The sequence below is a fragment of the bacterium genome (genome assembly GCA_026416715.1).
Taxonomy (GTDB): domain Bacteria; phylum UBP4; class UBA4092; order JAOAEQ01; family JAOAEQ01; genus JAOAEQ01.
Genome location: JAOAEQ010000021.1, coordinates 1 through 57,671, shown reverse-complemented (window position 1 = coordinate 57,671; position 57,671 = coordinate 1). Strand labels below are relative to the sequence as shown.

General features: G+C 40.2%; 49 protein-coding genes and 1 tRNA gene (1 of these 50 running past the window's edge). 42 read left to right on the top strand and 8 right to left on the bottom strand.

Translation table 11 applies throughout. The annotated features are described in order from the left end of the window. From bshC to N3A72_09470, 20 genes are all read left to right on the top strand, one after another. Positions 1-530, top strand: the 3' portion of a protein-coding gene (bshC, locus tag N3A72_09565) for a bacillithiol biosynthesis cysteine-adding enzyme BshC (protein MCX7919832.1). 1,105 nt of this gene lie to the left of the window's left edge; the window shows 530 of its 1,635 coding nt (coding positions 1,106-1,635); its start codon lies off the left edge, out of view; the stop codon is at positions 528-530. A gap of 97 nt (positions 531-627) precedes the next feature. After that, the gene (gene bshA, locus N3A72_09560; GenBank protein MCX7919831.1) at positions 628-1,758 is read left to right on the top strand and encodes an N-acetyl-alpha-D-glucosaminyl L-malate synthase BshA; all 1,131 of its coding nucleotides are present in this window, start codon (positions 628-630) and stop codon (positions 1,756-1,758) included. Positions 1,759-1,776: 18 nt separating this feature from the next. Further along, positions 1,777-2,766 carry a hypothetical protein gene (locus N3A72_09555; GenBank protein ID MCX7919830.1) on the top strand — a complete coding sequence of 330 codons (990 nt, stop codon included), beginning with the start codon at positions 1,777-1,779 and terminating at the stop codon, positions 2,764-2,766. 229 nt (positions 2,767-2,995) lie between these two features. Beyond that, positions 2,996-4,138, top strand: a complete 1,143-nt coding sequence (metK, locus tag N3A72_09550) for a methionine adenosyltransferase (GenBank protein ID MCX7919829.1) — start codon at positions 2,996-2,998, stop codon at positions 4,136-4,138. Between the two features lie 426 nt (positions 4,139-4,564). Next, positions 4,565-5,821 (top strand): adenosylhomocysteinase, encoded by a 1,257-nt coding sequence (ahcY, locus tag N3A72_09545; GenBank protein MCX7919828.1) that lies wholly within the window; start codon positions 4,565-4,567, stop codon positions 5,819-5,821. Between the two features lie 133 nt (positions 5,822-5,954). Next, positions 5,955-7,034, top strand: a complete 1,080-nt coding sequence (locus tag N3A72_09540; GenBank protein MCX7919827.1) for a Xaa-Pro peptidase family protein — start codon at positions 5,955-5,957, stop codon at positions 7,032-7,034. 38 nt (positions 7,035-7,072) lie between these two features. Beyond that, the gene (locus N3A72_09535) at positions 7,073-8,206 is read left to right on the top strand and encodes a hypothetical protein (protein ID MCX7919826.1); all 1,134 of its coding nucleotides are present in this window, start codon (positions 7,073-7,075) and stop codon (positions 8,204-8,206) included. A gap of 2 nt (positions 8,207-8,208) precedes the next feature. Next, positions 8,209-9,540, top strand: coding sequence for a glycosyltransferase family 39 protein (locus N3A72_09530; GenBank protein MCX7919825.1), 1,332 nt, complete (start codon positions 8,209-8,211; stop codon positions 9,538-9,540). Between the two features lie 2 nt (positions 9,541-9,542). After that, positions 9,543-10,484, top strand: coding sequence for a tRNA (adenosine(37)-N6)-dimethylallyltransferase MiaA (miaA, locus tag N3A72_09525; GenBank protein MCX7919824.1), 942 nt, complete (start codon positions 9,543-9,545; stop codon positions 10,482-10,484). 99 nt (positions 10,485-10,583) lie between these two features. Next, on the top strand, positions 10,584-10,895 hold the full coding sequence (hfq, locus tag N3A72_09520; protein ID MCX7919823.1) for an RNA chaperone Hfq: 312 nt from the start codon (positions 10,584-10,586) through the stop codon (positions 10,893-10,895). A 122-nt stretch (positions 10,896-11,017) separates the two neighbouring features. Next, positions 11,018-12,277 carry a GTPase HflX gene (gene hflX / locus N3A72_09515; protein ID MCX7919822.1) on the top strand — a complete coding sequence of 420 codons (1,260 nt, stop codon included), beginning with the start codon at positions 11,018-11,020 and terminating at the stop codon, positions 12,275-12,277. 107 nt (positions 12,278-12,384) lie between these two features. Then, positions 12,385-12,825, top strand: coding sequence for an NUDIX hydrolase (locus tag N3A72_09510; GenBank protein ID MCX7919821.1), 441 nt, complete (start codon positions 12,385-12,387; stop codon positions 12,823-12,825). Beyond that, on the top strand, positions 12,816-13,430 hold the full coding sequence (pgsA, locus tag N3A72_09505) for a CDP-diacylglycerol--glycerol-3-phosphate 3-phosphatidyltransferase (GenBank protein MCX7919820.1): 615 nt from the start codon (positions 12,816-12,818) through the stop codon (positions 13,428-13,430). Before N3A72_09510 ends, pgsA begins: the two co-directional genes overlap by 10 nt. A 23-nt stretch (positions 13,431-13,453) precedes the next feature. Then, positions 13,454-13,816: a metallopeptidase family protein gene (locus N3A72_09500; protein ID MCX7919819.1), complete on the top strand. Its 363-nt coding sequence runs from the start codon at positions 13,454-13,456 to the stop codon at positions 13,814-13,816. Between the two features lie 38 nt (positions 13,817-13,854). Further along, positions 13,855-14,040 (top strand): hypothetical protein, encoded by a 186-nt coding sequence (locus N3A72_09495; protein ID MCX7919818.1) that lies wholly within the window; start codon positions 13,855-13,857, stop codon positions 14,038-14,040. A 253-nt stretch (positions 14,041-14,293) separates the two neighbouring features. Then, positions 14,294-15,247 carry a hypothetical protein gene (locus N3A72_09490; GenBank protein MCX7919817.1) on the top strand — a complete coding sequence of 318 codons (954 nt, stop codon included), beginning with the start codon at positions 14,294-14,296 and terminating at the stop codon, positions 15,245-15,247. Positions 15,248-15,332: 85 nt separating this feature from the next. Further along, a complete protein-coding gene (gene rfaE1 / locus N3A72_09485) occupies positions 15,333-16,331 on the top strand; it encodes a D-glycero-beta-D-manno-heptose-7-phosphate kinase (protein ID MCX7919816.1) in 999 nt (332 codons plus the stop codon). Between the two features lie 89 nt (positions 16,332-16,420). Then, positions 16,421-17,179 carry a 3-deoxy-manno-octulosonate cytidylyltransferase gene (kdsB, locus tag N3A72_09480; protein ID MCX7919815.1) on the top strand — a complete coding sequence of 253 codons (759 nt, stop codon included), beginning with the start codon at positions 16,421-16,423 and terminating at the stop codon, positions 17,177-17,179. Positions 17,180-17,235: 56 nt separating this feature from the next. Beyond that, positions 17,236-18,846, top strand: coding sequence for a CTP synthase (locus tag N3A72_09475; GenBank protein ID MCX7919814.1), 1,611 nt, complete (start codon positions 17,236-17,238; stop codon positions 18,844-18,846). Between the two features lie 113 nt (positions 18,847-18,959). Continuing rightward, positions 18,960-19,035, top strand: a tRNA-Ala gene (locus tag N3A72_09470). A 214-nt stretch (positions 19,036-19,249) separates the two neighbouring features. On the opposite strand, the gene N3A72_09465 is transcribed toward N3A72_09470, so the two are convergent. Both N3A72_09465 and N3A72_09460 read right to left on the bottom strand, forming a co-directional pair. Continuing rightward, positions 19,250-20,038, bottom strand: coding sequence for a hypothetical protein (locus tag N3A72_09465; protein ID MCX7919813.1), 789 nt, complete (start codon positions 20,036-20,038; stop codon positions 19,250-19,252). A 115-nt stretch (positions 20,039-20,153) separates the two neighbouring features. After that, positions 20,154-20,639, bottom strand: coding sequence for a hypothetical protein (locus tag N3A72_09460; GenBank protein ID MCX7919812.1), 486 nt, complete (start codon positions 20,637-20,639; stop codon positions 20,154-20,156). 194 nt (positions 20,640-20,833) lie between these two features. Here N3A72_09460 and N3A72_09455 point away from each other — a divergent pair, with 194 nt between their 5' ends. From N3A72_09455 to N3A72_09350, 22 genes are all read left to right on the top strand, one after another. Then, the gene (locus tag N3A72_09455) at positions 20,834-21,883 is read left to right on the top strand and encodes a CehA/McbA family metallohydrolase (GenBank protein MCX7919811.1); all 1,050 of its coding nucleotides are present in this window, start codon (positions 20,834-20,836) and stop codon (positions 21,881-21,883) included. 261 nt (positions 21,884-22,144) lie between these two features. Beyond that, the gene (gene pilM, locus N3A72_09450) at positions 22,145-23,815 is read left to right on the top strand and encodes a type IV pilus assembly protein PilM (protein MCX7919810.1); all 1,671 of its coding nucleotides are present in this window, start codon (positions 22,145-22,147) and stop codon (positions 23,813-23,815) included. Positions 23,816-23,827: 12 nt separating this feature from the next. After that, complete coding sequence (locus tag N3A72_09445) at positions 23,828-24,328, top strand: hypothetical protein (GenBank protein MCX7919809.1); 501 nt, start codon at positions 23,828-23,830, stop codon at positions 24,326-24,328. Between the two features lie 47 nt (positions 24,329-24,375). Beyond that, positions 24,376-28,062 (top strand): hypothetical protein, encoded by a 3,687-nt coding sequence (locus N3A72_09440; GenBank protein MCX7919808.1) that lies wholly within the window; start codon positions 24,376-24,378, stop codon positions 28,060-28,062. A 442-nt stretch (positions 28,063-28,504) separates the two neighbouring features. Further along, positions 28,505-31,114 (top strand): DNA polymerase I, encoded by a 2,610-nt coding sequence (gene polA / locus N3A72_09435; GenBank protein MCX7919807.1) that lies wholly within the window; start codon positions 28,505-28,507, stop codon positions 31,112-31,114. A 52-nt stretch (positions 31,115-31,166) separates the two neighbouring features. Next, positions 31,167-31,760, top strand: a complete 594-nt coding sequence (coaE, locus tag N3A72_09430) for a dephospho-CoA kinase (protein ID MCX7919806.1) — start codon at positions 31,167-31,169, stop codon at positions 31,758-31,760. Positions 31,761-31,994: 234 nt separating this feature from the next. Then, the gene (gene rho / locus N3A72_09425; protein MCX7919805.1) at positions 31,995-33,242 is read left to right on the top strand and encodes a transcription termination factor Rho; all 1,248 of its coding nucleotides are present in this window, start codon (positions 31,995-31,997) and stop codon (positions 33,240-33,242) included. 320 nt (positions 33,243-33,562) lie between these two features. Next, positions 33,563-35,248 carry a dihydroxy-acid dehydratase gene (ilvD, locus tag N3A72_09420; GenBank protein ID MCX7919804.1) on the top strand — a complete coding sequence of 562 codons (1,686 nt, stop codon included), beginning with the start codon at positions 33,563-33,565 and terminating at the stop codon, positions 35,246-35,248. Between the two features lie 87 nt (positions 35,249-35,335). Next, a complete protein-coding gene (gene ilvB / locus N3A72_09415; protein ID MCX7919803.1) occupies positions 35,336-37,069 on the top strand; it encodes a biosynthetic-type acetolactate synthase large subunit in 1,734 nt (577 codons plus the stop codon). Between the two features lie 91 nt (positions 37,070-37,160). Beyond that, entirely contained in the window at positions 37,161-37,640 is a 480-nt protein-coding gene (ilvN, locus tag N3A72_09410) for an acetolactate synthase small subunit (protein MCX7919802.1), read from the top strand. Between the two features lie 99 nt (positions 37,641-37,739). Continuing rightward, entirely contained in the window at positions 37,740-38,747 is a 1,008-nt protein-coding gene (ilvC, locus tag N3A72_09405; protein MCX7919801.1) for a ketol-acid reductoisomerase, read from the top strand. A 548-nt stretch (positions 38,748-39,295) separates the two neighbouring features. Continuing rightward, positions 39,296-40,879, top strand: coding sequence for a ribonuclease Y (rny, locus tag N3A72_09400; GenBank protein MCX7919800.1), 1,584 nt, complete (start codon positions 39,296-39,298; stop codon positions 40,877-40,879). 46 nt (positions 40,880-40,925) lie between these two features. Continuing rightward, a complete protein-coding gene (locus N3A72_09395) occupies positions 40,926-41,723 on the top strand; it encodes a TIGR00282 family metallophosphoesterase (protein ID MCX7919799.1) in 798 nt (265 codons plus the stop codon). A 28-nt stretch (positions 41,724-41,751) separates the two neighbouring features. Next, on the top strand, positions 41,752-43,083 hold the full coding sequence (xseA, locus tag N3A72_09390; GenBank protein ID MCX7919798.1) for an exodeoxyribonuclease VII large subunit: 1,332 nt from the start codon (positions 41,752-41,754) through the stop codon (positions 43,081-43,083). A gap of 12 nt (positions 43,084-43,095) precedes the next feature. Further along, positions 43,096-43,395: an exodeoxyribonuclease VII small subunit gene (gene xseB, locus N3A72_09385; protein ID MCX7919797.1), complete on the top strand. Its 300-nt coding sequence runs from the start codon at positions 43,096-43,098 to the stop codon at positions 43,393-43,395. 88 nt (positions 43,396-43,483) lie between these two features. Beyond that, positions 43,484-44,374, top strand: a complete 891-nt coding sequence (locus tag N3A72_09380; GenBank protein ID MCX7919796.1) for a polyprenyl synthetase family protein — start codon at positions 43,484-43,486, stop codon at positions 44,372-44,374. Between the two features lie 44 nt (positions 44,375-44,418). Further along, positions 44,419-46,314, top strand: coding sequence for a 1-deoxy-D-xylulose-5-phosphate synthase (gene dxs / locus N3A72_09375; protein MCX7919795.1), 1,896 nt, complete (start codon positions 44,419-44,421; stop codon positions 46,312-46,314). 387 nt (positions 46,315-46,701) lie between these two features. Further along, positions 46,702-47,421 carry an ATP-binding cassette domain-containing protein gene (locus N3A72_09370; protein MCX7919794.1) on the top strand — a complete coding sequence of 240 codons (720 nt, stop codon included), beginning with the start codon at positions 46,702-46,704 and terminating at the stop codon, positions 47,419-47,421. Between the two features lie 34 nt (positions 47,422-47,455). Beyond that, positions 47,456-47,605: a hypothetical protein gene (locus N3A72_09365; protein MCX7919793.1), complete on the top strand. Its 150-nt coding sequence runs from the start codon at positions 47,456-47,458 to the stop codon at positions 47,603-47,605. After that, complete coding sequence (gene ftsX / locus N3A72_09360; GenBank protein MCX7919792.1) at positions 47,595-48,458, top strand: permease-like cell division protein FtsX; 864 nt, start codon at positions 47,595-47,597, stop codon at positions 48,456-48,458. Before N3A72_09365 ends, ftsX begins: the two co-directional genes overlap by 11 nt. A gap of 171 nt (positions 48,459-48,629) precedes the next feature. After that, positions 48,630-49,754 (top strand): peptidoglycan DD-metalloendopeptidase family protein, encoded by a 1,125-nt coding sequence (locus N3A72_09355; protein MCX7919791.1) that lies wholly within the window; start codon positions 48,630-48,632, stop codon positions 49,752-49,754. Between the two features lie 132 nt (positions 49,755-49,886). Then, entirely contained in the window at positions 49,887-50,723 is an 837-nt protein-coding gene (locus N3A72_09350) for a thioredoxin family protein (GenBank protein ID MCX7919790.1), read from the top strand. 81 nt (positions 50,724-50,804) lie between these two features. Here the strand turns inward: N3A72_09350 and N3A72_09345 are convergent, their stop codons facing one another. From N3A72_09345 to aroA, 6 genes are all read right to left on the bottom strand, one after another. Next, positions 50,805-51,716 (bottom strand): carbohydrate ABC transporter permease, encoded by a 912-nt coding sequence (locus N3A72_09345; protein ID MCX7919789.1) that lies wholly within the window; start codon positions 51,714-51,716, stop codon positions 50,805-50,807. A 137-nt stretch (positions 51,717-51,853) separates the two neighbouring features. Beyond that, complete coding sequence (locus N3A72_09340; GenBank protein MCX7919788.1) at positions 51,854-52,741, bottom strand: sugar ABC transporter permease; 888 nt, start codon at positions 52,739-52,741, stop codon at positions 51,854-51,856. Between the two features lie 9 nt (positions 52,742-52,750). Then, on the bottom strand, positions 52,751-54,031 hold the full coding sequence (locus tag N3A72_09335) for a sugar ABC transporter substrate-binding protein (protein MCX7919787.1): 1,281 nt from the start codon (positions 54,029-54,031) through the stop codon (positions 52,751-52,753). A 218-nt stretch (positions 54,032-54,249) separates the two neighbouring features. Continuing rightward, a complete protein-coding gene (locus N3A72_09330; protein MCX7919786.1) occupies positions 54,250-55,479 on the bottom strand; it encodes a LamG domain-containing protein in 1,230 nt (409 codons plus the stop codon). 83 nt (positions 55,480-55,562) lie between these two features. Continuing rightward, positions 55,563-56,195 (bottom strand): 1-acyl-sn-glycerol-3-phosphate acyltransferase, encoded by a 633-nt coding sequence (locus N3A72_09325; GenBank protein MCX7919785.1) that lies wholly within the window; start codon positions 56,193-56,195, stop codon positions 55,563-55,565. A 2-nt stretch (positions 56,196-56,197) separates the two neighbouring features. Next, positions 56,198-57,502 carry a 3-phosphoshikimate 1-carboxyvinyltransferase gene (gene aroA / locus N3A72_09320; GenBank protein MCX7919784.1) on the bottom strand — a complete coding sequence of 435 codons (1,305 nt, stop codon included), beginning with the start codon at positions 57,500-57,502 and terminating at the stop codon, positions 56,198-56,200. Positions 57,503-57,671 lie beyond the last annotated feature (169 nt).

Genomic DNA, 57,671 nt, shown 5'->3' with positions numbered 1-57,671 from the left:
ATGAAGTATTCGGAATCCAGATGCCGATAGTCGTTCCGCGAGTAAGCATAACGATGGTAGAAAAAAAGATTGCTGACGTTCTCGATAAATATCATATCGAACTTGGGTTGATATTCGAGAACGCTGAGAAAACCATCAGTGATACGCTCAACCAATCGTTACCGCAAGCGATTGATTTTGAATTGAACCGGTTAAAAGAACAAATTGAACGACAGTTCCAACAATTGAATGAAACGGTTACTCAATGGGAACCGAGTATGAAAGAGGCAATTATGAATTCACGAAATTCCGTCTTACATCAGGTGAGGAATTTGGAACAAAAAATCGGATTAGCCCATAGGAAAAAAAGTGAAACCGTTCGGGAACAGTTGAAGAAACTGGTTAATCATATCCTACCAAACCGAGATTTGCAGGAGAGAACGTTCAATATTATTCCTTATCTTATTAAATACAATGTTGAATTCATTGACCGCCTTTATTCAACGATTGATAAGACGAATAACGAACATCAAATTCTCGATTTGCGTTGATGTTCTTGACGTAACCAAGTTTGGTTTCTCGAAGCGCGTGCACTAAAAGAATATCTAACTCAATTTAACCATAACCTTTATTTAACTTCGTTCTATGATGAATATCGGGATTGCATGTTATCCAACGTATGGAGGGAGCGGTGTTATTGCAACGGAATTAGGGATTGCGTTAGCGAAAACAGGACATTCGATTCATTTTATCAGTTATGCGCAACCGTTCCGATTACAACAATATCAGGAAAACGTCTTCTTTCATCCGGTTGAAATGGTTCATTATCCGCTGTTTAAATATCCGCCGTATGATTTAGCGTTATCCGTTAAAATGGCTGATGTCGCTGAACAAGCGCGCTTGGATATTTTGCATGTGCATTACGCAATCCCACACGCTGCCTGCGCTTGTTTAGCAAGAGCAATGAAGAGCAGTAAATTCCCGAAAGTTATCACCACGTTGCACGGAACGGATATAACGCTTGTCGGGGTTGACCCGTCATACTATCAAATCACGAAATATAGTATTGAACAAAGTGACGGGGTTACTGCCGTATCCAATTATTTAAAACAAAAAACGATCGATGAATTTAACATCAAAAACCACATTGAAGTTATTCCGAATTTCGTTGATATCAGCCGATTCAAACCAATTGAAAACCAAAAGCTTCGATTCCAATTTGCGCCAAATAACGAAAAAATATTAATCCATATTTCCAATTTTCGGCCAGTCAAGCGAGTAGAAGATGTCGTGCGGATTTTTTCTATCGTCAAACAAGAGATTCCGGTAAAACTTATTCTCGTTGGTGAAGATTGTGAGAGTGTTCCGATGCGCAGAATTCGGGAATTAGGTCAGGAACTCGGAGTAGACGAACATATCATCTGTTTAGGACAGCAGGGAAATATCGAACATTTATTGCCGATAGCAGATTTGTTTATTTTACCGAGTGAACAGGAAAGTTTCGGTCTAGCTGCGTTAGAAGCAATGAGTTGTGGTCTTCCGGTTATTGCGACTAATATAGGCGGGATTCCGGAAGTAGTTCAATCCGGGGAAACCGGTTACTTAAGCCAAGTTGGAGATATACAGGCTATGGCAAACCATGCACTTACCTTATTGCAAGATGAAACATTGTTAACCCAGTTTAAGAAAAACGCTCGTACCCGAGCTATTTCTTACTTTAATGCAAGTGATATCATTCCACAGTATGAGAATTACTATCGGGAAATTCTCATGAAATAATGAACGTTGGATGATGATATGAAACGAATTTATTCTGCTCCCGGACGAGCTGGGATAATTGGTAATCCCAGTGATATGTATGGTGGAGCGGTAATCTCGTGTTCTACGCGAGAACGCGCGTTTGCTTCAGTTGCATCTGCTGATGGATTAATCCTAACGACTAATGGAAAAACCATATATATCAGAACCGATGCGGATTTAGAGTTCGCTAACGATGAATTTGATATTGCAAAAGCCATTCTGGTTGCGCAGAATTGGACGACCCTAAAATGTCGGATTGAATATTGGACTGAGATTCCAATGCGAGCAGGACTAGCGGGTTCGACGGCGTTAATGGCAAGTATCTATTCCGCAGTATTAGCTTTTCTCGGACTCCAAGAAGACCGATTCCTGATTGCAGAAAAAATTCGACAGATAGAGTATGCAGTACTCAATATTATGTGCGGATATCAGGATGCATATATGACCGTATTTGGTGGTTTAAATTATATAGAATTTCGTGGGAAAGAATATTATCGTGGCATCGGGAACGAACCGTTTGCAAATATCCAACCGTTAAATGTCCCATTCAACTTACCTTTTATTTTAGCGCATACTGGCGTTCAACGAATTTCTGGTACAGTTCACAAACCGATTCGCGAACGATGGTTAGAAGGAGATAAAGAAGTGGTTGATGGATATAACCGAATTGCAGAATTAGCGCGATTAGCGAAAGAACCACTATTAAATCAGGATTGGATTACCGTAGGTAAACTCATGAATGAAAATCATCAAATTCAACGAACCCTCGGTGGTTCTGGAGAACAAAATGAACGGGTAATAACATTAGCGTTAGAGAACGGAGCCTATGGTGCTAAGTTAGCTGGTGCTGGCAAAGGTGGAACGATTATTGCTTTACATCCGCAACCAGAAAATTTGATTCCAGTTTTTCAGTCTATCGGGATAAAAACTATATTGAGGCCTTCAATTGAACCAGGGGTTCGTTTGGAATCTGCTCGTAAGGAATAGACCGTGGAATTTTCGTGGAGTTGCTACGAACGAGATATCATCTCGTTCGTAGTCACTCCAGGGTTACTTCAGGGTTGAAATCATATTAACATTGAATCGAACTTGGATAAGAATAGTTTAATTCGTTTGACAGAATTATGATACTTTGGTACAATGTATGGTTTATAAGAGGAACAAAAGGGCAACATTTTCAAATGTTTTGAAATAAAGGAGAAGAGGTTATATGAGTATGAGTAAAAGTTATCTATTTACGTCAGAATCAGTTACTGAAGGCCATCCGGATAAAATCTGTGATCAGGTTTCGGATGCAATTTTAGATGAAATTTATAAGAAAGACCCGAATGGTCGAGTTGCCTGTGAAACGATGGTAACCACCGGATTGGTTATCGTTGCTGGTGAAATAACCACGAGTTGTTATGTAGATATTCCGAAACTCGTGCGTGGAACTGTTCGCGCAATCGGATATACCGATGCAACCTATGGATTTGATTATGAGACCTGCGGAGTGATAACGGCGATTCAAGAACAATCACCGGATATCGCTCGAGGTGTCGTATATGAAGTCAAAGGAGCAGGAGATCAAGGGATGATGTTCGGGTATGCCTGCAGAGAAACTCCGGAATTAATGCCGATGCCGATAATGCTTGCGCATAAACTGTGTAAACGGTTAGCGGAAGTCCGGAAAGATGGAACCTTACCCTATCTTCGCCCGGATGGGAAATCGCAGGTAACCGTTGAATATGTTGATAAGAAACCGATTCGCGTACATACCGTAGTCATTGCAGCGCAACATGGAGAAGTTCGACAGGAAGAATTACGAGAAGAGATAATTGAAGAGGTAATAAAGAAAGTTATTCCTGAAGAATTGTTGGATAAAAAGACCATCTATCATATTAATGCAACTGGCAAGTTCGAAGTTGGCGGACCCCATGCGGATACCGGGGTTACCGGCCGGAAAATTATCGTTGATACCTATGGCGGTGTTGCTCCACATGGCGGCGGCTGTTTCTCCGGTAAAGACCCGACGAAAGTTGACCGGAGTGGTGCATACATTGCGCGATATGCAGCGAAAAATATTGTTGCGGCTGGATTAGCTGATGAATGTATTATCCAACTCGCATATTGTATTGGAGTGCCGGAACCCGTTTCCATTAGTGTTGATACAAAAGGGACTGGCAAGGTTTCAAATGAGAAACTTGTAAAACTGCTTCGGGATAATTTTGATTTCACTCCTGCCGGAATTATTGAACATCTCAAACTGCGTCGTCCGATATATAAGAAAACCGCTGTGTATGGTCATTTCGGACGAACAGAACCGGAGTTCACTTGGGAAGCAACGGATAAAGTTAAAGAATTAAAGAAAGCATTGTAACCAGATACCGCAGGGCGCGTTATTTTTGCAGAAATAAAATAATTATCGGAAAAATGTGGTAGTCCCGAATGACTCGCCCCGACCTTCAGGTTGGGGAGAGATGGTAGACCGGTTTATCGGGCTTCAGCCCAGAACCCGTCATTGGTTTCATTCTGGGTTAAAACCCAGCGGCGCTGCAGACCATTCAGACGTCCCTGACAGGACTAGCGGATATTATGGTGCATAGCGAACCAGCTATACCTATACATAGCTGGGCTAGAATCAATCATCCCTAACGGGATTAACAAGAAGCAATTTCGATGCCGCAGAGAGCGCGGAGACCGCCGAGATTCTTTTTAGGTATACTCTAAACCAATTTTTTTCTCTGCGAACTCAGCGTTCTCTGCGGTAATTATTTAACATTATCATTTTCGGAGAATACAAGATATGAATTATGACATTGCGAATATAAACCTAGCGGAAAAAGGAAAACTGCGAATCGAATGGGCTGACCGAAATATGCCAGTGTTGCGTCTGATTCGAAAACGGTTTGCTAAAGAAAAACCGCTTAAAGGGATACGGCTAGCCGCTTGTTTACATATTACTACTGAAACGGCAAATCTAGCCCGAACCTTGCAAGCGGGTGGCGCTGAAGTAGCCTTATGCGCTTCGAATCCGTTAAGCACGCAGGATGATGTTGCGGCTTCTTTAGTTAAACATTATGGAATACCGACATTTGCGATTAAAGGTGAAAATCGGACTACGTATTATGCGCATATCACTGCAGCGTTGGATACCAAACCAATGATAACCATGGACGACGGAGCCGACCTCGTTTCCACCATCCTGTTAGAACGGAAGGAACTGATTAAAAATATTATCGGTGGAACCGAAGAAACCACGACAGGCGTCATTCGACTACGCAGTATGGAGAAAAAAGGTGCGTTGAAATTCCCGATAATTGCGGTAAATGATGCGGATACCAAACACCTATTTGATAACCGATACGGCACGGGTCAGAGCACCATAGATGGGATTTTGCGTGCAACCAATATTCTGTTTGCAGGGAGTACCGTTGTCGTTTGTGGATACGGTTGGTGTGGTCGCGGAACTGCAACTCGCGCGAAAGGAATGGGTGCGAATGTCATTATTGTTGAAGTTGACCCGTTACGTGCGTTAGAAGCGGTTATGGACGGTTATCAGGTAATGCCAATAGCTGACGCTGCTAAAATAGGCGATGTATTTATTACGGTCACCGGCAATATCAATGTGCTTCGAAAAGAACATTTTGCCGTAATGAAAGATGGAGCGATAGTCTGCAATTCCGGTCATTTTAATGTTGAAATAGATATTCCGGGTTTAGAAAAAATGAGTAAAAAGAAACGGCAGATTCGCGATTTTGTCGTTGAATATACGTTAGCGAATGGACGGAAAATCAATCTGCTTGGTGAAGGGCGGTTAATTAATCTTGCGGCAGCGGAAGGACATCCGGCAGTAGTTATGGATATGAGTTTTGCAAATCAGTCATTGTGTGCAGAGTATATGGTTAAAGAAGGGAAAAAACTGCAGAAGAAAGTGTATCGCGTTCCGCTTGAAATAGATAAGATGATAGCACGACTGAAATTAACTGCGCTCGGGATTACCATTGATACGTTAACGAATGAACAAAAGAAATATCTAGCATCCTGGGAGATGGGAACATAGTCCAATCAATTCGGAGTATCTTGAGGAGTGCAATTTAACTTCCTAAAACCTAATGTTACTATCCAAGCCTACTTATGTAGATAAGTAGGCTTTTTTATTTAGGGCTATTATACTAAAATAGTATAACCATGATATGAACCTTCGATTAAGTAAAGTAAGAGAAATTCTGCAAAAAAAGAAAATCACGGCTATAATTATCTCAAATCCGATTAATCGAAATTATATATCCGGATTTACTGGAACAGAAGCGACGCTCCTTATTGGATTGAGAAGAGCATATTTTATCACCGATTTCAGATATATCGAACAAGCGAAACAAGAGATAAGCGGATTTCAAATTGTTGAAATAAAATCGGGCGAGACTGCGTTAGAAACCTGTGCTCAGTTGATCCAACAAAACCGATGGTTGCGGGTAGGGTTCGAAGCGGAACATTTCACTGTTGCTACCCACCAGAAGCTGATGAAAAATATCAGAACAGTTCGCTTGATTCCTACTCAGCGAATCGTCGAATCACTTCGTGAAATTAAAGACGAACACGAATTAAGGTTAATTGAGACCAGTGCGAATATTGCAGAACAGGCGTTTCGCAACGTTATACCGTTGATTCGAATTGGCACAACCGAAAAAGAAATTGCAATGCGGTTTGAATGGGAAGCGAGAAAACTCGGCGCAGATAAGGTAGCGTTTGAACTTATCGTTGCTTCTGGGAAACGGTCAGCATTACCGCATGGTGTTGCTTCCGATAAGAAACTTCGCAACGGTGAATTCGTAACCATAGATTTCGGTGTCGTCTATCAAGGGTATTGTTCCGATTGTACCCGAACCTTCTGTATCGGTAAGCCGACAATCAAACAAAAAGAAATCTATGAGGTAGTGCTTAAAGCTCAGGAAACCGCATTGAATGCGGTTTGCCCGCAATTGCAATGTAATCGGCTGGATTCGATCGCGAGAACCGTTATTGAACAAGCTGGATATGGGAAATATTTCGGTCACGGGCTCGGACACGGTGTCGGGCGTGAGATTCATGAATCGCCTCGATTGAACAAACTGAATCAAACGAAACTAGCGCCAGGAATGGTTATAACGATAGAACCGGGAATATACATACCAAATTGGGGCGGGGTGCGGATAGAAGATTTAGTCGTTGTAACCGATAAAGGATATACATTGCTAACCCATTACCCAAAAGAATTAATCAGCTTACCTAACTAATGCAAAACGAATTATTCAACAAAGTTACATCATCGTTTGTGATTCACCTTCTCATAGTCTTCTTGGTTTATTTCATTTTAATTCTTGTCTATATACAACCATATCAGTTCAATCTATCCAGTTTGATAAAAATTGACGAACAGGATACCAATTATCGCTCGGACTTCGTACCTCCGGGAACTGTGATTTTTCATGGGGACGGCTACGACGGTCAATATAACTATTATATTATTCAAGATTTATTTTTTAACGGAAAATTTAACGATGCGTTTCGATATCAGCGAATTCTATATCCCGTGTTGGTTAAACTTGTTGCATTCGGAAACGCTCGATTCATCCCGATTTCGTTTATTTTGGTTAATCTAATGAGTATAGTTGTCGGGATGTATTTTCTCCGCAGGTTTATTGATAATCCGAAATTGCAATATCTGGTTATTCTGTATGGCCTTAATGTAGGGTTTATTATCGGGACACTCTACGATTTAGGCACGCCGGTAGCAATAACGTTAATCGTAGTTGGGCTCTATTATTTAAAACGGGATAACGTTCGGTTAACCAGTATATTCTTTGCGCTCTCTCTCTTAACGATGGAAAATGCCCTGCTTTTTATCGGCGCATCACTCGGCTACTTCATGTATAAAAAAGAATGGAATAAAACGGGATATATATTAGTTAGCATTATTCCTTGGGTTGTATGGCAATTAGTTCTCTGGAGACAATTTGGGGTAATCCCGATTCTCAGCTCAACCGGTGCGTTCGGATTGCCATTTATCGGGATAATTCAGCAGATCATTTTTTTGTTACATCAAGAATATTCTGGTATTCATGACTGGTTTAGAAAAACGAATGTTATCTGGATGATAGCGTTTGTTGTTCTGGGTTTAATCGTTAGTGGATATCAATTTAGCAAAAAAAAAGATATCATTTCGTGGTTCCTCTTAGTGCATGTTATTTTTGGGCTATGTCTAAGTCACTCGATAATCTGGCGACATACCCTCACATCACCAGCACGGGTTTTAGCCGGTGTATTTCCCTTAATAATCCTTGGGTATAGTCAGGATAATAAAAATCTATCTTGGCGAATATTACTTTATTTCGCGTGGTTCTTAACGTTACTCGGAATATTGCGGGTATTTCTATTGCCACAACATCCGTATTTAATTAGTCGTTAAGTATGTCGAATAAAAGTAGTCATATAAAAAGTCCGTTCGTGATATTTCTTGTTGTTTATCTTGTTCTCTTTCTATTCATTTTTCATCCGCGAATTTCTGGGAACGATGAAATTGGATATTATGTATATCTCCGGTCAGCAATGATTGACCGAGATTTCGATTTTACAAACGAGTTCGCGCATTATAAAGATTCTTATCTTATTGTCGGATATAGTTCGGTTACTGGTAAACCGGTGAATGGCTTACCCATTGGGTCAGCTATTTTATGGCTCCCATTTTTTCTGCTGGCTCATTTCGGGATTTGGGTTGCGCATCTATTTGGTTCATTAATGCCGATGGATGGATATTCGATGCCGTATATATTTGCGATATGTTTCGGTTCGTCACTCTATGCATTCTTCGGACTTCTCTTGATATATCAGCTAGCTAAGAATATCTTTGCCAATGAAAAAGTTATCAAAGTAGCCATTCTATTATTCTGGTTAGCTTCTCCGTTAGTTTACTATATGTATCTTCAGCCGGCAATGGCGCATGCTAATTCAGTATTTGCGGTATCCCTGTTTCTCTACCTCTGGTATACTATGCGGGGAAGAGAATCCTTTCAAAAATGGTGTCTTCTTGGAGTGATAGGAAGTATAATGACTTTGGTTCGATTTCAGGATGCACTATTTGTGGTGATTCCTTGGGTGGATTATGTATTGCAGCGAAGGAAAGAAATTAAACTGAGAAGTATCCTGCAGAATGCACTCAGTTTTGGGCTGCCATTCTTCATTATTTTCCTGCCTCAGTTATTGGTATGGAAGTCTATTTTCGGTTCCTATTTTAGCGGACCGGAATCGCATCAGATTATTTCCGGAACCAATCTATTGCAACCGCATCTGCTAGCGGTTCTCTTTTCTGGTAGGCACGGGCTCATCACTTGGCATCCGATAATTTTATTCAGTCTTGTTGGAACCGTTTGGTTATATCAAAAAGATAAATGGTTCACCGGATTACTCGTGGGACTATTTATCGTCCAACTTTATCTAATCAGTTCTTGGCACGAATATTGGGGAGCACATTCATTCGGGCATCGGATGTTTTTAAGTAGCGCTGCTTTTTTCGTTTTAGGGTTAATCGCTTTTCTCGAAAAGATAAATAACAAAATTCCATTTACATTGATATATTTGGGCAGTGCAGTGTTGATTATCTGGAATCTATTGCTCATTGCCCAATATACGTTAGGATTAATTGACCGCGACGGGACAACGCCATTTTTAACTGTTATCTATAACCAAATATTTGTTGTCCCGACGAAATTCAACGAGATTATTCGGCTCATATTCTCTTCATAATCATGCATAATAAAATTCCAATATTAGTTTTAGTCGGACCGACCGCTGTGGGTAAAACTGATATCGGTATCGAAATTGCACAAGCTCTGGAAACCGAAATCATCTCTGCCGATTCGATGCAGGTATATCGTTATCTAAATATCGGGACGGCGAAACCAACTTTGGAACAACAGCGGTTAGTTAAGCATTATATGATAGATTTAGTTAATCCTGATGAACCATATAACGCTGCGATATATAGCCAACAAGCAACACAGATTGCTGAAAATTTATATAATTGCCAGAAAATTCCGCTGGTCGTTGGCGGGACTGGGTTATATATTCGAGCGTTAATCGACGGCATTTTCGCGCAACCGAAAATATCAGAATCGTGGAGAAAACAATTTAGAGTAGATAAAGAAAAGAAAAGCAATACTGAATTACATGCAGAACTCCGTGCGGTTGATGAACTTGCCGCTGATCGTATCCATCCGAACGACCGCAGACGAATCCTTCGTGCGTTAGAAGTCTATCATTATTTTCGAATTCCGATAAGTCAATTCCAACAGGAACAGCGACAGCAGGGAACACGATTTATTCCACTTTATTTCGGGTTAACCATGGAGATGCGAAGATTATATGAACGGATTCATCAGCGAATTGATAAAATGATAAATCAAGGGTGGGTGGAAGAAGTTCAATGGCTTCGAGCGCAAGGATATTCACCGCAACTTCTTTCAATGCAAGGATTAGGATATCGCCAAATCAACGCTTTTCTCGATAAGAAAATACATTATGAGCAAATGATTACATTAATCCAGCGCGATACCCGACATTATGCGAAACGCCAGATGACTTGGTTTCGAGCAAATCCGAGAATCAACTGGTTTGTAATTGACGTCGAAGAAAAGAAGAATATTATCAATAAAATCATAACTATAACAAAAAATCAATTTATCGCTTGAAAAAATAGAGTGAATCGGTTTATGATGGTATACTATTTTAGTAATATAGGGTAAAATTTTTAACCGAATCGAATGTAGTAGGAGGAAAGTCTATAGGTTATGTCAAAAGTTAGTATGAATTTGCAGGATAGTTTTTTAAATGCAGCACGTCGACAGAATGCTTCGGTAACCATTATATTAACTGATGGTTCACAACTGAAAGGCAAGGTTAACGGATTCGATAATTTCACGGTTATCCTTGATGTTGGTAAAATTCAGCATTTAATTTATAAACATGCGATTGCAACAGTTTTCCCGGATAAGCCGTTAGATAGGAGACCGCTCAACGCACAAGGTCAATCCGCAAAACCCGATGAAATTACTCCTGAAAAAATTCAGGAATTTAAAAAGGCCATGGAAGGACAAAAATAATCAGAATTTAGATTCCAGATTTTAGATATGTTGCATTTCTAAAGTCTGCGATCTAAATTTATTCAGTAACTATTCGTAAGCATAAATCGTTACTTACCACACAACCTACAGTAGAAAAAGCCATTTTAGTTGGTGTAGTTCATCCACCGAATGCGTTATGGCAAGTAGAAGAGTCGGTAGATGAACTCCAGCTTCTTGCGTTAAGTGCTGGTGCAGAGTGTTTAGAAACCGTTATCCACAAGCAAACGCGGATTAACCCGAGTTTGTTCATTGGAAAAGGAACTGCGGAAAGGATAGCGGAATTAGTTATTGCACGCAATGCGAATCTGGTCATTTTCGATGATGACTTAACCCCAGCTCAGCAGCGGAATTTAGAGGAAATCTGTCAGGTTAAAATTGTTGACCGAACCGAGTTGATTCTTGATATTTTTGCCCAACGGGCAAAAACGAAAGAAGGGAAACTCCAAGTCGAATTAGCGCAATTACATTATCGGTTACCACGCTTAACCGGTCGCGGAGTGTTAATGTCACGGTTAGGCGGTGGAATTGGGACCCGTGGTCCGGGAGAAACCAAGCTTGAAACCGACCGTAGACGGATTCGTGACCGGATTCGGTATCTCGAACAAGCAATAGATAAAATTGCGATATATCGGAAACAGCAGCGGATGCGACGTGTATCCAGTCATATCCCGCTGGTAGCGTTAGTTGGATATACCAATGCTGGCAAATCTACATTGTTTAACGCACTCACCGATGAAACTGTTTTAGTGCAAGATAAATTATTTGCAACGCTTGACCCGACCACACGTCGTATTAAATTACCGAACGGAGAGTATATCCTGCTGTCCGATACCGTTGGGTTTATTCGGAAATTACCGCATGATTTAGTAGCTGCGTTTCGTGCAACGCTGGAAGAAGTCCGCCACGCTGATTTATTATTACATATCGTTGACGCTAGCCATCCCTATAAAGAAGACCAGATAGCGGCAGTGGAAAAAGTATTAAAAGAAATTGGGATAGCGGATAAACCGATAATCACGGTTTGGAATAAAAGCGATACCTTTGTTAACCCTATCGAGACTGCAGAACGACTGAAACATAAAGTAGCGAATAGCGTGGTTATTTCAGCGTTAGAACATCGCGGGTTTATTGAGTTATTCAATGCGATTATGCAATTTTTTGAAAGCCGATGGCTGGAAATTCGGTTGAATATTCCGCATTATCGCGCGGATGTGATAGCGAATCTGTACCATATTGGGCAAGTGGAAACTATCAAGTATCTCGCGAAACATATCCAAGTCACCGCACGGATTTTAGCGGAAGATAAACATAGATTTCGAGAGTTTATACGAGACTCCCATCGAACTATAGAGAGACTCTAGGTCGTATAGCGTTCCATATGCAATATTTATCCTCATGTTACGTTGAATATTGTTACTGGAATATTTTGCATTAACTTATATTGTCTGTAGCGTCACAGCGAAAAATTATGCAACCATCAATTCGGATTCGCGTAGCGGTAATTCTCATTCAAAATGGTACTCTTCTTTTCGTGAAGCATTGCAAGTATGGGAAAGAATATTGGTTGTTACCCGGTGGTGGACTCGAATTTGGTGAAACGATTGAATCCTGTGCGAAACGGGAACTGCGAGAAGAAACTGGATTCGAAATCGAACTTGGAGATTTAGCATTTATTAACGAATCTATTCCCCCAGATAAACATCGGCATGTACTCAATTTATTTTTTTGGGGTACAATTATTGGTGGGACGTTAAACGTCCAACCCGATGGGGTTTTAATTGATGCCGCATTTATTCCGATAGAAAAAATACCGGAATTAACCATGTTTCCACGGGTGAACCGGGAACTGTTAACGCTGATTCAAAGGAAATCAGTCGAGCAAATATCGTTAGGAAACCGATGGGATTAACACTAGCAACGAAACTAACAATCATCCGAATTCTGGCTATTCCAATATATATTCTTTGCGTTCTGCAGGATTATCCGGAAGTAGCGCTATTGATTTTTGTTATTGCGGCGGTAACTGATGCGTTAGATGGATTTATCGCTAGAACGAAAAACCAGAAAACCGAATTGGGAACAATTCTTGACCCGTTAGCCGATAAATTGTTATTAACCACTGCGTTTTTGTTGTTAGCCATAAAATATTCGCCGTTAGTTTGGGTTGCGGTGATTGTTATCAGTCGTGATGTTCTGTTAACGCTGGGAACAGTCATCGCATATATGCTTCTTGGGAATGTTCGGATTGCGCCGAATTGGTTAGGTAAGATTACCACTACCGTGCAACTTGTCACCGTATTAACCATTCTGCTTATTGACGGATTTTCACAGGTTGCTGTTACTTCGCATCCGCTCGTTTGGTATTTATGTTATACAACCGCAGCGTTAACCATTATTTCCGGACTTATCTATATTATCCAAGGAAGTAAATGGCTCACCGAAGCGAATCAGAAGGAAGAAGAAAAAAGGAAGAAGGAAGAAAAAGAGTCACCGCCTTCTTCCGAAGGTAGGTAACTTCATTCTTCTCCGATATTGAAATGATTTCTTTATCCAAAGAAGAGTTTGAACAGCTAGTTGAACAAGCGCTACTCCAGTTACCGGAACAATTTCGCGAGAAGATTGCGCAGGAAAATATTGTCGTGTTAATTGAAGAGTATCCAGATAAAAGGATGCGAGCGAGTATCGGGCACGGAGATATTCTCGGTGTATTCCATGGGGTAGCGCGAACTGAAAAATCTATTGACGGATTCTACTATCCAGACCGAATAATTTTATATCAGAAAAATATTGAACGAATCTGTTCAACCAGAAAAGAACTGGAACAACAAATCATCGCTACGGTTAAACACGAAGTCGGTCATTATTTCGGGCTTGATGAAGATGAACTAAGCGATGTTTGAAAAAAACTCACCGCTGAAATAAGGGTGGAGAATCGAGGTTGTTCGTTATTGCCTTGCTTTTTCTCCAGTGTAACTCACTCCTATTTACCCTGCCATTGCAACCGAAACGGAAACAGCTATTGGGATTACCAAAGCGATATCTCGAGAATACTGATATTGTATCTTTTACAGGCAAACTGATTCAATTAAAACGGTTGAAACAATTGGAGATAAATGTCGGTTAAAGATCATTACTTTATGTAGCGAAATGAATACTAAAAAATTTTTGATTATTTTGCAACCAAATGCAATATAGATTCGTCATAAATAATAAATAGGAATTAATTTTGATTATTTTAATAACGTAAAACCAAAATTCTTTTACTTTCGGGATAGGGTTTAACCTATCCCGATTTTTTTTCTTTGCGTTAATTCCAATATTTTGCTACAATAAATTCCCGACATAATAAATCTTACCTTGTTAAAGAAAGCAATTCTGTGAAATATAAACCGGTAGATTTAGATAACGTTAAATTGCAATCAATCAGCCAACGGAAACATAAAGTCCGAATTTCGGATTTTGGCAAACCGTCCAAATCCAAAGATCCTAAATTTGCAGAATATCTCGATTCGTTACCGAATATTCTTGCCGGAAAAGATTTCCGTGAACTCGTCCATGCTATCGTCATTGCGTATCGCAAGAAGAAACCGGTTATCGTTATGCTCGGCGGACATACAGTTAAATGCGGGGTATCTCCGTTCATTATCGAATTAATTAAACGGAATGTTATCACCGCCGTTGCAATGAACGGAGCTACCAGTATCCACGATTTCGAAATTGCCTATTACGGCGAAACGAGCGAACAAGTAGATGAAACTTTGGATACCGGGACGTTCGGCATGGTGAAAGAGACTGGCGAGTTGATGCATCAAGCGGTTACCGAAGGATTAATTTCCGGTGTCGGGTTAGGTCGAGCGCTGGGAAATAAACTCTTGGAGATAAAAGCGAAACATCGCGAACTGAGCATTCTCGCTACGACAGCGAAATTGGATATCCCGACAACGGTTCATGTAGCTATCGGAACGGATACTATCCATCAGCATCCGAACGTTGACGGTGCGGCGTTAGGTGAATCGAGTTTACTGGATTTTCGGTTATTAACCGATGTGGTTAAAGATTTGAATAACGGCGGGGTTGTGCTCAATATCGGGTCAGCAGTAATACTGCCGGAAGTTTTTCTAAAAGTGTTAACTATTGCGCGCAACCTCGGTTTTCCGGTACGGAATTTCGTTACCGCAAACCTTGATATGGAACAGCATTATCGACCGCAAGTGAATGTCGTTCAGCGACCAACACATCTCGGCGGAAAAGGATACCGTATCACCGGACATCATGAATTAATAATCCCGTTGCTTACCGCAGCAATACTATTGGCTCTGAAAGGAAGATAATATTTTCATTTTAAAAATGTATCATTTAGCATTTTAAATTTTAATGTAGCAATGAAAAATTTGCAATTGGAAATAATTATTGATTATGGATTGTGCGAAATATAATATTGATAAAAAGAAATTAATTAGATTAGTGCATAAGTTTAATAGAGCGCGAATTTTAGTTATTGGAGATTTGATGTTAGATGAATTTATCTGGGGGAAAGTAAATCGGATTTCACCGGAAGCTCCGGTACCGGTAGTTCGCGTCACGGCGCAAACGTATGTTCTTGGCGGAGCTGGGAATGTAGCGAATAATATTAAAACTTTGAACGGTAACGTGGATATAGCTGGGGTAATTGGAAATGATGAAATCGGGCAAAAATTGCTGCACGAGTTTAAAACCCGTAAGATTAATAGCAAATTAGTCATAACCGATACGACGCGACCGACAACATTGAAAACCCGGGTTATTGCGCATAATCAACAGATTGTGCGGGTTGACCGGGAAGCAACCGAATCGGTAGCTGACGATATCACAACTCAGATTATTGAAGGGACTAAAAAGATTATTGATGATATAGATGCGATAATTATTGAAGATTATGGCAAAGGAGTTATAACCGCGCGATTGTTGAAAGAAGTCTTAGCACTAGCTCGGAAACATGATAAATACGTTAGCGTTGACCCGAAAGTTGACCATTTCACATTATATAAGAAAGTGGATATTATTACGCCGAATCATTATGAAGCTGGTGCATTTATTGGACAAGAGATAACCGATGAACAATCGTTACTCTCGGTTGGGAAACAATTGGTTGAAGCACTGGAAGGAGCCAACGTGTTAATCACCCGTGGTGAAGAAGGGATGTCGCTATTCGAACCGACCGGAGATATAACCCATATTCCCACGGTTGCAAAAGAAGTTTATGATGTTAGCGGAGCCGGAGACACGGTTATTGGCACCTTGACACTTGCGCTGTCAGTAGGCGGGAGTTTTAAAGAAGCAGCGATGCTCTCGAATTTCGCTGCCGGCGTTGTGGTCGGTAAGGTCGGCGTTGCAACCGTTACCCCTGAAGAGCTCATATCAGCAATTTCAGCATAATATAAGATATTTAGATTTCTTTATTCATTTCAAATTTAGCATTTTGCATCTAAAATTTAAAATGTGTAATGCTAAATTTACATTGTACAATGATTGTATTAGGCGTTATTCCTGCCCGATATGCTGCAACTCGTTTTCCCGGCAAACCACTTGCGGATATCTGTGGAAAACCGATGGTATTGCATGTCTACGACCGAGCGAAACGAGCGAAATGTTTGAGCGAACTCATGGTTGCTACTGACGATGAACGGATATTAAGAGTCATCGAACAAGCTGGCGGGAAAGCGATGATAACCAGCACGCAACATCAATCCGGTTCGGATAGGTTAGGGGAAGTAGCGCAGAAAATCGATGCGGATATTGTCGTGAACATCCAAGGCGATGAACCCTTGTTAGAACCGGAAATGATTGATGAAATGGTTCAGCCGTTACTTAGTGATAGGACAATTTTGATGGGAACCCTAAAAAAACGGATATCGAATCCGGAAGATTTGCATAATCCCAATATCGTTAAGGTCGTATGCGATATAAATGGATTTGCGATTTATTTTTCGCGGTCGCTGATACCATATCCGAAAACCGGTTGGAAAGATGCCAGTATTCATGGTCTAGCAGAAGGTGAACTGGCGTTCTATAAACATCTTGGGCTTTATGCATATCAAAAAGAGTTTCTCTTACAGTTCACCAAACTGCCAGTTAGTCCGCTCGAAAAAATCGAAGGGTTGGAACAATTACGTGCGTTATATAACGGCTATAAAATCAAGGTTGTTGAAACGAAGTTTGATACGATAGCGGTTGATACACCAGAAGATTTAGAACGAGTGAAACAAATAATCAGTGGAAACTAACCACTCGAAAATTACCATTTTTAACGGATTTAACCGTTTACCTTAACCAATTCAGTATGACCAAATATATTTTTGTTACCGGTGGAGTTGTTTCATCGTTAGGCAAGGGAATCGCTTCAGCATCAATCGGTTGTTTGTTAGAAAGTCACGGGTTGAAAATCACGTTACAAAAATTCGACCCGTATATCAATGTTGACCCAGGAACCATGAGTCCATATCAGCACGGAGAAGTATATGTTACCGATGACGGTGCGGAAACCGACCTGGATTTAGGACACTATGAACGGTTCACCAGTATCGTAACCAGTCAGGATAATAATGTTACTGCCGGACGGATATATTATGATGTCATAACGAAAGAACGACGTGGTGATTATCTTGGTGGAACGGTTCAGGTGGTTCCGCATATCACCAATGAAATAAAATCGAGAATTCGTAAATTAGCGGAAAAAGACCATTTAGATGTGGTTATCACTGAGATCGGCGGAACAGTCGGTGATATTGAAGGATTACCTTTTCTCGAGGCGATTCGACAATTCCGCTTGGACGTTGGTCGAGAGAATGTGTTATATGTTCACGTAACCTTGATTCCGTTTATCAAGGCGGCGGGTGAAATGAAAACTAAACCGACTCAGCATAGCGTTGCGGCGTTGCGGAGTATCGGGATTCAGCCAGACGTTCTGCTTTGCCGAACAGAAAAACCGCTCTCTGAAGAAATGCGTTCAAAAATCGGGTTATTCTGTAACGTGGAAACGGAATCAGTTTTTCAGGCGTTAGATGTGAATTCGATTTATGAAGTGCCTTTGATGTTTTCTGAGCAGAAGTTGGATGAAGTGATCTTGAAACGATTAGGGATTCCGCTCGATAAGAGTGATATGTCAGCTTGGGAACAATTAGTGTATCGAATTAAAAATCCAATTGGCGTGGTTAAAGTAGCCGTGGTCGGAAAATATATCGGATTGCAGGATGCATATAAAAGTATTTATGAAGCATTATATCACGGAGCGATAGCGAATAATTATAAACTTGAAATAAAGAAAATTGATTCTGAAGAGATTGAAGAAAAAGGCACCGATGATTTACTCGGTGATGTCAGTGGCATTTTAATACCCGGTGGATTTGGTCCTCGAGGGATTGAAGGGAAAATTGCTGCGGTACGATATGCGCGCGAGAAAAAAATACCGTTTTTCGGGATTTGTTTAGGAATGCAATGTGCAGTGATTGATTTCGCTCGAAATGTCTGCGGGTTAGAAAAAGCGAATAGCACCGAATTCGATAAGCATACGCCGTATCCGGTGATCAGTCTGCTGGAAGAGCAAAAGAAAATTTCGGAACTAGGAGGAACAATGCGGTTAGGCGCTTATCCTTGCCATTTGCGAGATACCTCTAAAAGCTATCAAGCATATCACCAAACGGTTATTTTTGAACGGCATCGGCATCGGTACGAATTTAACAATGAATTTAAATCACTGTTTGAAAACGCTGGGATGCTTGTTGCCGGATTATCACCGGATGCAAGTTTAGTTGAAATTATTGAAATACCGGAACACCCCTGGTTTGTCGCTAGTCAATTTCATCCCGAATTTAAAAGCCGACCTTTAAACCCACATCCATTATTCCGTGAGTTTATTTCAGCAGCTATCGCCTATAAAACTCAGAAAAAATGACTTCTAGATAGCTTGACAGAACCACGTAATACTACGTAAAATTTATACATTCGTTTGCTATTTCAGTTTTGCATTTGACAATATTTCAATCTCGACAACTTCGAATTAGTTGTGGGGGAATAGCTCAGCTGGGAGAGCGCCTCGTTCGCAACGAGGAGGTCGAGGGTTCGACTCCCTTTTCCTCCACCAGTTCAATTTTTCTCGCCTAGTTTACGTTAATTTCGGAAATCTGTAACAATTTTATTGATATTATCGGTTTTGAATAAATAGTTTATTTGTTTATTGAGTGATGTGTTACTTGGGCATCATGAGAATTGAACGGTTCAATTCTCATTACGTTCCAATATTAGACATTATAAAGGCAAAGTTAGGCGGGCAGTGAGCGTTTAATGAATTGTATAAACTAGGTGGTTCGCAATCGTTTTGAATGGACATGCGTGATTTTCCAACCGCCTTCTTCTCGACGGAGCAAAAACTCCTGAAGATAATGTTTTTCTTCTTTACCCAAAATATCTTTCCGTAGGCATTCGATATAAACTCCGCCAGGACGGAATTCGACCTTCTTAATCTCCACTTGCTGGAGAGGTGGGGTTCCTTTTCCAATTTGTTGCGATAATGCTTGATATATCGATTGCCGGGATTGAATATAATCACCGAGCGGTGGTAATGGCAAGGTTTGCGATAAACATTGATATTCCGCAGCAAAATCTTGCTTATTCCACGATTCGATAAACCGACGAACAATTTCTTCCGGCGGCGGTAAATCTTTCATCCGAGAAAAAGCTTTTGTTGGCACGTGTTCTGGTTCAGGTTTCGGACTAACTGGCGGTGCGAAATCTGGGGTCGGTTTTTGCCGTGGTTTCGGTTTCAGACTATCGGGAGCATTCGGTTGATCATTATTCCGATTTTTCACTTTACTTAGAGTTGGTTTCGAAGGAGCGGTAGCTTGAGGCTTTCTAGGGAGGATTGCTGCGGTAGATTCTTCAGGTTGCGGTTTCGGTTGAACTGGTTTAATTTCCGGGGTCGATAGTTGACTGGTTCGTTTTGTCCAATCCAGTCGGTATGATGGACAACCGAGGTCAATCCGAGTAACCGATAATAATGCCCAGTTTGGTGAAGCACAGAATACCTGCTTAACCTGTCCTTCCGACGTATTCATTATCTGCTCGGAATAATACTGACAGTCAGCCATTCTACAATTGATAGGGTTCTTGGTATCTGCAACCATAATGGTGAAAATTTGTTATAACATTAGTTAAGTTACTGTTAAATAGGTATAAGGTCGCTGTTCTGATAATTGCGAAACGCTATTTACTCGTTCTTCCAGTAGTCGGTGGCGATGTTTTTCCTGCACTTGAACCACTTTTAGGAAGGGATTTTCCGCCAGCGATTGGAATTCGTGCGGTAGTTCGTTTTTCCGCAGCGATAGCTCCGGAAGCAGAAATCTCAGCAACCCTTTTCTTTTCTAATTTTGATTGTTTTTCAGCTTCTTTTTCCTTTTGTGTTTTTGAGATGAAAATCGCGCGCGGAGCGCGTTCTTCTTTCCGTGCAGAGTAACTTACCCAAAATAAAATGAACGCAAAAATGAATATGAGCGGACCGAAAACCAAACGGAGCCATAATGAACTGGTGAAATAAAAACTTAATCCAATGGCTACAGATAAATAACTTAATGCCGCAAATATTGCTGACGACCTGCGGTCACGATAAAAAATATATATTTCACCAAAAAATAAAATCAAGACGATGAGAATTCCTATTCCTAATACCCAATCCCAAAATGTTGTGAACATAAGCAATCAATCGCAATACCCTTTATAAAATTCAACATAACCTACCGCTTTAAGTTTAGCATAGGATTATGATATGGTCAACTTAACTTAGCACATTTAACGATAAAATTTACATTATTTTTATTACGCCGATTATTCCCATTTTGTTTCTTTTGACAAACGGTTTCTTTCTACGGTATTCTATCTAATGAAATATGTTCGAAATCCTCGGTGCGATTCATATCCATAGTCATTATTCTGATGGTTCAGGTTCGTTGCGAGAAATCATCAAGTCCGCTCAGGAAGCGGAATTAGACTATATAATCATAACTGACCATAACACGATTCGCGCTAAAAAAGAACACATCGAGGGTTGGCATGGGAAAACGTTAGTGTTGGTCGGTGAAGAAATTTCTGGTCGGGCGGGGCATTGTCTAGCATTAAACATTTCGAGTCGGATTTCCGGTCGGCGAAAAAAACCGGAACAATATTTGATAGATATACACAAACATCAAGGATTAAGTTTCATAGCACATCCACATTTTGGCAGTAATTGGCAATTTGCAATTCGCAATGTTTCCTGGAAAAACTGGAATGTGCCTGAATTTACCGGGATTGAATTATGGTCGTATCTCGCGGATTGGGCGAAAGATTTAACTTGGCTCAATTTTGCGAAACGCTGGTTAAATCCGCAGCATACGATTAGTGGTCCTTCCCTAGAAACAATAAAAAAATGGGATGAATTAACTCAAACTCGGCGAGTGGTTGCAATTGGCGGCGTTGATGCTCATGCGAAAGTATTAACGCCATTCAAACGACCAGTGATATTACCGTATCACCAGGTATTTAAAACTATCCGAACACACATATTATTGTCCGCTCCTTTAAGTTACAAAGGAATCGAGGATGCAAAACGAGTTTATCAGGCATTGAAATCCGGTCATGTGTTCTTGGCGAATGATGGAATTGCGTTATCTAGCGGATTTAATTTTGTTGCTGTTGATAAAAAAGAAAAAATATTGGGAATAATGGGTGATGAACTTTGCCCGTCGTTTCCGATATATTGTCACATAACTATACCTATACACGATAAATATGTTATGGTAAAACTCGTTAAAGATGGACAAGTTATTTATCGCGAACAAACCCATAAAATCGTTTATAAGCTTAATTCTCCTGGCGTGTATCGAGTTGAAGTTACATATCATCGGCATCCGTGGATATATTCTAATCCCATTTATCTTCGAGCAACATCGCTCAAGTAGCCAAAAATTTAGAAATTAGATATGATTGATACACTCACCAAAAAAATTTATTTTGGGATATAATTCGCAGAATTATCTTGACAGTTATTGCTATTCAAGTATATAAATATATAGACAAAATTAGGAAAAATAATCAATTATCCAAAAAATAACTCATTAACAAAATAAGAAATTTATTGTAGTAGTTTATTAAACGTGTAATAATTTATTTGAATATGCTATTCTAATGTGATACAATGTATAATTATTTACGATTAGATTATGGTAGGTAATTTATTGTCGGCGAAAAAAATGATATCGCTTGATATAGGTAGTGGAACCGTTAAAGCTGTTGAGTTGCGGCGAACACGTAATAGTGTTGTGATTGACCGCGTTGCGGTTAAGAGAATCCCGTTTGTTGAATCTGAAACGTCTGAAGCGAGAACTGCCACGGTGATTGAAACGATACAATCGTTGCTGAAAGAAAATAAAATTTCGGCTAAAAAAGCAATTTTCGGGTTACCTGGACATCAAGTATTTGTTCGGAAAATGCGATTACCGATTGCCCCTGAAGACCGATTGGCAAAAATAATTGCTTACGAAGCCCGTCACCAGATACCTTTCCCATTAGATAAAATCCAACTTGATTATCAAATCAGTCAAATTCCTGAATCTACTGAGGTTGAGGTTTTACTGGTTGGGAGTAAAAAAGAATCTATTGCAGAATATATCGAGTTTCTCAGTAAAACAGGCATAAAACCATTATTTCTGGATGTAACTCCTGTTGCATTATATAATTTTCATAAATATATTGATCCAACTCCTTCTGAAGAAGCAATCGCGTTGATGAATATCGGAGCGTCGGCAACGGATATTAGCATTATTCGCAATGGGAAACTAAGTTTCACACGAACCGCACCTATTGGCGGAATAGAAATCACCCGGGGGATTGCGAGTACATTAAATATCTCGTTAAATGAAGCTGAAGATATTAAGATTAATGAAGGGAAAGCACCGCTCGAACTTGAATTGTTTGAAGAAAGCGAAGCCGGAAATGAAACGAAACAACGCGAGAAATTGATTCAAGACGCCGTGGGTAGTGCGTTAGAAAAACTCATTGGCGAAATTCGCCGAACCTTTGATTATTATATTTCGCAACCCGATGGCATTGCTATCGGTCGCATTATTTTAAGTGGTGGGACTTCAAAACTTCCTGGGATAGCCCAATTTTTAGAAATGAAAATCGGAACAACTGTTCAGCTCGTGCAAGATTATCCGACCTGGCAAGGATTAACCGAATTACGTGATAGTTATTCTGACCAGCTTCCTTTTCTCACCACGTGTGTTGGATTAGCGTTACGTGGGTTGCCAAAAGTAACCGAACTTATTAAAGTTGATTTCCTGCCCGAGGAAATTAAAAGCGTTCGTGAATTTTCTGCGAAACGAATTGAATTAGCAATCGCTACCGGATTGTTAGCTGCCATTATATTTACCGGGGCACAATTTGGCGGAAACGAATTAAAACAAAAACAAGAGGCAATTTCATTATTAAATCAAAAAGCATTAGCTAGTAAAGCTGGGTATGATAAATATCAGAAAATTAATCAGAAAAAAGATAACTTGGTAAAACAATATGATAATTTATCGTTAGTCATAGCGAATCGAACCTATTGGTTGGATAAACTAGTAAAATTAAATCAAATGACTCCAGTTGATGTCTGGTTTACGAAGATTACTGGCGGGGCGGATTATACCTTGATTATAGAAGGAAAGGCTTTACGAGAAGATTCAGTAGTAGATTTTGGTAATAGGTTAAATAATCCAGCAAATAAACATCATTTTAAAAAATCAAGTCTCGATGAAATGAAAACCCAAACCGATGACCGATTAGGAAAACCTGTGACGGTATTTCGATTTACGGTACAATGTAAACCGCCTACGGAAAAATCGTAAATTAAAATATATATGGCAGCTAAACAAATTGACACCAGTAAAATAAAAAAATTACTTTTTGCCTGGAAAGAATGGTTGCTGATTGCTTTCTTAGCAATAATTTTTATCTTGATGTTAGTGATATTAGCACAAAGTGGGCAAAAGACCGCTGAAGATTATATGCCGAAAGTAGAATTGCAAAAGCAACAAACAATTAATTTTCCGAAAGAGAGTGCGGAAGCAGTGGCTAAAACCATTGCCGGCATGAAATCTTTTGATGAATCCGATTATAAAACCAAATTATTATCCCGAAATTTATTTGATTTTCGCGATGTAATGACCCGATATGATTTCGAAAAGAAAATAGCAGATAAACTTAAAGCTGCCCAAGCATTTTTTGACCAGCAAAATTATGATGAAACGATCCGATTATGTGAAGAAATACTAGCGCAGGATTCAGCACGACAACCTGCGATTAAATTGAAAAATAAAGCTGAAAAAGCAAAAGCTTCAGCGCAAGCAACAACAAATTAATTTTTAATTGAACTAAACCATTTATTATTTATTAGGGAGAAATTACCATGAGTAAAAAAATGAATAGAATGTTACAATATATGTTTGAAGCATATTATAAAGAACTCTTAGGGAGGTTTACGGTAATGACATCGTCAAGATTAATTATTGGTTTAATACTCGGCTTTTCAATTTTAGTTCAGAGTTATAGTGTATCCAATAGTTTCGCTGATGTCAATACAGGAGATACGCGTATTGCGAAATTAACCGCAGATGAAATGGCAGCGTATGAAAAGGAAAAACAGTCGAAGATTAAAGAATTTTTGAAAAAAGGAATTGCCTTGTATGAACAAGATAAATATCTGGAAGCGAAAGCGCAGTTTGAGCGAGTGATTCGGTTAGACCCGAGCCATCCAGACGCGTTAAGTTATATCAAGAAATGTGATGATGCGATTGCAAATCCACAGAAAGTTGTTGAAGAGCGAGCACGATTAGCTGCAGAAAAGAAAGCACAAGAAGAAGCGATTAAACGAGCGAAAGCAGAGCAGATAGCACAGGAAAAAGCGGCGCGGGAAGCTGCAGAACGCGCACGAGCAGAGGAGAAGGCACGGTTAGCGGAAGAGGCGCGATTGAAGCGGGCGCAGGAGTTAGCGGCGAAGAAGGCGGCTGAGGAGGCGGCGGCACGAGAGATGGCGGAGCGGAAGGCTGCTGAGGAGGCGGCGAAGAGGGCTGCTGCTGAGAAGCGGGCGCAGGAGTTAGCGGCGAAGAAAGAAATGGAATTGAAAGCGAAAGAGGAAGAGAAATTGCGGGAACAGCAGATTAGCGATTTACTCAAAGCTGGGAAGAAGAACTATGCTCAACAACAATATGAAATAGCCGTAGAACAATTTCAGAAAGTTTTAGAATTAGACCCAAATAATGGAGAAGCGAAGTCGCTTTTAGAAAAATCGCAGCAGAAGCTGGAAGCTATATTACGGCAGGAAGCGCAAGCTTTGGAAAAACAAAAAGCTAAAGAAGCGGCAGCAATTAGTGCAAAAGAACAAAAAACTCGACCAGAAAAAGAAGTTGTAGTTCAGAAGAAAAAACAGGATGCTGAAGAACGGGCATATGCAGAAAAAATTAAACGAGCAGAAGCAGCAGAAGCAAAGGTTCGTGCAGAACGCGCGAAAGCGGAATTAGCAGCTAAAGTGAAAGAAGCGGAAGCGCATTATCAAGCGGGATTAGCTGCGTTAAATAAAAACGATTTTATTACTGCACATAATGAATGGTTAACCGTTCTGTCATTAGTTCCAGACCATCGTCAAGCGAAATTAATGATTGAACAAACTCGTCCGGAATATGAAAAGGCACTTGAAGAGCAGAGAAAAGCAGAAGAATTAGCTAAACAAGAAGCAGAAAATGAACAAAGAATGTTAGCGCCGGTAATTACGATGGATGTCCCAGATCAAGAAATTGGCGATGTTTTGACGCAAATGGGAGCGGTAGCTGGGTTTAATATTATCATTGGAGAAGGAGTTAAAGCGAAAGTAAGTTTTTCCGCGTCAAATTGGTCATTGAAACAAGCGTTAGACAATTTACTGCCCTTATATGGATTTAAATATAATCGGATAGGGAATACTATTCAAGTAATTCCAGATTTAAAAAGTAAAGTATATACGTTAAATAATGACCAGGTGCGTAAACTGCATTATCTAATGGTCGAAACTCGGATGTTGCAGGATTATCTTTATGGAAAAGATGTAAAACCGCAAATTGCTGGTCAGCAATTATATCTTGACGAACGAACACATCAGCTTATCATTACTGATACAAAAGCAAATATTGCTAAGTTGGATGAATATATTACCACCAATTTACCGGCGGTAGAACCTCGTCCGACTGAGTTAATCAATAAAACATTTATCATCCGCCGAGGTATAGCTGAAGAAGTTAGAAAGGCAGTAACCGCATTATTAGAAGCGTCACCGGTGCCAGGAGTAGATATAACCGAACGCAAAGTTATTTTAGAACCAGGCGGAACTACGTTGGTCGTTCGGGATACGCTTGATAATATTCGCAAAGTAGAAGAATTCCTCGCTAACAAAAATATGATGGATAAATTAGCGGAATCAGATTTAGTTGCGAATGCGTATCGGGTTGTCCCAAGAGCATTACTTGCAGACCCGAAAGACGACGCTACGGAAGCTGAACGAAAAGCAAATTTACGGAAACAAATGGTCGATGGAATAGCGGAAATTCTCGGTGCAATGCTATATGCGCAGGAAGGTCGAGATAAAGCGTATGAAAGTGGACGAAGATTAATCCCAGATGAAAAAAGCGGAATTATCTCAGTTGTCGATACCAAAATAAATCAGAAGAAAGTCGCGGATTATATTGCACAACTTCCCGAGCTGGAAGACCAGCCGTGGAAAATTTATAAAATTAAACATGCGGAACCGAATTCATTATTAGAAGCATTACGTAGGATTTTACAGGGCCCTGGCGGTGGCGGCGGTATCGGGTCAGCACCGAAATATACCTTATCGCAAGGGTCAGGAGGCGGTGTTACCTACGGTGATTTATATATCGAGTTAGTTAGTTTAACTGGAGATACGGCTAATCCATCAGCGAGGATTTATTGGCGGACTCCCGCTCGAGATGGTGACCAGACATTAACTCTTGGTCAGAGTATTCAAGCGGATATGTATCGTATCCGGTTAACGAAAGCAACGTTCAACCCGCCACAGATAGAAATCGAAATCTGGCAGATACAAGGTGCACAACAGATGCAGTTCTACCAAGCACAACAGTTTGGTCAACCACAAGGAGCGCAACTTCCCCAGCGTCGGTCTATGCAGGATATCGGGATTCTTGATATTCAGCAGTATACTCCGAGTAATGCGCTGATAGTCTGGATTGACCGTGATAAACCGGAAGCGTGGAACCGGTTTCTCCAAGCAGTAGAACAGCTGGATATCCCACTATTGCAAGTATCTATTGAAGCGAAGTTTATCGAAGTTAATGAAACTATGGCAAAAAAATATGGTTTTGACTGGGTAATTCCAAGTTTAAGTAATATTGGCAGTCTAACTCCGGTATATGACCAGGTTAATTTTGGCGGTAGTGCTGATGTCCTAGACCCGCTTTTTGGCACCAACCTTATAGGCGGTAATACATTATATCAACTCCAGACCAAAGGTGGATTATCTGCGACGTTCCAAGCAATGGAAGCTAAAGGAGTTTCGAAAACTATTTCATCACCAAGGGTAACCGTAATTAACCAGCAATCGGCTACCTTATCAATGTATAAGAGTGTTCCGAATGTAACTGTTACATGGACAAACAGCACAATTTCATATGCGTGGTCATTTGATTCAGTGAATATTTCATTGACCGTAACTCCAACAATCCACGAAGATGGTTCGATAATTTTAAACATTACTCCGACTGTTCAGGAAATCGTCGGTCGCGTTCCAATCAATATGGTTATTCCGGATGTAGGATTAGCTGATTCACCATATAGTAAAAATGTATTAAATTCAGAAGTATTAGGACAAGCGGTAATCGATACGCGCACATTAACTACGCAAGCACGAGTTAATACGGGGGAAACTATTGTACTAGGCGGACTAATCCACGAACGAGCGCATACTGCGGAATCGAAATTTCCTATTTTAGGCAGTATCCCAATCATTCGTACCTTTTTTAAGAAGAATATAGATTACACTGAAACCAGTCGGTTATTTATTTTCTTAACCGCAACGATTATTGACTAATGCAAGAAGTTGTTTGATATCCGTCTACCAGAAAGATTGAACTTTCTGGTAGCGGATATCTTATCTAAATCATAAATTTCAACAAAACTTGTATAAACACAAAAAATGTGATATAATTTTATAGTTAATTCCTACAGTGTTAACTTCCTTTTTAAATAACAAATCATAAGTCATAAGCTAATTAGGTATATCGATATATTTTTAGATAAAGCATAGACATCCGACCGAAATAAAACTTCTTATTAAGATACGAATTTCACCAAGGGTATATTGTTACGTAACCCTCAATATGTTTTCGTTGAATGTCGATATGTATGGATAAAAATTCCGGAATACATTAGTAAGTAATTTTTTACTTTCCATAACCGGTTTTCCCAAATATAGTACATCCTAAAAGAAACCATAGCTCTAGTAGTTGGTCATTGCGGTATAATTTTTTGTCATGCATACGAAAATATTTCTGGTTGATGGCAGTTCTTACCTTTACCGAGCATTTTATGCGATAGCTGCATTGTCAAATTCTAAAGGGCTACCGACTAATGCGATTTATGGATTTACGTCAATGCTCTTGAAACTGTTAAAAGATGAATCGCCAGAATATCTCGCAATCTGTTTTGATTTACCGGAACCGACATTTCGGCATCAAGAATTCGTTCAATATAAAGCTACCCGCAAACCGACCCCAGACGATTTAGTTATCCAGATTCCGTGGGTAAAAAAAATTGTTCGCGCCATGGGAATAACTATCCTAGAGTTACCCGGGTTTGAAGCGGATGACATTATGGGCACGTTAGCGAAACGAGCTGAACAAGAAGGATACGATGTAGTATTAGTGACCGGAGATAAGGATATGTTGCAGTTAGTCAACAAGCACATTCGTGTATTACGGATTCATCGTGGTGAACAGTATGTTTATGACGAAACGAAAATTATCGAGAAGTATGGTGTCCCGCCGAGTAAATTTCCGGATTTTGTTGGATTGATGGGTGATAGTTCAGATAATATACCCGGAGTGCCAGGAATTGGTGAAAAGATCGCCGCTCGGTTAATTAATGAATATGGCGATTTAGACGGTGTATTAAATCATATAAACGCAATTAAAGGAGATAAATTACAGGAGCAATTAAAAACCAATATTGAACAAGCGCGGTTATCGAAGAAGCTCGCAACCATAGACACCTCTGTACCGTTAGAGGTTAAGGTGGATGATTTGAAAATCAGTTCGCCAAACTATGAAGAATTAACCGCAATATTTCGGGAGTTAGAGTTTAACCGTTTACTAGCTGAACTACCTCAAGGGCAGACTTCTAAATCCGCAGAGAACGTTGTTTATCAAACCATAGAATCTGCATCTGGTATATCCAAGTTGAAAAAAGAACTTGATAAACATCAAAAAATATATGTGGCAATATCGCAGCGAAATAAGCAAATGACAGCGGTCGCCTTATCCTTAACGGAAAGAAAAAATTATGTTATTTTGTGGAACGATGAAACGAAAGACGGTATTCGCGAAATATTGCAGTCAAAACGACTGCAGAAAATCGGATTTGATTTAAAACAACAAACGATTCTTGCGAAAAAGAATGGTATCGAATTAACTAACGCTGCTTTTGATATTTTCTTAGCCGGATATTTATTAACTTCGCAACCGCCCCAATCGCTGACCTTACGACAATTAGCAATGACATATTTAAAGAAATCATTGTCAGCGGTAACACCATCAGATGACTTGCTTACGTCGGAACCTTCAGCTATGACGCAACTTATCGAAGAAGCGAATGTCATCCGTGAATTAGCAACGATTATGGAACAGAAGTTGGTCGAAAATGACCTTACCCAACTTTTTTATGACATCGAGATGCCGTTAATTCCGGTTTTAGCAGAAATGGAACTCGCGGGGATAAAGATAGATAAATCATATTTTAGTCAGTTATCTGAGCAGTTCGAAAAAGAATTGAAAAAACAAGCGAATAAGATATTCGAGCTTGCGGGAGAAGAGTTTAATATCAATTCACCGAAACAGTTGCAGGCGATATTATTCGAGAAACTCAAACTGCCGGTAAAAAAGAAAACGAAAACCGGTTACTCGACAGACGTAGATGTTTTAGAAGAACTAGCGACATTGCATCCGTTACCGGCGAAAATTCTGGAGTATCGAACGTTAACGAAAATGAAATCAACCTATGTCGATGCGGTATTATCGTTGGTTGACCCAGAAACGATGCTCTTACATACTTCATTTAATCAAGCGGGAACCGCTACCGGCAGGTTCAGTAGTAGTGAACCGAACCTGCAGAATTTGCCGGCGCAAGGGGATTGGGCGGATAAAATTCGAGCTGGTTATATTCCGCGAGTTCACACCAATGTTTTTTTAAGTGCAGATTATTCACAGATTGAACTAAGGATTCTAGCGCATTTATCGCAAGATGAGAAGTTATTGGATATTTTTAAGAATAACGAAGATATCCATACCCAGACCGCAATAGAAATATTCAATGTTCTACCAGAGTTGGTTACCGGAGAAATGCGTCGTGCAGCGAAAGTAGTCAATTTTGGGATCATTTATGGCTTATCTCCGTTCGGGCTATCGCAGAGTTTGAAAATCTCACAGGAAGAAGCGAAAGCGTATATTGCGCGCTATTTTGCGCGCTATCCTAGAGTGAAAGAGTATATTACGCAAACGATTAGTTTTGCTCGGGAAAAAGGGTATGTTACCACGCTCTATAATCGGCGACGATATCTGCCAGATATTAATAGTCCGAATCGTGACCTACGTGAGTTTTCCGAGCGTGCTGCAATTAATTCACCAATTCAAGGTACTGCTGCAGATTTATTAAAACGAGCGATGCTGAATGTTTATCGAAGAATGAAAAAGGAAAAGCTAACCAGTCTGATTTTATTAACTATTCACGACGAGTTGGTTTTCGAAGTACCTAAATCAGAACTGAACGTTATGCAGGCGGTGGTTAAGCAAGAAATGGAATCAGTAGCGCGGTTTACAGTTCCGCTGGTTGTCAATATTAAGGTAGGGAAAAATCTCGCTGAATGTTAAATAGTTTTCAGTTATCAGACTACAAATGACAACTGAAAACTGACAACGATACATGGTTATCGGAATAACAGGGGGTATTGGTTCAGGACAATCTACGGTTGCCCAGATATTTCAGCAACTTGGAGTAGCAATAGTCAGCGCAGATAAATTGGCGCGTGAAATAATGGAACCGGGTCGGGTAGGATATCAAGCGGTAGTGAAAGTTTTTGGTAAAGAATATTTAACATCGGATAATCGAATTGATCGCAAAAAGCTTGGAGCGTTAGTCTTCGGGAATAAACGAAAGTTGCAATTGCTGAATCGAACAGTTCATCCAATATTGATCGAACGAATTAAACAAGAAATTGAGAAGCTTAAAAAAACAAACAATTTTATTGGGCTCGAAGCCGCGATATTATTTGAAGCGAAAATGGACTCGCTGGTAGATTATATCGTTGTGGTGTATGCGCCGAGAACGGAACGATTGAAACGGATTAAACAACGGGATAACCTAACTCGACGCGAAATTGAATTGCGGTTCAAATCACAGATGCCATTGCGCGAAAAAATGAAATTAGCGGATTTTATTATTGATAATTCTAAAAGTCTGCAAGAGACGAAAAAACAAGTGTATTCTCTTTGGCGAGAATTAACTTGTAACCAGTAAATAGTGAAGAGGATGAGTAGAAAGGCAGATTTATTGATACCATTCTATTCAAACTTCTTCACCCTTAACCTTATTTATTGAGAGGAAAAGATTATGCCTGAGCGAAATACAACAAAGGTTACTAACGATAAATCCGACCGGAATGACCGCGTCGAACGTAGCGAGCGGAGTGACCGGGCTGAACGTTCAGAACGGAACGGACGACCAGAAAAAACACCGGATAAAATCATTTCGATGGATATTGGTTCATTACAGAAGAAAACAATTGCTGAATTAAACCGACTCGCTGCGGAACTGAATATCGAAGGACATAGCGGTATGCGGAAACAAGAGTTGATTTTTGCTATTCTCGAGAAACAGGCGGAAAAAGAAGGGGTTATGTTTGGCGAAGGGGTGTTAGAGATTCTTCCGGATGGATTTGGATTTTTACGTTCGGTAGAATATAATTATCTACCCGGACCGGACGATATCTATGTTTCACCATCACAGATCCGTCGGTTTGATTTACGCACTGGTGATACCGTTTCCGGACAAATTCGCCCGCCGAAAGAGAATGAGCGGTATTTTGCACTGCTCAAAGTTGAAGCGATAAATTTCTGCGACCCGGAACTAGCGCGGGAAAAAATCCTGTTCGATAACTTGACCCCTATCTATCCGAATAAGCGGATTATACTCGAAACTACTAGCGATAATATTTCCGGAAGGTTAATGGACTTATTTACCCCCTTGGGTAAAGGACAGCGGGGACTAATTGTTGCGGCGCCGAGAACCGGAAAAACTATGCTATTGCAGAGTATTGCCAATAGTATAAGTCGGAATCATCCGGAGATATATCTGATTGTGCTCTTAATTGATGAACGACCGGAAGAAGTGACCGATATGGAACGTTCGGTTAAAGGGGAAGTGGTGAGTTCAACGTTTGATGAACCGCCGGAACGACATCTGCAGGTAACAGATATGGTTATGGAGAAAGCGAAACGGCTGGTTGAATATGGGAAAGATGTGGTTATCTTGCTGGATAGTTTAACCCGATTAGCGCGCGCGAATAATGCAGTAGTTCCGCATAGCGGGAAGATGATGTCCGGTGGAATAGATGCAACGGCGTTATCGCGACCGAAACGATTTTTTGCTGCGGCACGGAATATCGAGCAGGGCGGTAGTTTAACCATCGTTGCCACCTGTTTAATTGATACTGGAAGCCGGATGGATGAGGTTATTTTTGAAGAATTTAAAGCGACCGGAAATATGGAAATTCATTTAGACCGACGGTTGGTTGATCGGCGGATTTTCCCAGCAATCGATATTTTCTCTTCCGGAACAAGAAAAGAAGAATTGCTCCTCTCCCCGAAAGAACTTGGTCGAATCTGGCTGATGCGAAAAGCTCTTTCCGAATCAAATCTGGTTGAATTGATGGATATGCTGATTGAAAAACTCAAGAAGACCAAAAACAATGATGAATTCCTTGATAGTATGAATCAGTAGCGTAACCAGAATTAGTCTATCTCTAGCCTAGTGTATGTAAATAAATACTTACCTAAGTTATCTTCTGTATTACTAGCAAAATCGCTCTATAAATCATCAGGTAGCTTTAATTCTGCTAATTGGTATCATTGGATAAGAGTGGGTATTGCTCGGAGCAATACCCACTCTTATCCAGCAGACCACCTTGAAAGAACTCAACTAAATTAGGATAAAAAATCGGTTTTGCATTGTCAATCTTGCTTTTTTTAGCAAAATAAACTACACTATATAGTTAAATCGATATACATTCGATATGCCAAATTGAAAAGGAATCAAAGTTTATGCGAAGTGATATCATGAAATCCGGATTAGAAAAAGCGCCGCATCGTTCTCTGTTTAAGGCAATGGGATATACGGATGAAGAGTTATCGCGTCCGTTAATTGGGATAGTTAATTCCGCAAATGAAATTATTCCTGGACACATTCATCTTGACCAGATTGTAGCAGCGGTGAAATCTGGAGTTCGACTTGCTGGCGGAACACCGATTGAATTCGGGGTTATCGGTATCTGTGACGGGATTGCAATGAATCATCAGGGAATGAAATATTCGCTTGCCAGCCGAGAACTTATCGCCGATAGTATCGAATGCATGGCGTATGCGCAACCGTTCGATGGATTAGTTCTCGTTCCGAATTGCGATAAGATAATTCCGGGAATGCTGATGGCAGCAGCGCGGATAAATATTCCGAGTATCGTTATTTCCGGCGGACCGATGCTTCCTGGGAAATATATCCAACCTGGACCGCTCTATGGTAAACGGCTGGATTTGGTGAAAGATGTTTTCGAAGCGGTTGGGAAAGTGCAAGCGGGATTGATGTCGGAATCAGAGCTCGCGGTATGTGAAAATTCTGCGTGTCCCGGTTGTGGGTCCTGCGCCGGAATGTTTACCGCTAACACGATGAATTGTTTAACCGAAGTGCTAGGGTTAGGGCTTCCTGGAAATGGAACTATTCCTGCAGTATATGCGGAACGAATTCGACTAGCGAAAAAAGCTGGAGAACAAATTCTCGAGTTGATTAAAAAACAGATTCTTCCGCGTCAGATTCTCACGAAAAAAGCGTTTGAAAATGCGATTATTGTAGATTTAGCGTTCGGTGGGTCAACGAATACCGTTCTCCATCTCCCGGCGATTGCTCATGAAGCAGGGATAAAATTAGAATTAACTTGGTTTAATAAATGGAGCAAGAAAACGCCGCAACTAGCGGCAATTAGTCCGGGCGGTGAACATTTCCTGCTCGATTTATATGAAGCGGGCGGTGTGCAAGCATTAATGAAAGAGTTATCGAGATTAGATATTCTAAATCTGGATTGTCTGACCGTGACCGGAAAAACGGTCGGGCAGAACATTGCCCGTGCGGAAGTAACCAATCGTGAAGTGATTCGGTCAGTAGAAAATCCGTATCGGCAAGAAGGGGGGTTGGCGATTCTATTCGGGAATCTCGCGCCAAACGGTGCAGTGGTGAAACAATCGGCAGTTGACGCTGAAATGTTGCGATTTTCCGGACCTGCAGTAGTATTCGAATCAGAACAGGATGCGGTCAAAGCGATTCTCGGTAAAAAAATCAAAAAAGGGTCAGTCGTAGTTATTCGGTATGAAGGACCGAAAGGCGGACCCGGAATGCAGGAAATGTTAACCCCGACATCTGCGGTGGTTGGTATGGGGTTGGGTAGAGAAGTTGCGTTAATAACTGACGGTCGGTTTTCCGGCGGAACGCGCGGTGCGTGTATAGGTCATATTTCACCCGAAGCTATGGAAGGTGGGCCGATTGCGATTATAAAAAATGGCGATATTATTCATATCGATATTCCGGAACGAAAACTCGAGTGTGAACTCAGCGATTCTGAGATCAATCGCCGACTTAAATCTTGGAAAAAACCGGAACCGAAAATTAATTATGGGTATCTCGCTCGGTATGCGGAATTAGTTACATCGGCACATACCGGTGCGGTATTTAAGAAAGTATGATTATTCAGATTTAAAATAAGATTACTGTGTATAGAATTTATTAAAATCCGTATAATGGTAAGCAATTGATATATTCTATCTTAAACTATGAAAAAAACTGGTGCACAAATTGTTATTGATGCATTACAACAAGAAAATGTTGAACTGATGTTTGGCTATCCAGGCGGGTCAGTGCTGGATATTTTTGACGAACTTGCGAAGTCAAATATCCGATTTTGTTTAACAAGACACGAGCAAGGTGCGGTGCATGCTGCTGACGGATACGCTCGCGCAACCGGGAAAGTAGGTGTATGCATAGCGACGTCAGGTCCCGGGGCAACGAATCTGGTTACCGGAATTGCAACTGCATATATGGATTCCGTTCCACTAGTTGCATTAACCGGTCAGGTGCCAACGTTATTGATTGGCAACGATGCGTTTCAGGAAGCGGATATAACCGGGATAACCCGACCGATAACGAAACATAACTATCTGGTTAAAAATGTCCAGGAATTGCCGACCGTGTTTAAAGAAGCGTTTTATATAGCGCGAACCGGTCGTCCTGGACCGGTGCTGATTGATATTCCAAAAGATGTGCAGAAAGCGGAATTAGATAATTATCAGTATCCGAAAGAATTAAAAATCAGAAGTTATAATCCGACGTATGAAGGGCATCCGAAACAAATTCTGAAAGTTGCAGAAGCGATTGCGCAAGCTAAACGACCGATAATCTATGCTGGTGGTGGAGTGATTATTTCCGGTGCTTCCAAAGAACTCACTGAATTAGCTACGCGATATAACATTCCGGTAACGACGACTTTGCTCGGATTAGGGAGTTTCCCGGAAACCCATCCATTATCGTTGAAAATGCTCGGTATGCACGGAACCCAGTATGCGAATTATGCGGTTATGGAAAGTGATTTAATTCTCGCAATCGGTGCGCGATTCGATGACCGGGTCACCGGGAAAATATCTGAGTTCGCCCCGCATGCAAAAATCGTTCATATTGATATCGATCCGTCAGCGATTTCGAAAAGCGTAGCTGTGGATATTCCTGTCGTTGGAGATTGTAAATCAATTCTGCAAGCGTTGTTAAAACAAATTAAATCTGCGGGAGATTATCGTGAATGGAATGAGCAAATCCAGAAATGGAAAAAAGAGTTTCCATTAACTTATGAAAAAAATAACCATCTAAAACCGCAATTTGTCGTTGAAGAGATTTATGCTTGCACGAAAGACAAAGACACCATTATGGTAACCGATGTCGGTCAGCATCAGATGTGGGTTGCACAGTATTATACATTCACTAAACCACGAACGTTACTATCATCCGGCGGATTAGGCACAATGGGATATGGTTTTCCAGCAGCGATTGGGGCACAACTCGGTTGCCCGGAAAAAACGGTGTTTTTGGTTTCCGGTGACGGTAGCATTCAGATGAATATCCAGGAAATGGCCACCGCTGTACTCAATAAGCTCCCGATAAAAATCGCCGTGTTTAATAATCAATATCTCGGTATGGTTCGCCAGTGGCAACAATTGTTCTATAAAGGGAAATACGCGTATACCTGTTTATCCCGAAATGTCGAGTGTCCGAAAGAATGTCGACCGAACGAAAAATGTCCACCGTTCACTCCGGATCTGGTGAAACTTGCGGAAGCGTATGGTGCCATTGGTATGCGGATATTTAAACCTGAAGAGGTTAAGCCGGCACTGAAAAAATCATTGACGATTCACGATAAACCAGTTTTAATGGAGTTTATTGTTAGTAAAGAAGAAAACGTATATCCAATGGTTCCGGCTGGAGCGCCACTCCATAAAATGATTGCTGAATTAGCATAAGGTGGATGCAAACGGATAGAAACTCTGATACAAACGGATAAAATTTATTATCCGTATGAATCCGTTTATCTCCGTTTGTTTCGTTTTAACTATGGAACACGAACATGTTTTAACCACATTAGTTGAGAATCGCCCTGGGGTATTAGCACGAATTTCAGGTTTATTTTCAGCGCGCGGATTTAATATTGATAGTCTGGCAGTTGGTGAAACGGAAGACCCAACAGTATCCCGAATGACGATAGTCGTTCGCGGCGATGACCGGATTCTCGAACAGGTGACGAAACAACTGAATAAATTGATCGATGTGATTAAAGTTCAAGATTATTCCTCGGAAGAATTCGTGCAACGCGAATTGATTCTCATTAAAGTTAATGCAGATTCGAAATCGCGGTCTGAAATTATGCAAATCGCGGATATATTCCGCGCGCGAATCGTTGACGTTAGCCAGAAGACATTAACGTTGGAATTAACTGGCGACCAAGGGAAAATTAAAGCGATGATCGATTTATTGAAACCGTTCGGACTAAAAGAAATCGCACGAACTGGTCGCATTGCAATGTCTCGTGGATAAAAAATAAAAACGAATGGGAAAATCGGGTAGCCGAAAACCGGAAAACAGATCCTGATTCGCCCATTTGAATTTTTTAAATATTTGGAAGGAGTTCAAGCTATGGCAGCAAAAGTTTATTATGATAAAGATGCAGATTTAGGAATATTAAAAAAGAAAAAAATCGCAATTGTTGGTTATGGAAGTCAGGGTCATGCACAAGCGCAGAACCTTCGTGACAGTGGAATAACCGTTGTGGTAGCGGAATTGCCCGGAACTGATAATTATCAGTTAGCAGTATCGCATGGATTTAAGCCAGTATCCGCAGCGGATGCAACAAAACAAGCGGATATCATTCAAATCTTAGTTCCGGATGAATATCAGCCGATGGTGTATCACAACGAAATCAAACCGAACCTGAAACCAGGAAAAGCAATTATGTTCTCGCATGGGTTTAATATCCATTTCGGTCAGATTATTCCACCGAAAGATATTGATGTTATTATGGTTGCACCGAAAGGACCTGGGCATTTAGTTCGGAGCGTGTATGTCGCTGGTCAGGGAGTTCCCGCATTGATTGCTGTATTTCAAGATGCAACTAAAAAAGCAAAAAAACTGGCGTTAGCATATGCGAAAGGGATCGGTGCAACGCGAGCTGGCGTTTTAGAAACCACTTTTAAAGAAGAAACGGAAACCGATTTGTTTGGCGAACAAACCGTGCTGTGCGGTGGGGTAACCGCATTGATTAAAGCAGGATTCGAAACGCTCGTTGAAGCAGGATATCAGCCGGAAATCGCATATTTTGAATGCTGTCACGAATTGAAGTTGATCGTTGATTTGATTTATAATTATGGTATTAGTTATATGCGGTATTCGATCAGTAATACGGCGGAATATGGCGATTTAACTCGCGGAAAACGTATTATTACTGAAGAAACGAAAAAAGAAATGAAAAAGATTCTTGCTGAAATCCAGAGTGGCGAATTTGCGCGAGAATGGATTCTAGAGAATCGCGCCGGAAAACCAGTGTATAATGCGTTAGGTCGAGAACAAGCACAGCATCCAATCGAAGAAGTTGGGGCGCGACTTCGTTCATTAATGAGCTGGATTGATAAGAAAGACAAAAAATAAATTTACTACTATTGCATATTAATTAAATGATATTCTAGTGTAAGGGAAATATCCATATACAGTTATACAGGAAGTGACGGAATTAAACCGTGCAACTTCCGGTATAACCGAACTGAATAAGAAAAACCTATCAATAATAAGAGTTCAGGATTCCTCATACCATAACGATATAAAGATGTATACGGAATCCGTATAACTGGTCATGGATTGGTGGATACTATTAATTTTAATATTCGGATGTTTTTCAAGCCACGTATTGATCAACTCAAGCAGGTTCCAAATTTGGGTTTTTTCACCCACGGCTTGGGTGGCGAAAAAGTGGACTTTAATCACTCTACCTCACCTCCAGGACAAAATATATTTGCTTAACAGTATACTCCAGATAGGGATTTCTTGCAAATAAAAATTTCTATTCATAATCCTTTCCCTTACGCTACACTATAATTTTAAATTGTATTGAAGTTTACGCAATACTTTGTTTCATCATATATTGTACCAAATAATTGTAGTTTATCACGTGGTTTATTCCTGAAAGGAGTGATATACCTATGTTGCAATCGTTAGGAACCTCGATGCCTTTGGTTCTCATTGGTAGCGGAATCGCCATAGGCGTCGTGTGCTTCTGTATCGGTTACTTTTTTCGAAAAATAACGTCTGAAAGTCGCATTGCTTCCGCGAAAAAATTAGCGGAGGAAATCATTAAAGAAGCAGAAAAAGAAGCAACGGTTAAACGCGAATCCGCGTTACTCGAAGCGAAAGAGAAAATGTTGGAAGCCCGAACGAAATTCGAACGTGAAGCAAACGAACGAAAGGGCAAACTTGATTCTCTTGAACGACGGTTGACGGAGCGGGAATTAAGTTTAAATCGGCGGATAGAAAGTTTTGAAAAAAGAGAACGGGAAGTATTAGAGAAAGAAAAAGATATTACCAATCGCGAACGAAAAATAACGGAAAAAGAACGACAATTAGCTACGTTAATTGAAGAACAGAAACGCAAGCTGGAACAGGTTTCCGGTTTAACCGTTGACCAAGCAAAAAAATTACTTTTATCGACATTGGAATCAGAAGTACGCGCGGATGCAGCAATGCTTATTCGCAGTATAGAAAATGAAGCAAGAGAAACCGCAGAAAAAAAAGCGCGCGAAATTATTACGCTCGCGATTCAAAAAACCGCTTCAGATCATACCGCAGAAACTACGGTTTCCGTAGTTGAGTTACCAAATGAAGAAACGAAAGGCCGTATTATCGGTCGTGAAGGGAGAAATATTCGCGCGTTAGAGTCAGCTACCGGCGTAACTTTAATCGTTGATGATACACCGGAAGCAGTTGTGTTATCCAGTTTTGACCCGATTCGTCGGGAAATAGCAAAAGTCGCGTTAGAACGGTTAATTAACGACGGAAGAATTCATCCTGCCCGGATAGAAGAAGTAGTCGAAAAAGTCAAACAAGAAATTAAAAATACTATTCACGAGGCTGGTAAACAAGCAGCATTCGAGGTCGGCATACACGATTTACATATAGAATTAATAAATCTACTCGGTCGACTGAAATATCGGAGCAGTTATGGTCAGAATGTGTTACAACATAGCAAAGAAGTGGCATGGTTAGCTGGGGTAATGTGTTCAGAATTAGGTGTAGAATCGGGTATCTGTAAGCGGGCAGGATTATTGCACGATATCGGTAAAGCGGTTGACCATGAAGTTGAAGGACCGCACGCAATTATAGGCGCTGAGTTAGCAAAAAAATATAACGAAAAACCCGAGGTTATCTCGGCTATTTTGGGGCATCATGGTGAAGTTGAACAACAAACTATGGAATCAATCATCGTTCAAGCTGCGGATGCTATATCCAGCGCTCGACCTGGGGCACGTCGAGAAACCCTAGAAGGATATATCAAACGATTAGAAAAACTCGAAGAGATTGCTGATTCATTTTCTGGTGTTGCAAAAGCGTATGCATTACAAGCCGGCAGAGAGATTCGGGTTATTGTTGAGCCGGAGCAAGTTAACGATGTCCATGCAGCGAAATTAGCGCGCGATATTAGCAAACAGATTGAAAAAGAATTACAATATCCCGGTCAAATTAAAGTTACTGTCGTTCGAGAAGTTCGTGCGGTTGAATACGCAAAATAATGGCTCTAAGAATTAAATCATTATTCAGAATGCTGGACGAGGTGCTATGAATATTTTATTTATTGGTGATATTTTTGGCCGTCCCGGAAGAGAAATTGCAGTATCATTAGTTCCGCAGTTACGGCAGAGATATCGGGTTGATTTTTGTATTGCGAATGCGGAAAATGCTGCTGCCGGTAAGGGGTTAACGGAAGTTATTCTAACGCAATTATTATCGTGCGGTATAGATGTAGTAACCGGCGGAAACCATATTTGGCATAAAAAAGAAATTATTCCGGTAATGGAAAAAGAACCGCGGTTGATTCGCCCTGCAAATTTGCCTGAAGGAACTCCCGGCCGTGGTGCTGGGATATTTACGATAGCTGATAAATATAATATTGCTGTCGTCCAGTTAATTGGGCGAATATATCTCGCTTGTGTAGATTGTCCGTTTCAGGTTATTCGCCGAGAGTTGAATCAATTGAAATCGCAAACGAATATGATTATTGTCGATATGCATGCGGAAGCTACTTCAGAAAAAGTCGCCATGGGTTGGTATCTCGATGGTGAAGTGAGTGCTGTGGTAGGAACCCATACCCATATACAAACTGCCGACGAAAAAATTTTGCCTAAAGGGACCGCATATATAACTGATGTCGGTATGACCGGTCCCCATGATTCGGTTATCGGCGTGAAAAAAGAGATTATCTTGAAAATGTTTCTAACCCAGTTACCAGTAACCCATGAAGTTGCGTCTGACGATGTAAAACTGCAAGCAGTGTTATTGACCATAGATGAATTAACGGGAAAAGCTACCGCTATATCTCGGTTGTCCATAGTGAATGAAGATTTGCAAAACCAGTAAAGCTAATGATGGTTTAGGTTCGTATATTATGAAACCGTATACTGTAACAGAACTAACCTTAAGAATTAAAGAAATTCTCGAATCGAATTTTCCTGAAGTCTGGGTTGAAGGTGAAGTAAGTAATTATAAAGTTTCAACGAACGGACATGCATTTTTCAAATTGAAAGATGAACGAAGTCTGATCAATAGTGTGATTTGGCGGAGTAATTTACAGAAGATAAAGTTTAATATTGAAGATGGTCAACAATTAATTGTTAAAGGATATATCGATGTTTTTGAACCGCAAGGTCTGTATCAACTTGTTATTGAAACCGTGGAACCCGTTGGGGTTGGTGCGTTGCAGAGAGCTTTCGAAGAGTTAAAAAAGAAACTTCAGGAAGAAGGATTATTCGATGAAAAATATAAAAAACCGATTCCGGTATTTCCACAAAAAATCGCAGTTGTTACTTCGCCGACCGGAGCTGCGATTAGAGATATTCTGAATATATTAAAACGACGGTTTGCGAATATTCAGGTTGTAATTTATCCTGTTTTGGTTCAGGGAAAAGAAGCAGCCGAACAAATCGCTACAGCAATCAATGATTTAAATCGATTAAAAAATTGCGAAGTTATTATCCTTGCTCGCGGTGGTGGTTCACTCGAAGATTTATGGCCGTTCAATGAGGAAATTGTTGCCCGAGCAATTTTTGATTGTGATATTCCAATCATTTCTGCAGTCGGGCACGAAACGGATTATACGATCAGTGATTTTGTTGCGGATTTACGCGCTCCGACCCCATCAGCAGCAGCGGAATTGGTGGTGAAAAATAAACAAGACGTTATCGAAAAACTCGCCGGATTACATCGCTATCTCCATAATACGGTTCGATATAAAATATCGACGTTAAAAACAAAAGTTGAACAGCTCATCCAGCGCCCCGTTATTATTCGACCTTACGATAAAATCAATCAATTATCCCTCTACATTGATACGTTACATAATCAATTCCGAACACAGATTGACTATATTTTCGAGTCGATGAACAATAGGTATCATCGTGCTTCGGCTCTACTGCTCCAATATAGCCCGCAGCAGAAATTAGCACGAGCTAGGGAAATGATACAAAAAGAGACGCGTACCCTCCGTGATATAATAGTATATCGGCATAGACTTATAGCAGCGAAGGTAACAGCGATAACCGAAAAATTAGCAATATTAAATCCATTAGCTATTCTCGAACGCGGTTATAGTATCAGTTATACCTATCCGGAGAAAAAGATTGTTAAAACTATTGAGCAATTGCAATGCGGGAAGAAAGTTTCGGTTCGCGTTGCGCAAGGTGAATTCATTGCTACGGTTGAACAATTACACCGTAGCTGAAAGAGGTTATTTATGTCTGAGAAGAATCAAAAAAATAAAAGTGAAGAAATAAAAAAAATCAACGCAAAAAACAGTTTGAAATTCGAGGAAGCACTCAAACGACTGGAAGAAATCGTTAAACATCTTGAGAGTAGCGAAGTATCTTTAGAAGAGTCAATTACATTGTTTGAAGAAGGGATTCGGTTATCCAAATATTGTAGTCAGAAACTTGAAGAAGCGGAACAGCGGATAACGAAATTGATAAAAACCGACTCTGATGAATTCCAAGAAATCCCTTTCGAGGAAACGGAGTCGAATCAAGAACTTTCATAGTCTTACGTCGTTAGGGTTGGGAAAATGAGAGTTATTCTTTTCGTGACCCATGGTAAATAGCTTGGTAATGATATCATCGATTTAATATATGGATATACAGAATTATCTACATAAGAGAATTGAAATTATCAACGCTTATTTAGAGAACCATATTCCGTTAGATAACCAATATCCGGCGGAAATATATCGGGCGATGCGATATAGTGTATTTGCTGGTGGGAAACGGATTCGACCTATTTTAACCTTAGCTACAGCAGAATTACTCAACGGAAATATTCAGCGCGTTTTACCGGTAGCTTGTGCTATCGAATTAATTCATACCTATTCACTCATCCACGACGATTTACCCTATATGGACAATGATGATTATCGTCGTGGGAAACTAACCTGTCATAAACAGTTTGGGGAAGCAATTGCTATTCTCGCAGGAAATGCATTGTTAATGTTAGCGATGCAGTTTATTACCAATAGCCAAAGTAAAGCAAAGCTCGATAGCCGGCTTCAAACTCGTATTCTTAAAGAACTGACCGTTGCTAGCGGCTTTGCAGGTATGGTTGGCGGACAAATAGTTGATACCGAATCAGAAAATAAATCGGTTGATTTTGATACAGTGTACTATATACATACGCATAAAACCGGCGCATTACTCTGTAGTTCAATTCGCATCGGAGCAATACTATCAAACGCGAATAAGTCGCAATTACAAAGATTAACCCGATTTGGTAATGCATTAGGTCTAATGTTTCAAATAACAGATGATATTCTGGATGAAATGGATAATCGTTTCCAATTACAGAAAATTGGGAAACGCGACCGCATTCGTGGAAAAGCAACGTTTCCGAGCGTTATTGGGATTGAAAAATCAAAAGATACTGTCGCCCAATTATATACTGATTGCCAGAACATCATGCATCCGTTTGGGAAAAAAGCCGAAGCTCTGGTAGCTATAGCTGAACTAGTAGCAAAACGGATTGAATAGATTGAAAACTAAATGCGATTAATATTATCAAGATAGATATAACTATGGTTAAATCGCTATCAGAAATAAAATCACCACAGGATTTCAAAACATTTACTATTCCGGAATTAGAACATTTAGCGCGTGAAATTCGCGATAAAATTATCAGTACCGTAGCTAAAACTGGCGGGCATCTCGCGTCGAGTCTTGGTACAGTTGAACTAGCGATAGCATTACATTATGTTTTTAATACCCCCAAAGACCAGATTATTTGGGATGTTGGGCACCAAGCATACGCACATAAACTGTTGACCGGGCGATACGACCAATTCCACACGTTGCGCCAGTACGGCGGACTCTGTGGTTTTACGCATCATGCGGAAAGTGAATTTGATGTTATGACAACTGGCCATGCCAGTACCAGTATTTCTGCTGCTTTGGGTATAGCGTGTGCGCGCGATATGCAAGGAGAAAAATATGCGGTAATTGCAGTTATTGGCGATGGCGGAATGACTGGCGGAATGGCATTTGAAGCGTTAAACAACGCTGGGCATCTCAAAAAAGATATGCTTGTTATCTTAAACGATAATGAAATGTCAATATCACCAAATGTTGGTGGATTAGCAGCGTATTTAAACCGAATCATTACTGACCACCATTATAATATTGCACAGAAAAAAGTCACTGAATTTATGAAGAGAATCCCGCATGTTGGTCAGTCGATGGTATTTTTGAAAAAACGTCTTGAAGAATTTGTTAAAGGATTAGTTTCGAAAGGGGTGATTTTTGAGGAACTCGGCTTCCGATACGTTGGTCCTGTTGATGGTAATAATCTAGCGTTATTAATTGATACCTTAAAAAAAATCAAAGAGTTTAAAGGACCGGTTCTACTCCATATTGTTACTAAAAAAGGTAAAGGATATGCCCCAGCTGAAAAGAATCCAGTCGTTTGGCATGGCACTCCTTCGTTTAATATTGATACAGGCGAATTTGATGAAGATGGATACGTTTCTTATACTGATATTTTCGCTGAAACAATAGTTGAATTGGCTAAAGAAAACCGCAATATTGTTGCGATAACTGCGGCTATGGCATCAGGTACAGGCTTAAAAAAATTTGCACAAACATTTCCTGAAAGATTCTATGATGTAGGCATAGCTGAACAGCATGCGGTAACGTTTGCTGCTGGATTAGCTACAAAAGGATTACGTCCCGTGGTAGCTATATATTCAACTTTTCTCCAGCGTGCATTCGACCAATTGGTACATGATATCGGCATTCCTAATCTACCGGTTGTATTTACCATTGATCGCGGGGGGTTAGTCGGAGGAGACGGAATGACGCATCAAGGGATATTCGATTTAAGCTATTTAAGAATGATACCGAATATGGCAATAATGGTTCCAAAAGATGAAGTAGAACTACGTCAGATGTTAGCACTTGCTATTGAATATACCGCTGGACCAATAGCCATTCGATATCCACGAGATAAGATAACCAATCAAATTTCAACTTCTCCCCAGTCTTCAAAACAGAATTCTCGGTTCTTACAATTCGGAAAAGCGGAAATATTGCGTTCCGGAAAAGAAATTGCTCTTCTTGCTATCGGAACGATGGTTACCCCAAGTTTAGAAGCTGCATATGAACTTGAAAAACTGGGTTTGGATCCCGCAGTAGTTAATATGCGATTTGTTAAACCATTAGATGAAGGGTTGCTGAAAGAATTAGCTAAAACATTTTCATGGTTTATTACCGTTGAAGAGAATGTTCTTTCAGGGGGATTTGGTTCCGCGGTAACTGAATTTTTGAATCAGCATAGGTTATATCAGGTTAAAGTACGGTCAATCGGATTGCCAGACGAATTTCCACCACATGGTGCCCGTTCAATTCTCTTACAGAATTATGGATTAACTCCAGAAGGTATTAAAATGATTATTCTTGATACTTGCATCAAAACTTAATTATACACCTCTGGAAAAATACTTTAATCATTCAACCGCCATACAAAGTCTCATCAATCGTTTAAACTCGATAGATATCAGAAACATTACTAATAAGCAATCAGACTTGGATTTTAAACTAGAATTCTTAATTTCGTTATAGTAAAGCGGCGAGGCAATGCAGCAGGTTAACCCTATTTTTTATTTACAGGAATCGCAATATTACGGTATTATAATAATGTTATTATAATGAACGTTCGTGATGTAATCGCATTGCTACCATTACATGGCATAGACCTGATCTATAGCTCAGTCAAACTCATATAGTAAGCATAAGTATTGTTATAGGACACGAATAATCAAAAATAGCATTTGAACAGTTCCGTTGGTGTATTCTAAGGATTTATCGTGATAGCATTTCATAATGTGAGTAAAATATATCCACCAGACACTGTAGCGTTATCTGAGATAAATTTATTGATAACGAAAGGAGAACTCGTGTTATTGTGCGGAGCAAACGGTTCTGGAAAAACCACCTTACTACATTTAATAAATCGATACGAACGACCCACGAAAGGTGAAGTCATTGTTTTTGGACGGAATCTATCAGAAATCAAATGGTATGAAGTCCCATACCTACGGCGCCGAATCGGGGTTATTTTCCAAGAGTTTAAATTACTGCGAACCAAAACCGTATATGAAAACTTAGCGTTTGTCCTTCAAGTTCTCGGTATCGGAGAAAAAGAATGTCGCCGTCGTGTATTCGAAATGTTGGACAAAGTAAGTTTATCGAACCGAGCGGAAGTGTATCCAAGAAATTTATCACGCGGAGAACAACAACGGTTACGAATCGCCCGCGCATTGATATACGAACCGACAATCATTTTAGCTGACGAACCCACAGCGCATCTTGATGCGCAGACAACTCAAGATATAACAAAATTACTACTCGATGCGAACCGAAATGGCGCGATTTTAATTTGGGCTACACAGGGTCCTGACCCGTTTCCGGAAGTCAAAAAACGATTGCTCCAGCTTGACCAAGGGAAATTGGTTGGTCTGGATACTGAAAAACAACCAATAGAGATTAAATCAGAAATTCCGCTCCGTAATTTTCATCAAAATTAGCGCGATTAATTTGCATGAAGGCAAGGTATCGGATATGTCGTTCGGGTTCGCGATTGACGTATGGTTTTTAGACCCCAACGGTTTGACGAATCGTTTGTTGATGTATATCGAGACTTATTTCGTTACCGTTACCCGATATCAGCAGCAAACGTTACCAATAACCGCAACTTCATATGCGAATTAGACTAGTTAAATATTTTTTTAAAGAAGCGTGGTTAAGCTTGGAACGAAGTGCGGCATTGAGTATAATCACCGTATTAACCATTGCGGTAGCGTTGAGCGTGTTAGGGATATTTTTCTGGGTTATATCGAATTTAGAAGAACTCCGTGCCTCATTTGGTAAAGAAGTAGCGATTATTGTGTTTTTAAATGAAGGCTACGATAATAAACAGATTGACCAATTAGTTCAAGAAATTCGGAATATCGATGGTGTATCGGAAGTGGTCTATTTGCCGAAAGATAAAGCTCTTGCAGAATTTATGAAAGATGCTGAAGTTAAACGTGAAATTCAATTACTCGGATTTAATCCATTGCCTGATACGTTGGAAGTCCGAACAGCAACTGCATTTTCAAAAGAGAAATTAGAAAATATTGCGGAACAAATTCTACAAATGCCAATTGTGGATAGTGTAGATTATGGACAGGAATGGGTTGAACGTTTATCGCAGTTTTTAAAAGTTATTCGATTTTTTGCGGTGATTGTTGGAACAGTCATTGTTGGTGCGACATTAGTGATTATTGCGAATACTATCCGATTGACCATTCACAATCGACGAGATGAAATTGAAGTGATGAAACTTGTCGGTGCTACGGATTGGTTGGTTCGCGGTCCTTTTATTTTGGAAGGGTTTGTACAAGGGTTACTCGGTGCAATTGTTGCAGTAACTGCATTATATGGTATCTATAATTTAACCTTAGTGCAAATTGGTGGAGTAGCATTTATTACGTATCCATTTATACTCGGTCTGGTTTTCGGTGGAATGATGTTAGGGTGTCTTGGTGCAATGATATCCCTGCGAAGATACTTACGAGTATAAGTTATTACGATTATCAATATTCATTTTCAATGCGCAAGTATCCATTTTGCGTTGAATATTGTTTATGGAACATTTTGGATTGAGATGATGAATAGGAATTCAGTTATTCGATACTTAAAACGGTCATTGGTACCTTATACTTCGTACTTGGTATTTGGTATATGGATTTTGATGGTTGGCACTAACATATTTGCTCAGGATAGTTCAATTCTCGAAAAAGAAAATGAATTGAAAAAAATAGAGAAAACTATCCGAGATACAGAATTGAAAAAGAATGAAACGAAAAAAACAGAAAAAAAGATATTACAAGAACTGGATAGTATCAATCTACGATTGAAAGTAAAAGAACGTGAATTATCGGTTATCGAGCGCAACTTATTGGAAAACAAGAAAAAATCGATGATACTAACGCAAGAGTTGTTATCAGCCCAGTCTCGTCTAGCGCAATATAAAGATTATTTATCCAAACGGTTGGTTCGGCAATATTTTTCTGGTAAGTTCAGTTTTTGGCGGACTTTATTTACCCAGCAGAGTTATCGTGACATATTATTACGGTCGCGATATAACCGCATTATAGCATATACCGATGCGAAATATATTTTATTAACCAACCAAGCTTCTAGAAAAATTCAGAAACAGCAGTTTGATTTAGCGGAATTAGACCGAAGTCAACGAATACAACAGCAGGAGCTCACCAGAGCAAAAAAAATCTATTTAGCTGAGCAAGCGAATAAAACCCTATTTTTAACGAAGGTACGAAACGATCGTGCTACCTACGAACGGACAATAGCAGAGTTAAAAGAAGCTGCAGTTAAACTAGAAGCTATGATTCGAGAACTTCGTTCGCGGCAAATAGCTGCTCGAGAAGTAACCTATAGTGGCGAACCATTTTCAGCGATGCAGCGTCGGTTGATTTGGCCTGTGAGCGAAGGGAAAATTATTGCGGGGTTTGGTCGGCAGAAAGTTGCTGGTGGAGAGAGTGAAATTGTGTTAACCGGGATAACTATTCGTGCGCCTATTGGGACGCCAGTAGATGCGGTTCATTCCGGTCGAGTTATTTTCGCTGATTGGTTAGCGGGATATGGAAATATGGTCATCATTGACCACGGTAAAGGTTATTGGACAACTTATGCCCATTTACAAGATATTTTTGTTAGTAAAGGACAAGATGTGATTCGAAAACAACAAATCGGTTCTGTTGGTGATACAGGTTCGTTAATTGGAGCGCAGTTATATTTTGAGATTCGAAAAGATGGTAAACCAATCGACCCGGAAACGTGGCTTGTCGGAAGATGAATTATTCCCTTAGTAAAAGCTAGACTACGTAAAAATATTTTAATTTTATAGTTGACAAAATAGCGCTATAAGGTTTATACTCAAACGATAAAAAAATTAAATTCAATTTGAAGATTTAGCGAGGTTAAAATTATGAAAACATGGTTTTCCGGTAGCTATATAGCGAGCATTATTTTAAGTTTAATACCAACAATGTTATTTGCTGCAGAAATTATCATTGATAATAGTGACTCTACCTGTTTTGTTACACCCGCATATTCCTGGCAAACGAGTGTTTGGGGTGATGTATATGGTGCGGATAAGTTATATACCACAAAGAGTGATATTGTTAAATCGGTCCGATGGAGAGCGCAGCTTAATCCTGGCCGATATCGCGTTTTCGCTTGGGTGAATCCAGCCTCGTATGCGAGCGATGCGAAATATACAATTTATTATGGTCAGAATTCGGTAACCTTAATTCGTAACCAAACTACGGCGGAAGGGAAATGGAGTATTGATTTAGGGGTTTATGATTTTGATACGGTTGGCGAAGTAGTGTTAACTAATGAATGGCAGGGACCAGAACAATTTATTGTTGCTGATGCGATTAAGTTTGTTGAAGTTTCCACGACCGAGTTCAGCTGGTCTGCCAAAACGCCAGCGGATGCTCTAGCCATGGCAAAATCTTCCGGGAAGGCGATTCTTCTTTTCTTCTCTACCGAAAAAGCAACCGACGCGCAAAAACTTCTCGCTGAAACCTTAACTGACCCGACCGTAGTAAAGTGGGGTATGCAATTTATTACCGTCCATATTCAGGTAGATAAAAATCCAGAGTTAGCGGAACCATATGGAATATATCGGGTACCAGTTATTATTTTTCAAGATTATTCGGGTAAAGAAATACATCGAATAGAACAGTTTATTTCAGCAGCAGAGTTAGTCCAGGAAATGAATAAAGCGCTAGCAAAAAATGTCCCGCCAGTACGGTAATAATAGGTAGGTTAGCTCGTATAAGTTTAGTGTTTTTCCTAATAACTTTGAACACATAACTTCCAACTAGTATTACCCGTATTATCCCTTTAGTCCGGTCAATGTTATCCCGCGCATAATATGTTTCTGGAAGAACATAAACAGAAGTATAGGCGGCGTAGACGCGATAAAGAGACTCGATAAAATTACTCGCCAGGGAACAGAGCTGGTGAGTTGAAAATCATAGAGTTTAACCATAATCGGGAATTTTTCCGGGGTGGAAAGAACCATTAAAGGCCAGAGAAAACTATTCCAAGTTCCCATAAACGAAAAAATGGTTAATACTGCGAGCACCGGTTTACTTAATGGCAAAACTAGCTGAACAAATATCCGAAATTCAGAAGCGCCGTCAATTCGTGCAGCAGCAATTAAATCGTTCGGAAGACTATCAAAAAACCCTTTTAACAGAAAAATAAAAAATGCGTTTACTCCTGCAGGAAGGATGATTGACCAATAGGTATCTAATAAGTTTATATGGAAAATCGGGATATCTTTTACTGTTATATACAAAGGAATCAAAATTGAAGTGAAAGGAACCATTAAGGTGCTCAGAAAAAGCAGGAGTATATATTTTCCAGCAGGTGGGTCGAGTTTTGAAAGTGAATATGCCGCTAATGAACTGATCATCAATGATGTTAACCAGCACCCTAATGCCAACAATAAAGTATTATGAAAATAATGAATAAATTTTATTTGGTTCCATGCTTCGATATAATTATCGAATCGCCATGATTTCGGTAAGAAATTCGGTGGAACTGCGAGCAGTTCAGCATCAGTTTTAAATCCGCTTAACCAACCCCAAAGTAAAGGAAATACTGCAGTAATCGATAGTATAAACAAGAAAATAAATAGTAGCCAATATCCTAGTTTAACACTTGGTTTCTTATAATCCGCTTCAGAAATGAGCGTTCTTCCTTTAACCATTTGCAGTTTATCAGGTAATATCTGATTCATAGCTTTACCACATTCAAGAATTGTATTCGATAGGGCTAGAACGTATCGTCTATAACCCATTAAAGTTTAATATGTTTACCTCGATTCAATGGTTCAATCAGAGAATTCTGCGCGCAATCATCGGTATTCAACATTTTCTATTCAATTTGGAATCGTTTTGTTAATCGAAAATAAATAATCGTTAGAATTAATAAAACAGTAAATAAACATAAACTAATTGCTGCTGCTGCACCGAATTGGACGTATGTAAATGCATATCGATATATCAGCAGCATAATGGTTAAAGTAGCGTTATTCGGCCCGCCTTTCGTCATAATCAATGGTTCACCAAAAACCTGAAATGTACCTATAATCTGAAGTAACAACATCATTAACATTACCGGTCGAAGTTGTGGTATCGTTATATGAAACAACCGTTGCCGAATTGAAGCGCCGTCAATTTCAGCAGATTCATAAAGTTCTTCTGGAATGCCTTGCAGACCAGCAAGATAGATTATCGCGGTTGCTCCCGCTCCTTGCCAGGTTGCCATGATAACCAAACTTACCATAGCAGTTTTTTCACTTAATAACCACTGGCAAGGCGGCAAATGGATATAGGAGAGAAGATAATTCGCTAGCCCAATTTCCGGTTCATAAAACCAACGCCACATAATCGCCACCACTACCATTGGAAGTATTGCTGGTAGATAAAATGCCGTTCGGAAATATCCACGGAATCGACGGAGTTCATTTATCGCTATCGCGAGAAATACCGGAATAAAATATCCGAGTAATAAACCGAGAAAAACAAAATAGATAACGTTTTTCCATGCAGTCCAGAATAGTGGATCATTGAATACGAGCCGAAAGTTCGCCCAGCCGACGAACTGTGGCGGGATATCCGTTCGTACGGCAAAATGCTGAAAACTAATAATAAACCCACGAATAATCGGATACCAACTAAACCATGAAAAAAATAGCAGTGCTGGCAGTAAAAAAAGAAAACTAATCCACTTTTTTCTGAGATACATTACAGGGAGTTGCATAGTGCCATATTACTCATGAGACTTAATGGTATCGAGAAACCGGGTTTGGAATTGAGTCGCAGCGGTATCTAACAGTTTTTTCGGGTCAGCATTTTTATTCGATAACACTGATTGCACCGCCGGACTCAACGCTTCACTATACAATTGCTGGCAGAAAAAAGGTGGTTCAGCTTTAACATATTTATTCGCCTCAGTTCGGAATCGTTCATAAAGCGGAATATTACGATATGTATCAAGGATACGATCGAATATTTCTTTTCGTTCTCCTTGATAAGCACATAATTGCGGGATACCGACAATTCGTCCTTGTTCTTTTCGCAGTTTTGTGATTTGTTCAAATGCTGCTGTATCATGGGCGAAGGTGATATATTTCCAACAAGCATCTTGTTTTTCTCGGCTAATTGTCGGATTGATTATTGCATACCCACCCCCCATTTGGTTTGCGCGTCCTGCAGGTCCTGCAGGAAGAATGGTAACTCCGATATTATTAATGTCCATACCATATTTCTCAACTAGAATTGGAATCCATTCCGGGGTCATCATCGCCATAGCTATTTGGTCAGAAGCGAAGAGTTTGAATGCTTCCTCGCTATCAATCAAAAAATTCGGCTGCAAAACGTCGTATTTCCAACGTAAATCTTTTATAAACTGTAATGCATGCACCGCAGGTGGTGCATTGAATACCGCAATCCATTTGTTCCCTTGTTTTTGTTCAAAATCTCCTCCAGCTTGCCAGACCCAATTTAGAAAATACCAACCTGCAGCACCGGTTGCAGCGCAAATTCCGAATCCGGAAATATTCTTTTTTCGGTCAGTTAATTTAACCGCAGTTTGCACAAATTCATCCCAGGTTTCTGGTGGTTTTGGTTCTCCAGTACTATCAACAATCCCAGCGGATTTAAAAAGTTTTTTATTATAAAATAATCCCATGATATATCCGCTATATGGTCCTGCGGGTAAACCATAGTATCTCCCATTGACTGTATATGGGGCGAGGATAGCTGGATTTAAATCCGGGTAGTTCTCCCAAGTTCGTATTCTATCCGTTAGGTCTAAAGCGAGATTCTTTTCTGCTACGCCAATTCCTTCTGTAGCAAACATTCCTACGACATCGGTACATGTTCCGCCAGCCATTTTGGTTAGAAACGTTTCTGGAGTGAACTGCCACGAACTCATTTTAACTTTAATATTAGGATATTTTTTATTAAATAGTGCTAAGTATACCCGTGTTTCTTCCTCTGCCAGCTTATCTCCTTCACGGGGTCCATTATTAACGGTTATAACAACCATATTTGAATTTGTATTTGATGGCAAGTCAGTTTTGGAAGAACCGCACCCGCATAAGTATATACATAAGCTGTTATAAATTACTAGAGGAATGAGTATATGTAATAGTAGTTTCATTATTTTCACATTGAATAAAAAAGGGTGGCTTTTATGCGAAGTACAAAAGTACCAAGTATAAAAAGAGCCACCCTTTTTTTCAGGAAACTCGTATGGGTTATTCGTTATTCAAACAACTCCCAGCCACGTTGCCCTTGCAGCGGTACCCGCGTTGGTATTTCACGCACCGTGGATTTTAATTCAGATTCTGGAAATAGTGGTGCTTTCGTTGGCACGACAATGAGATAGACGCTCTTGATTTTTGCCGGTGTATCGCTATCTATACAAAACAGCGGAGCTTCTCCTGCGCCAGTAGCATAAAAGGTTACATTATCTCCAGAAGTAGTATTGATATATCCTATTGCAACACTATCAACTGATGCGGTAGTGCTAAATGACCAACTATATGGTTTTAATCCACCAGTTGCACTAATACCAGCACTACTACCGATTGGTCTCAGAATCGTTTCTGCGGATAGCGTTAACTGGAGCGATGCGGTTGATAAAACAAAAGTACCCGGACCTAGCGCCGTCGTACTTATCGCTACAGCATCAATATATCCATCCATGCCTCGATGGTCAGCGAAGTTAGCGCGATTTGCTGCATTAAATCCAATTGAGAAGAAATGGCCAATATCAGAGCTACATCCAAGACTAAAACTATTTCCCGTAGCGTTATATGTGGTAGACCCTTGTAATACTCCGTTTAAATAGAGTAAAATGGTACTTGTTGCTGGGTTACTATTATTGTAGTTTAATACCGCAGCAACATGCGTCCATTGTTTTGTTGGAACCGGATTGATTGAATTGACATACATTCCATTACTATCGCCTTTATCAGTCCAAAACGATAGTCTATTTGTTCCACCACTACTCGCTCCGTGGATTCGCAGCATCCATTGGAATGTTTGCCCGAAAGGCCATTCCGTTGAACCTAAATATTGTAAACTTGCAACATTTTTCGTACCAATATCAGCAGTGTTCAGGCAGAAAATGTACTCAACTGTTAGTGACCCAGGTGGAAATGCCGGAGTAAATAAAATATGGTATCCTTCATCTCTTCCTGGACTATGTACCCGTAACGCTTTACCACCTTGGAATGGTGCGCCAAGTCCGATGATATTTGCATCAACAATTTCTGGTTCCGTATTCGGTTCTGTGGTATCAATATTGAGGTTGTCCATTTTCCAAATTGCAGTACATTGAGTCGGGATAATTTCCCCAGGACCAATAATATAATAATTCGGAGCTGGACCAATCGTAGCATTATCAAACGTGATTTTAAATAACGGCGCTGTATTTCCTCCATAAGCTAATAGCGTAGTTAAAAAAACAAACAATAGAATTTTTTTCATTATCTAATTCACCTCCTTCCAGATAAAATTTTCTACTCCTTAGTATAAACCTAAAAGGATGATATTGTCAACACGGAGTTGATTTATTCTCCTCGGGGAGAAAGGGTACGAATTGCATCCATGATTTTAGATACGATAATTCGATAGGTTTCCTTTTCATCCGGTAATTGATATTCTGTTTTCAGGTTGATCGGCGGTCCATAGTATACCGTGATTTTTTTCGGTTTCGGGAATTTTGCATACCGTGGATACGCCGCAAACGAGCCGTCTATATATACCGGAATAACCGGCGCTTGTGATTTATAGGCAATCAACCCGACGCCGGGCAATCCCGGTTTAAGTTTACCGTCAATACTTCTTGTTCCCTCAGGATATATTACCACGATTTCACCTCGAGCTAAATAATCAAGAGTCATTTTTACTGCTTGTCGGTCAAATATATCGCGTCGGATAGGAAACCCACCAACGCGTGGTATCCACCACGCTAATAGTTTTTTATTCCATAAATCATGCCGTGCCATAAATTTTACCGGGCGGGATAGCAACACTGCATCTAAAAACGGGTCGAGATAACTTGCATGATTTGAAACTAACAATACCGGTCCCGTTTTAGGGATATGTTCAAGTCCAACTGCGGAGATACGAAAATATAATTTACAGAACAAGAATGAAATCCATTGATTAATCCGATAAAACCATGTTTTCTTTTCCGCCATAATTATAATTTCGGTTGGTTCGTAAGTTGCGATAATAGTTGTGTAAATGTTGGAAATGAGGTGTTGATACATTCCGTATCAGAAACACTAGTTGTACCTCTTGCGATTAACCCAGCGATCGCAAGTGACATTGCTATTCGATGGTCACCGAAACTATGGCACGTGGTTCCGGTTAAAGCGGTCGGTCCATAGATTATCATTCCATCGTCTTGCTCTTCGATTTTTGCACCGAATCGAGTTAATTCGGAGACTACCGCATGGATGCGGTCAGTTTCTTTAACTCGGAGTTCCGCAGCATCGCGAATAACTGTTCTCCCTTCCGCTTGCGTCGCAAGAACTGCTAGGATCGGAATTTCATCTATAAGCGTAGGGATAATTGTTCCACCGATTTCGGTTCCATACAATTGACTCCATTGAACGACAATATCCGCTACCGGTTCAGGTCCATCCTCATGTTGATTTTCTAATTGGATATATGCGCCCATTTCTTTTAAGACATGCAGCAATCCAGTTCGGGTTGGATTTATCCCAACATTTTTAATCACTAATTTAGAATCGGGGATAAGTAATCCAGCAGCAATAAAAAACGCTGCAGATGAAATATCGCCTGGAACCGATAAATCTTTTGCTACCAATTTTTGGCCACCTTGAATGATGCAAGTTAATCCGGCAATTGTGACTTCTACTCCTAGGTACCGAAGCATCCGTTCCGTATGGTCGCGCGAAGCCGCTGGTTCCGTTATCGTCGTTGTTCCGTTCGCATAAAGCCCAGCGAGTAGAAGCGCAGACTTAACCTGTGCGCTCGCAATAGGAAGTTTATAATCTATCGCTCGCAGATTCCCACCGTGGATAGATAGCGGTGGATAGTTATTATTATTTCGGCCGTAAATTTTAGCGCCCATTTTCGTCAACGGTTCAATCACGCGTTTCATTGGCCGCTGGCATAGGTATTGGTCGCCGGTAAGTACAGCAAAAAAATCTTGACCTGCAAGTATACCGAGAATCAACCGCATAGTTGTTCCCGAGTTCCCCGCGTTTAATACTTGCATGGGTTCTTCTAACCCGAATAACCCTTTTCCTTGCACGATAACCCGGTCGGTACCCAATCCGGCTATTTCTATTCCCATTGTCTGAAATGCGGTTGCCGTGCATAAACAATCTTCACTATTTAAGAAGCCGGTTATGGTCGTTGTTCCTTCCGAAATAGCGCTAAACATAATCGCCCGATGAGAAATCGATTTATCTCCTGGCACAGAAATTTCGCCTGATATTGCATGGGTAATCTGGTTAATGGTCAACGTTTCCATATATACTACGCATTGATTACGATTACAGCGATAAAAACCGTTGATAGTATATCGAATTGGAGTAATCTGTTTTTTAAAATCTGTGTAATCATGTTAGATAAAAAAGATACCTGATTTTGCTAGCTTTCGTCAAGGAGATATTATTAAGGTTAGTTGCGAAAAGTGAGGA

What these genes read in the sequence shown, in the direction of transcription:
- bshA (MCX7919831.1), top strand. Translation starts at nt 628, where the DNA reads ATGAATATCGGGATTGCATGTTATCCAACGTATGGAGGGAGCGGTGTT.
- N3A72_09555 (MCX7919830.1), top strand. Translation starts at nt 1,777, where the DNA reads ATGAAACGAATTTATTCTGCTCCCGGACGAGCTGGGATAATTGGTAAT.
- metK (MCX7919829.1), top strand. Translation starts at nt 2,996, where the DNA reads ATGAGTAAAAGTTATCTATTTACGTCAGAATCAGTTACTGAAGGCCAT.
- ahcY (MCX7919828.1), top strand. Translation starts at nt 4,565, where the DNA reads ATGAATTATGACATTGCGAATATAAACCTAGCGGAAAAAGGAAAACTG.
- N3A72_09540 (MCX7919827.1), top strand. Translation starts at nt 5,955, where the DNA reads ATGAACCTTCGATTAAGTAAAGTAAGAGAAATTCTGCAAAAAAAGAAA.
- N3A72_09530 (MCX7919825.1), top strand. Translation starts at nt 8,209, where the DNA reads ATGTCGAATAAAAGTAGTCATATAAAAAGTCCGTTCGTGATATTTCTT.
- miaA (MCX7919824.1), top strand. Translation starts at nt 9,543, where the DNA reads ATGCATAATAAAATTCCAATATTAGTTTTAGTCGGACCGACCGCTGTG.
- hfq (MCX7919823.1), top strand. Translation starts at nt 10,584, where the DNA reads ATGTCAAAAGTTAGTATGAATTTGCAGGATAGTTTTTTAAATGCAGCA.
- N3A72_09510 (MCX7919821.1), top strand. Translation starts at nt 12,385, where the DNA reads ATGCAACCATCAATTCGGATTCGCGTAGCGGTAATTCTCATTCAAAAT.
- pgsA (MCX7919820.1), top strand. Translation starts at nt 12,816, where the DNA reads ATGGGATTAACACTAGCAACGAAACTAACAATCATCCGAATTCTGGCT.
- N3A72_09500 (MCX7919819.1), top strand. Translation starts at nt 13,454, where the DNA reads ATGATTTCTTTATCCAAAGAAGAGTTTGAACAGCTAGTTGAACAAGCG.
- rfaE1 (MCX7919816.1), top strand. Translation starts at nt 15,333, where the DNA reads ATGGATTGTGCGAAATATAATATTGATAAAAAGAAATTAATTAGATTA.
- kdsB (MCX7919815.1), top strand. Translation starts at nt 16,421, where the DNA reads ATGATTGTATTAGGCGTTATTCCTGCCCGATATGCTGCAACTCGTTTT.
- N3A72_09475 (MCX7919814.1), top strand. Translation starts at nt 17,236, where the DNA reads ATGACCAAATATATTTTTGTTACCGGTGGAGTTGTTTCATCGTTAGGC.
- N3A72_09465 (MCX7919813.1), bottom strand. Translation starts at nt 20,038, where the DNA reads ATGGCTGACTGTCAGTATTATTCCGAGCAGATAATGAATACGTCGGAA.
- N3A72_09460 (MCX7919812.1), bottom strand. Translation starts at nt 20,639, where the DNA reads ATGTTCACAACATTTTGGGATTGGGTATTAGGAATAGGAATTCTCATC.
- N3A72_09455 (MCX7919811.1), top strand. Translation starts at nt 20,834, where the DNA reads ATGTTCGAAATCCTCGGTGCGATTCATATCCATAGTCATTATTCTGAT.
- pilM (MCX7919810.1), top strand. Translation starts at nt 22,145, where the DNA reads ATGGTAGGTAATTTATTGTCGGCGAAAAAAATGATATCGCTTGATATA.
- N3A72_09445 (MCX7919809.1), top strand. Translation starts at nt 23,828, where the DNA reads ATGGCAGCTAAACAAATTGACACCAGTAAAATAAAAAAATTACTTTTT.
- N3A72_09440 (MCX7919808.1), top strand. Translation starts at nt 24,376, where the DNA reads ATGAGTAAAAAAATGAATAGAATGTTACAATATATGTTTGAAGCATAT.
- polA (MCX7919807.1), top strand. Translation starts at nt 28,505, where the DNA reads ATGCATACGAAAATATTTCTGGTTGATGGCAGTTCTTACCTTTACCGA.
- coaE (MCX7919806.1), top strand. Translation starts at nt 31,167, where the DNA reads ATGGTTATCGGAATAACAGGGGGTATTGGTTCAGGACAATCTACGGTT.
- rho (MCX7919805.1), top strand. Translation starts at nt 31,995, where the DNA reads ATGGATATTGGTTCATTACAGAAGAAAACAATTGCTGAATTAAACCGA.
- ilvD (MCX7919804.1), top strand. Translation starts at nt 33,563, where the DNA reads ATGCGAAGTGATATCATGAAATCCGGATTAGAAAAAGCGCCGCATCGT.
- ilvB (MCX7919803.1), top strand. Translation starts at nt 35,336, where the DNA reads ATGAAAAAAACTGGTGCACAAATTGTTATTGATGCATTACAACAAGAA.
- ilvN (MCX7919802.1), top strand. Translation starts at nt 37,161, where the DNA reads ATGGAACACGAACATGTTTTAACCACATTAGTTGAGAATCGCCCTGGG.
- ilvC (MCX7919801.1), top strand. Translation starts at nt 37,740, where the DNA reads ATGGCAGCAAAAGTTTATTATGATAAAGATGCAGATTTAGGAATATTA.
- rny (MCX7919800.1), top strand. Translation starts at nt 39,296, where the DNA reads ATGTTGCAATCGTTAGGAACCTCGATGCCTTTGGTTCTCATTGGTAGC.
- N3A72_09395 (MCX7919799.1), top strand. Translation starts at nt 40,926, where the DNA reads ATGAATATTTTATTTATTGGTGATATTTTTGGCCGTCCCGGAAGAGAA.
- xseA (MCX7919798.1), top strand. Translation starts at nt 41,752, where the DNA reads ATGAAACCGTATACTGTAACAGAACTAACCTTAAGAATTAAAGAAATT.
- xseB (MCX7919797.1), top strand. Translation starts at nt 43,096, where the DNA reads ATGTCTGAGAAGAATCAAAAAAATAAAAGTGAAGAAATAAAAAAAATC.
- N3A72_09380 (MCX7919796.1), top strand. Translation starts at nt 43,484, where the DNA reads ATGGATATACAGAATTATCTACATAAGAGAATTGAAATTATCAACGCT.
- dxs (MCX7919795.1), top strand. Translation starts at nt 44,419, where the DNA reads ATGGTTAAATCGCTATCAGAAATAAAATCACCACAGGATTTCAAAACA.
- N3A72_09365 (MCX7919793.1), top strand. Translation starts at nt 47,456, where the DNA reads ATGTCGTTCGGGTTCGCGATTGACGTATGGTTTTTAGACCCCAACGGT.
- ftsX (MCX7919792.1), top strand. Translation starts at nt 47,595, where the DNA reads ATGCGAATTAGACTAGTTAAATATTTTTTTAAAGAAGCGTGGTTAAGC.
- N3A72_09355 (MCX7919791.1), top strand. Translation starts at nt 48,630, where the DNA reads ATGGTTGGCACTAACATATTTGCTCAGGATAGTTCAATTCTCGAAAAA.
- N3A72_09350 (MCX7919790.1), top strand. Translation starts at nt 49,887, where the DNA reads ATGAAAACATGGTTTTCCGGTAGCTATATAGCGAGCATTATTTTAAGT.
- N3A72_09345 (MCX7919789.1), bottom strand. Translation starts at nt 51,716, where the DNA reads ATGAATCAGATATTACCTGATAAACTGCAAATGGTTAAAGGAAGAACG.
- N3A72_09340 (MCX7919788.1), bottom strand. Translation starts at nt 52,741, where the DNA reads ATGCAACTCCCTGTAATGTATCTCAGAAAAAAGTGGATTAGTTTTCTT.
- N3A72_09335 (MCX7919787.1), bottom strand. Translation starts at nt 54,031, where the DNA reads ATGGTTGTTATAACCGTTAATAATGGACCCCGTGAAGGAGATAAGCTG.
- N3A72_09330 (MCX7919786.1), bottom strand. Translation starts at nt 55,479, where the DNA reads ATGAAAAAAATTCTATTGTTTGTTTTTTTAACTACGCTATTAGCTTAT.
- N3A72_09325 (MCX7919785.1), bottom strand. Translation starts at nt 56,195, where the DNA reads ATGGCGGAAAAGAAAACATGGTTTTATCGGATTAATCAATGGATTTCA.
- aroA (MCX7919784.1), bottom strand. Translation starts at nt 57,502, where the DNA reads ATGGAAACGTTGACCATTAACCAGATTACCCATGCAATATCAGGCGAA.